At 64.0% G+C, this 57,671-nt stretch carries 46 protein-coding genes and 2 tRNA genes (1 of these 48 running past the window's edge); 25 read left to right on the forward strand and 23 right to left on the reverse strand.

Annotated elements, in window-relative coordinates; genetic code table 11:
* On the forward strand, positions 1–827 hold an 827-nt coding region (locus AC3A3W_RS06165; protein WP_487441169.1), incomplete at its 5' end, for a PASTA domain-containing protein.
* Positions 828–830: 3 nt separating this feature from the next.
* Positions 831–2,780 carry a Stk1 family PASTA domain-containing Ser/Thr kinase gene (gene pknB, locus AC3A3W_RS06170; RefSeq protein WP_487441171.1) on the forward strand — a complete coding sequence of 650 codons (1,950 nt, stop codon included), beginning with the start codon at positions 831–833 and terminating at the stop codon, positions 2,778–2,780.
* A 43-nt stretch (positions 2,781–2,823) separates the two neighbouring features.
* Here pknB and AC3A3W_RS06175 read toward each other — a convergent pair whose 3' ends face one another.
* Positions 2,824–3,465 carry an aminodeoxychorismate/anthranilate synthase component II gene (locus AC3A3W_RS06175; protein WP_487441173.1) on the reverse strand — a complete coding sequence of 214 codons (642 nt, stop codon included), beginning with the start codon at positions 3,463–3,465 and terminating at the stop codon, positions 2,824–2,826.
* 170 nt (positions 3,466–3,635) lie between these two features.
* Positions 3,636–4,436, reverse strand: a complete 801-nt coding sequence (locus AC3A3W_RS06180; RefSeq protein WP_487441175.1) for a class E sortase — start codon at positions 4,434–4,436, stop codon at positions 3,636–3,638.
* A gap of 176 nt (positions 4,437–4,612) precedes the next feature.
* Between AC3A3W_RS06180 and AC3A3W_RS06185 the strand changes: the two genes are divergently transcribed.
* Both AC3A3W_RS06185 and AC3A3W_RS06190 read left to right on the forward strand, forming a co-directional pair.
* Positions 4,613–4,867: a cell division protein CrgA gene (locus AC3A3W_RS06185; protein WP_205654763.1), complete on the forward strand. Its 255-nt coding sequence runs from the start codon at positions 4,613–4,615 to the stop codon at positions 4,865–4,867.
* A gap of 16 nt (positions 4,868–4,883) precedes the next feature.
* The gene (locus AC3A3W_RS06190; RefSeq protein ID WP_487441177.1) at positions 4,884–5,480 is read left to right on the forward strand and encodes a DNA-3-methyladenine glycosylase I; all 597 of its coding nucleotides are present in this window, start codon (positions 4,884–4,886) and stop codon (positions 5,478–5,480) included.
* 190 nt (positions 5,481–5,670) lie between these two features.
* Here the strand turns inward: AC3A3W_RS06190 and AC3A3W_RS06195 are convergent, their stop codons facing one another.
* The 3 genes from AC3A3W_RS06195 to AC3A3W_RS06205 form a co-directional block, all read right to left on the reverse strand.
* Positions 5,671–6,138, reverse strand: coding sequence for a carboxymuconolactone decarboxylase family protein (locus AC3A3W_RS06195; protein ID WP_487441179.1), 468 nt, complete (start codon positions 6,136–6,138; stop codon positions 5,671–5,673).
* 835 nt (positions 6,139–6,973) lie between these two features.
* Positions 6,974–7,855 carry a rhomboid family intramembrane serine protease gene (locus AC3A3W_RS06200; RefSeq protein ID WP_487441181.1) on the reverse strand — a complete coding sequence of 294 codons (882 nt, stop codon included), beginning with the start codon at positions 7,853–7,855 and terminating at the stop codon, positions 6,974–6,976.
* 8 nt (positions 7,856–7,863) lie between these two features.
* Positions 7,864–8,409 (reverse strand): peptidylprolyl isomerase, encoded by a 546-nt coding sequence (locus AC3A3W_RS06205; RefSeq protein ID WP_400576951.1) that lies wholly within the window; start codon positions 8,407–8,409, stop codon positions 7,864–7,866.
* 156 nt (positions 8,410–8,565) lie between these two features.
* On the opposite strand from AC3A3W_RS06205, the gene AC3A3W_RS06210 reads away from it, so the two are divergent.
* On the forward strand, positions 8,566–9,507 hold the full coding sequence (locus tag AC3A3W_RS06210) for a hypothetical protein (RefSeq protein ID WP_487441184.1): 942 nt from the start codon (positions 8,566–8,568) through the stop codon (positions 9,505–9,507).
* Between the two features lie 146 nt (positions 9,508–9,653).
* Positions 9,654–10,529, forward strand: coding sequence for a glycosyltransferase family 2 protein (locus AC3A3W_RS06215; RefSeq protein WP_487441186.1), 876 nt, complete (start codon positions 9,654–9,656; stop codon positions 10,527–10,529).
* Between the two features lie 34 nt (positions 10,530–10,563).
* Here the strand turns inward: AC3A3W_RS06215 and AC3A3W_RS06220 are convergent, their stop codons facing one another.
* The 12 genes from AC3A3W_RS06220 to dnaA all read right to left on the reverse strand — a co-directional run bounded on the left by AC3A3W_RS06220 (position 10,564) and on the right by dnaA (position 23,817).
* Positions 10,564–11,487 carry a DMT family transporter gene (locus AC3A3W_RS06220; protein WP_487441188.1) on the reverse strand — a complete coding sequence of 308 codons (924 nt, stop codon included), beginning with the start codon at positions 11,485–11,487 and terminating at the stop codon, positions 10,564–10,566.
* An 88-nt stretch (positions 11,488–11,575) separates the two neighbouring features.
* Positions 11,576–11,651 (reverse strand) — tRNA-Ala (locus AC3A3W_RS06225).
* 72 nt (positions 11,652–11,723) lie between these two features.
* Positions 11,724–11,846: a DLW-39 family protein gene (locus tag AC3A3W_RS06230; protein WP_400478369.1), complete on the reverse strand. Its 123-nt coding sequence runs from the start codon at positions 11,844–11,846 to the stop codon at positions 11,724–11,726.
* A gap of 52 nt (positions 11,847–11,898) precedes the next feature.
* A tRNA-Ile gene (locus AC3A3W_RS06235) sits at positions 11,899–11,972 on the reverse strand.
* Positions 11,973–12,072: 100 nt separating this feature from the next.
* Entirely contained in the window at positions 12,073–12,762 is a 690-nt protein-coding gene (locus AC3A3W_RS06240; RefSeq protein WP_487441190.1) for a DUF3566 domain-containing protein, read from the reverse strand.
* Positions 12,759–15,440, reverse strand: coding sequence for a DNA gyrase subunit A (gene gyrA, locus AC3A3W_RS06245; protein WP_487441192.1), 2,682 nt, complete (start codon positions 15,438–15,440; stop codon positions 12,759–12,761). Before gyrA ends, AC3A3W_RS06240 begins: the two co-directional genes overlap by 4 nt.
* 59 nt (positions 15,441–15,499) lie before the next feature.
* Positions 15,500–17,587: a DNA topoisomerase (ATP-hydrolyzing) subunit B gene (gene gyrB / locus AC3A3W_RS06250; protein ID WP_487441193.1), complete on the reverse strand. Its 2,088-nt coding sequence runs from the start codon at positions 17,585–17,587 to the stop codon at positions 15,500–15,502.
* A 408-nt stretch (positions 17,588–17,995) separates the two neighbouring features.
* Positions 17,996–18,550 carry a DciA family protein gene (locus AC3A3W_RS06255; protein ID WP_487441195.1) on the reverse strand — a complete coding sequence of 185 codons (555 nt, stop codon included), beginning with the start codon at positions 18,548–18,550 and terminating at the stop codon, positions 17,996–17,998.
* Positions 18,547–19,755, reverse strand: coding sequence for a DNA replication/repair protein RecF (gene recF / locus AC3A3W_RS06260; protein WP_487441197.1), 1,209 nt, complete (start codon positions 19,753–19,755; stop codon positions 18,547–18,549). Before recF ends, AC3A3W_RS06255 begins: the two co-directional genes overlap by 4 nt.
* Positions 19,756–19,812: 57 nt before the next feature.
* Entirely contained in the window at positions 19,813–20,697 is an 885-nt protein-coding gene (gnd, locus tag AC3A3W_RS06265) for a phosphogluconate dehydrogenase (NAD(+)-dependent, decarboxylating) (protein WP_487441199.1), read from the reverse strand.
* A 46-nt stretch (positions 20,698–20,743) separates the two neighbouring features.
* On the reverse strand, positions 20,744–21,868 hold the full coding sequence (gene dnaN, locus AC3A3W_RS06270) for a DNA polymerase III subunit beta (protein ID WP_487441201.1): 1,125 nt from the start codon (positions 21,866–21,868) through the stop codon (positions 20,744–20,746).
* A 527-nt stretch (positions 21,869–22,395) separates the two neighbouring features.
* On the reverse strand, positions 22,396–23,817 hold the full coding sequence (gene dnaA / locus AC3A3W_RS06275; RefSeq protein ID WP_205654749.1) for a chromosomal replication initiator protein DnaA: 1,422 nt from the start codon (positions 23,815–23,817) through the stop codon (positions 22,396–22,398).
* A gap of 470 nt (positions 23,818–24,287) precedes the next feature.
* Between dnaA and rpmH the strand changes: the two genes are divergently transcribed.
* From rpmH to AC3A3W_RS06315, 8 genes are all read left to right on the forward strand, one after another.
* Entirely contained in the window at positions 24,288–24,425 is a 138-nt protein-coding gene (gene rpmH, locus AC3A3W_RS06280; protein WP_011776797.1) for a 50S ribosomal protein L34, read from the forward strand.
* Between the two features lie 40 nt (positions 24,426–24,465).
* On the forward strand, positions 24,466–24,888 hold the full coding sequence (gene rnpA, locus AC3A3W_RS06285; protein WP_487441205.1) for a ribonuclease P protein component: 423 nt from the start codon (positions 24,466–24,468) through the stop codon (positions 24,886–24,888).
* Entirely contained in the window at positions 24,881–25,276 is a 396-nt protein-coding gene (gene yidD, locus AC3A3W_RS06290) for a membrane protein insertion efficiency factor YidD (RefSeq protein WP_487441207.1), read from the forward strand. Before rnpA ends, yidD begins: the two co-directional genes overlap by 8 nt.
* Positions 25,277–25,292: 16 nt before the next feature.
* The gene (gene yidC, locus AC3A3W_RS06295) at positions 25,293–26,267 is read left to right on the forward strand and encodes a membrane protein insertase YidC (RefSeq protein ID WP_205654746.1); all 975 of its coding nucleotides are present in this window, start codon (positions 25,293–25,295) and stop codon (positions 26,265–26,267) included.
* Positions 26,267–26,830, forward strand: coding sequence for a Jag family protein (locus AC3A3W_RS06300; RefSeq protein WP_487441209.1), 564 nt, complete (start codon positions 26,267–26,269; stop codon positions 26,828–26,830). Before yidC ends, AC3A3W_RS06300 begins: the two co-directional genes overlap by 1 nt.
* A 7-nt stretch (positions 26,831–26,837) precedes the next feature.
* Positions 26,838–27,488, forward strand: a complete 651-nt coding sequence (rsmG, locus tag AC3A3W_RS06305; RefSeq protein ID WP_487441211.1) for a 16S rRNA (guanine(527)-N(7))-methyltransferase RsmG — start codon at positions 26,838–26,840, stop codon at positions 27,486–27,488.
* Between the two features lie 87 nt (positions 27,489–27,575).
* Positions 27,576–28,631 (forward strand): ParA family protein, encoded by a 1,056-nt coding sequence (locus AC3A3W_RS06310; protein ID WP_487441213.1) that lies wholly within the window; start codon positions 27,576–27,578, stop codon positions 28,629–28,631.
* A gap of 67 nt (positions 28,632–28,698) precedes the next feature.
* The gene (locus AC3A3W_RS06315) at positions 28,699–29,958 is read left to right on the forward strand and encodes a ParB/RepB/Spo0J family partition protein (RefSeq protein WP_487441215.1); all 1,260 of its coding nucleotides are present in this window, start codon (positions 28,699–28,701) and stop codon (positions 29,956–29,958) included.
* 1,860 nt (positions 29,959–31,818) lie between these two features.
* Here the strand turns inward: AC3A3W_RS06315 and AC3A3W_RS06320 are convergent.
* The 6 genes from AC3A3W_RS06320 to AC3A3W_RS06345 all read right to left on the reverse strand — a co-directional run bounded on the left by AC3A3W_RS06320 (position 31,819) and on the right by AC3A3W_RS06345 (position 42,851).
* Entirely contained in the window at positions 31,819–32,010 is a 192-nt protein-coding gene (locus tag AC3A3W_RS06320) for a hypothetical protein (RefSeq protein WP_487441216.1), read from the reverse strand.
* 4,710 nt (positions 32,011–36,720) lie between these two features.
* On the reverse strand, positions 36,721–37,047 hold the full coding sequence (gene trxA / locus AC3A3W_RS06325) for a thioredoxin (protein WP_205654741.1): 327 nt from the start codon (positions 37,045–37,047) through the stop codon (positions 36,721–36,723).
* A gap of 38 nt (positions 37,048–37,085) precedes the next feature.
* Positions 37,086–38,042, reverse strand: coding sequence for a thioredoxin-disulfide reductase (gene trxB, locus AC3A3W_RS06330; protein WP_487441218.1), 957 nt, complete (start codon positions 38,040–38,042; stop codon positions 37,086–37,088).
* 243 nt (positions 38,043–38,285) lie between these two features.
* Positions 38,286–39,953 (reverse strand): ABC transporter substrate-binding protein, encoded by a 1,668-nt coding sequence (locus AC3A3W_RS06335; RefSeq protein WP_487441220.1) that lies wholly within the window; start codon positions 39,951–39,953, stop codon positions 38,286–38,288.
* Positions 39,954–40,127: 174 nt separating this feature from the next.
* The gene (gene murJ, locus AC3A3W_RS06340; protein WP_487441222.1) at positions 40,128–42,278 is read right to left on the reverse strand and encodes a murein biosynthesis integral membrane protein MurJ; all 2,151 of its coding nucleotides are present in this window, start codon (positions 42,276–42,278) and stop codon (positions 40,128–40,130) included.
* A gap of 72 nt (positions 42,279–42,350) precedes the next feature.
* Complete coding sequence (locus AC3A3W_RS06345) at positions 42,351–42,851, reverse strand: NUDIX hydrolase (protein ID WP_487441277.1); 501 nt, start codon at positions 42,849–42,851, stop codon at positions 42,351–42,353.
* Between the two features lie 195 nt (positions 42,852–43,046).
* On the opposite strand from AC3A3W_RS06345, the gene AC3A3W_RS06350 reads away from it, so the two are divergent.
* The 11 genes from AC3A3W_RS06350 to AC3A3W_RS06400 form a co-directional block, all read left to right on the forward strand.
* Complete coding sequence (locus AC3A3W_RS06350; protein WP_487441224.1) at positions 43,047–44,567, forward strand: CCA tRNA nucleotidyltransferase; 1,521 nt, start codon at positions 43,047–43,049, stop codon at positions 44,565–44,567.
* A 1-nt stretch (position 44,568) separates the two neighbouring features.
* Positions 44,569–45,150 (forward strand): histidine phosphatase family protein, encoded by a 582-nt coding sequence (locus AC3A3W_RS06355; RefSeq protein ID WP_487441226.1) that lies wholly within the window; start codon positions 44,569–44,571, stop codon positions 45,148–45,150.
* Positions 45,151–45,757: 607 nt separating this feature from the next.
* Positions 45,758–45,898, forward strand: coding sequence for a hypothetical protein (locus AC3A3W_RS06360; protein WP_205654735.1), 141 nt, complete (start codon positions 45,758–45,760; stop codon positions 45,896–45,898).
* Between the two features lie 199 nt (positions 45,899–46,097).
* Positions 46,098–47,567: a glycosyltransferase family 87 protein gene (locus AC3A3W_RS06365; RefSeq protein ID WP_487441228.1), complete on the forward strand. Its 1,470-nt coding sequence runs from the start codon at positions 46,098–46,100 to the stop codon at positions 47,565–47,567.
* The gene (locus tag AC3A3W_RS06370) at positions 47,560–48,999 is read left to right on the forward strand and encodes a phytoene desaturase family protein (protein ID WP_487441230.1); all 1,440 of its coding nucleotides are present in this window, start codon (positions 47,560–47,562) and stop codon (positions 48,997–48,999) included. Before AC3A3W_RS06365 ends, AC3A3W_RS06370 begins: the two co-directional genes overlap by 8 nt.
* A 169-nt stretch (positions 49,000–49,168) precedes the next feature.
* Complete coding sequence (locus AC3A3W_RS06375) at positions 49,169–51,172, forward strand: penicillin-binding transpeptidase domain-containing protein (RefSeq protein ID WP_487441232.1); 2,004 nt, start codon at positions 49,169–49,171, stop codon at positions 51,170–51,172.
* 123 nt (positions 51,173–51,295) lie between these two features.
* The gene (locus AC3A3W_RS06380) at positions 51,296–52,978 is read left to right on the forward strand and encodes an ABC-F family ATP-binding cassette domain-containing protein (protein ID WP_487441234.1); all 1,683 of its coding nucleotides are present in this window, start codon (positions 51,296–51,298) and stop codon (positions 52,976–52,978) included.
* 234 nt (positions 52,979–53,212) lie between these two features.
* Positions 53,213–54,409 (forward strand): MFS transporter, encoded by a 1,197-nt coding sequence (locus AC3A3W_RS06385; RefSeq protein ID WP_487441236.1) that lies wholly within the window; start codon positions 53,213–53,215, stop codon positions 54,407–54,409.
* A gap of 30 nt (positions 54,410–54,439) precedes the next feature.
* Positions 54,440–55,942: a phosphatase PAP2 family protein gene (locus tag AC3A3W_RS06390; RefSeq protein ID WP_487441238.1), complete on the forward strand. Its 1,503-nt coding sequence runs from the start codon at positions 54,440–54,442 to the stop codon at positions 55,940–55,942.
* Between the two features lie 139 nt (positions 55,943–56,081).
* Complete coding sequence (locus AC3A3W_RS06395; RefSeq protein WP_487441239.1) at positions 56,082–57,026, forward strand: ABC transporter ATP-binding protein; 945 nt, start codon at positions 56,082–56,084, stop codon at positions 57,024–57,026.
* 4 nt (positions 57,027–57,030) lie between these two features.
* On the forward strand, positions 57,031–57,671 hold the 5' portion of the coding sequence (locus AC3A3W_RS06400; RefSeq protein ID WP_487441241.1) for an ABC transporter permease. Its footprint extends 241 nt past the window's final position; the window shows 641 of its 882 coding nt (coding positions 1–641); the start codon lies at positions 57,031–57,033; its stop codon lies beyond the right edge, outside the window.

A 57,671-nucleotide genomic window follows, 5' to 3' on the forward strand; every position in this document is an offset into this window, starting at 1 on the left:
GATCGGACGGCGCGCCCACGCGCGCCGGCAGCACGCTGTCGCGGGCCGACGCCTTGGCCGCTGAACGCAGCTGGGTGCAGGAAGAGGAACAGTACGACGAACCGGCGGATGAGCCGGAGCGCCGCGGACGCAGCCCGTGGACCTGGCCGCTGATTGCCCTGATCCTGCTGGTGATCTTCGCCGTTGTGGGTATCCTGCTGACTCAGTCGGGGCTCCTGTTCCCGCCGCAGTCACCTGCCGGTACCACCTCGAGTGCCGCCAGCAGTGCGACTTCAACAAGTGCCAGCCCCACGCCTTCCACCGCCTCAGCGACGCCCACGCCGTCTCCCACACAAAGCACTCCGGAGACGGTCAACGTCATTCCCGCGGCCTACCTGGGCAAGCAGTTCACCGATGTGCGCGACGAACTGAATGCACTGGGACTCCGGGTGGACGGGGTACCGGTCTTCAATGCGGCGGCTCCCGGTACGGTCACTGAAATCAACCCGACCGGCCCGGTCCAGCCGGGGGAGACCATCAAGGTCACCTACTCCAAGGGCCCGGAGAAGGCCACGGTGCCGAGCCTTAGCCCGGGCAGCAGCGAGGCCCAGGTCCGGACTGCGATCGAAAACGCAAAGCTGCGCTGGGTCAAGGGACCTGACGTGGAGGGTGATCCGGGACAGGAACCGGGCACCTTCGTCAGCTCGGAGCCGGGCAGCGGCAGCGAAGTTGATGCCGGATCTGTGGTGACCTATCACCTTGCCAAGGCTCCCGCCGCGACGCCCACCACCCAAAGCCCCAGCCCCAGCCCCAGTGTCATTCCGAGCACCCCCTTGGGCCAGGGATAAGCTGTGACTACGCCGCCACGATCGCCGTCGCACCGGGAAGACCATATCCCGGTGACCGCCCAGCGCATCCTCAACGGACGCTATGAGCTCGGTGAGCTCATAGGCCGGGGAGGCATGGCCGATGTACACCGCGGCATCGACACGCGGCTGGGGCGCACAGTGGCCATCAAGCTGCTGCGCCCGGACCTGGCACGGGATCCCCAGTTCCAGGCCCGGTTCAAACGCGAGGCACAGGCCGTCGCGGCCCTGAACCACCCGTCCATCGTGGCCATCTACGACACCGGGGACCACGCCTTGCCCGGGGATGACCATGACCACGTCCGGGTGCCCTACATCGTGATGGAATTCGTGGATGGGCAGACCCTGCGGGACCTCATCAGGGCCAGAGACATCACCATCGACCAGGCCATCAGCTACATACTGGGTGTCCTGTCCGCACTCGAGTACAGCCACAAGGCCGGAATCGTTCACCGGGACATCAAGCCGGCCAATGTGATGTTCTGCAGGAACTCGGACATGGTCAAGGTCATGGACTTCGGCATCGCCCGTGCCATGGCGGACTCCGCCGCCACCATGACGCAGACGCAGGCTGTCGTGGGCACTGCCCAGTATCTGTCGCCGGAGCAGGCCCGCGGCGAGACCGTGGATGCCCGCAGCGACCTGTACTCCGCCGCGTGCCTGCTATATGAAATGCTGACCGGCCGCCCTCCCTTCATCGGTGAAAGCCCGGTATCCGTGGCGTACCAGCACGTGCGCGAGATTCCTGAACCTGCCAGCAGCCTCAACCCGGACGTTTCCGAAGCGCTCGACAGCGTCCTGGCGAAGGCACTCCAGAAAAACCGGGTCGACCGGTTCCAGGATGCCGCAGCGTTCAGGCGTGCGCTCCGGGCCGCCCAAAACGGTATCCCCGTGCCCGGAGTGTCCCCCAGCGAGGCCCCGACAGACCCGAACGACCACGTTCCGCAGCCCCAGCGCATGCCTGCCACGGAGATGTTCTCCGTGACGGGTGCCAGCTTCCTGGACGATGCCCCGGGCGGCAGGCTCCGCCCTGCCCACGAGCCTGCCGGCGGCGAGGCCGTTCTGCCCGCCGAGGCCGCCGCGATGTACGAGACGGCTGAACAGGACGATCTTCCCCTGGGCCTCCCGCGGGAGCGGGAGCGCACGAACGTACAGAAGTCCCGCCGTCGGGCGTGGACCGCCACCTTTGTGATTTTTACCCTGCTCGTGCTGGCAGGCAGCGGACTGTGGCTGTATAACGTCATGAACCAGCCGCCGGCGGAGCCGGTGAAGGTTGCTGTTCCCTCGGTGGAAGCCCGCACGGAAACCGAAGCCCTGCAGGTGCTGTACGACGCCAAGCTGCGTCCACAGATCAAACGCGTCCAGCACGATACGGTGGCCAAGGGCACCGCCATCGGCACTGTGCCCGCGGCCGGATCATTCCTCAACCTGGATTCGGAAGTGACGCTCAATGTTTCGGCCGGGCCCAGCGCCGTCAAGATCCCGGAAGCGTTGCCTGGTCGGACTGAGGCGGCGGCGCGTGACATCCTGAGACAGGTCGGACTGGTGGGCGCACCGTCCACCACCATGGCCAACAGCACAACGGTCCCGGCCGGCCTGGTGATCACCACCAAGCCGGCTCCGGGCCAGCAGGTTGCCGTGGGAAGCAGCGTGGAGATCATCATTTCCACAGGCAAAGTGCCCATGCCCGAGCTCCGCGGCTTGACGCGCGCCGAAGCGGAAGCCGCGCTGAAGGAGCTGGGCCTGCCGGTTGTCATCCGGGAAGTGGAGAATTCCCAAGTGGCTCCGGACAAGGTGACAGGACAAAGCGACCCGCTGAATGCCCTGGTGGAGCAAGGCAAAACCATCACCATCACCGTGGCAAAGGCACCTGCCCCAAAGCCGACTCCCACTCCATCGCCGACAGCCTCGCCCACCGCCACCGGGAAGCGCTAGAACGCGGGAAGCGCTGGAAACCGCTGGCCGGCTGTATGGGCCGCTAGTGCTGGATAAGCGGGCTGAGCTTAGCGGCGCGTTCGGCCGCGCCCTTCATGCCGAGTGACTCGAGCCAGTTGCCCAGCATCTGGTAGCCGCCCTCGGTGAGGACCGATTCCGGGTGGAACTGGACTCCACACAGCGGCGCCGTGCGGTGCTGCAGACCCATGACCACGCCAGTGGCGGTTTCCGCTGTTATTTCGAGAACCTCGGGAATGGACTCCCGCACTGCTGCCAGCGAGTGGTAGCGCGTTGCGGTGACGGGGGAGGGCAGGCCGGAAAACACGCTGGTGCCCTCGTGCTGGACCAGGGACGTCTTGCCGTGCATCAGTTCAGGCGCATGTGTCACGGTGCCGCCGTATGCCTCGGCGAGGGCCTGGTGGCCCAGGCAGACACCGAACATGGGCTTGTCGTTGTCGCCGCACCACCGAATCAGCTCAATGCAGACGCCGGCCTCGGACGGAGAGCCCGGACCGGGCGAGATGAGTACGCCGTCGCGCGTTTCCGCCATTTCGATCGCTTCGGCGAGCGTGACGTCGTCGTTGCGGACCACGGTGGTTTCGGCGCCCAGTTCCTGGAGGTAGCCCACCAGGGTGTAGACGAAGCTGTCGTAATTGTCCACGACGAGGATCTTGGTTGTGCTCATGGTTTGCTTGCCGCACCAATCGTTGAGTCGGTGAATTGTGTGAACTGTGACATCCAGGGGAAAAGGAACTCGACCATCAGGAACAGTGCCCCAACAATCAGCGCCGCGGACGTGAGGATGCGGAGCCAGAGCGGGCCGGGGAGGTGCCGGAATATCCAACCGTACAAGTCTCAGCCTTCCCCTCGGGCGCGTGCCACCTGGGCCGCGATTTCGGGCGGCGGCCCCGCGGATACGGGCCGCCAGTGGTCCAGGACCGAGTAGGCAATGATCCGCTCTTGTGAACCAAAGCGGGGGTTGCAGCTGGTCATGGTCAGGAATCTTTCGGTCGGCTTCGCTCCGGGTTGGGAGGGCACCGGAAGCAGGACGTCAGCGGCGGACGGCATCACGATCCGGTTGTTCCGGAAAACGTAGACGTAGTAGCCGTCCTTGGTCTGGACGTAGATCTTGTCTCCCGGAACCAAGGTGTGGATATTGTCCAGCACGGCGCCGTGCGTCTGCCGGTGACCGGCCACGGCGAAGTTCCCCACCGCCCCTGGCATGGCAGTACTCCCGTAATGGCCCAGGCCGAGGGTGTCCAGCACGTCCGGGCTGGTGCCTTCAACGATGGGCCGGGTGTAGTTTTCGCCGAACCGGGGAATGTAGATGATGCCGATGGTGCCGCCGTGCCCGGGTGCCCGGGCGACCGCGGGGAGCCCATAGTCCGCTGTCCCCGACGCTGCCGCCGATCCGCCCGGATTGGGGACGGGCGCTGGAGTCACCGGTGCAGCCAGCTCGCGGGCAAAGTTCTTGACCACCTCGCCCTGCTTGGCGTCGGACGCGACGTTCGTCCACCACAGCTGCCATGCGACGAAGAGCAGGAGCACAATGCCGACAGTCATCAGCAGCTCACCGATGATCTGCACGGCCCTTCGCAGGATTACGACGCCGGAAACCGGCGCGGCAGGGGGTCTCACCTTCTCCTGCAGTACCACGCGATCTCCTCCAAGGCGGGTGCGGTGGGCGCTGGTGTGGCCTGAACTACAGCTAGAATTGGCTGCTAGTAAGACTTCAGACTTGACCAGGAGCGCGCAGACCGCCGGCAATATTCCTGCTAGCAGGATATCAAGCCGAGGTCGCCGTTCTTGATTCATCCCGCCAAGGAGGACATGTGCCCGAGTCAAAGCCACGTAAGAAGACTGCCCGTGCGGCCGAGTCTGTCTCCGCGACGCAGGCGAACAAGCCCAACGCCGTGTGGTTCAAGCCTGTCATGTTCGGGCTGATGATCATCGGCCTGCTCTGGATCATCACCTTTTACATCAGCGAGGGCAAGCTCCCCGTGGGCGACTGGGGCTCCTGGAATATCGTGGCCGGATTCGGCATTGCGATCATGGGTTTCCTCATGACCACGCGCTGGCGTTCCTGACGGCCGTCCCGTTGCCATGACTCCCGAAGGCATCATCATCGGCGACGACGGCCTTGCCCGTCCGGTGTGGGCCTCCACCGATCCACTGATGCGGGAGTACTACGACACCGAGTGGGGACTGCCCGTCCGGGACGAACAAGGATTGTACGAACGCATCAGCCTGGAGGCGTTCCAGGCCGGGCTGTCCTGGGCAACCATCCTCCGCAAGCGGCCCGCGTTCCGTGCGGCCTTCGCCAACTTCCATCCTGAGACTGTGGCGGCGTTCACCGAGACCGACGTCGAACGGCTGCTCCAGGACGCCGGCATTGTGCGAAACAGGCTGAAGATCCGTGCCGCCATCACCAACGCCCGGGCCACCATTGCCCTGCGCGACGAGGGCGGGCTGGTGGATTTCGTGTGGCAATTCCAGCCCGCTTCCACTCCCGCGCCCCTGACCTACGCTGATGTACCCACGACGTCCGCTGAATCCATTGCACTGTCCAAGGCACTGAGGAAAAAAGGGTTCGCGTTCGTCGGCCCCACCACGATGTTTGCGCTCATGGAGGCGATCGGCATGGTGGACACCCACCTCATCGACAGCCACCGCCGCGGAACATCAGGCGTCTGGGCGTAGACGCTTCGTCCGCTCTCCCAACGCAGTTGGCCGGCATCCACAGATGTTGGTAAAGATATCCACAGTGTGGATAAGCCGGGCACCTGCTTTCGGCTGATACGCGGGTCAGGGCCTCTGATGTCTGCTTCCCCTCACGAAAAGGCCCCCGCAAGTTATTAACAATGTGGAAACTCTGTGGATAACGCCGGCACTACTCTCTTTTCCGGCGGACGGGGTGCTGGCTCGTGATGGAAACCCTATTGAACGCGTTCATCGTAATGGCCAGCCAACTGACCGCTGAATACTGCTCGGCCGTAAGGTGGTCACGCGCGTAGGCGTCCTCGGATTCGCGTGTTCGCGCGTCGGGGAGGTTCGTGATGCTCTCGGCCAGTGCCAGGGCCGCCCTCTCGACACCGTCAAAGAGTTCCGTGTCGCGCCAGGCGGGGAGCACAGCCAGCCGCTGGCTGGATTCGCCGCCCTCGAGTGCGTCCGCGACATGCATGTCCAGGCAGTACGCGCAGCCGTTGAGCTGGGACGTACGGACGTTCAGCAATTCGATGAGCTTAGGATCCAGCCCGGCTTCAATGGCGGCTTCCCGGACCTTGAGTCCCAGACCGTTGAGGGCACGCCAGGAGGCGGGGTGGTACTTGTCCAGGAAGATGTGTTCGGTGGTGCTCACGGCGTACTCCTTGGTGAATCAGCCTGCCGGAAGTCACCGGCGGACAGTAGCGCTGGCTGGCGGTTAGTCCGAGACTACACGCGGCCTGTACCACCCGGCGCGACCCTTGCCGCCCGTGGCGTTCCGGTTATCCACTTAACAACAGGCGGGTACCCACAACTTATCCACAGGTGGGGATAACCTGTGGGGAAGAACGGCGGAAACCACCGCGATGTAGGCCTCAGGACCGTCTCCCGCCGTCGAACTACACGGCTGTAAGTTATTAACAGTTGTGCATAACCCTGTTGACATCCAGACCGTCCGCGGCGGACCGCTTGGCGTGATTTTGGCGCGCGGCGGCCCTTGGGCCGTGGACCAATGGGGTGACGTCCCCGGAGTGGCTTCCCCCGGGGCGGGCGGGGCGCCGCCGATGCCCCGCCCTGACGAAGTTGTCCACTTAACCACAGGCGGCCCCCGGCGGGTTATCCACAATTGTGGACCTTGCGCTGCGGAAATCCCGAAGAACGCCTAGATAACGGGGAAGTGGGCGGGGGCGGGGCTGAACTACAGGGGTGTAAGTTACCAACAGTGTGGATAACTCCTGTGGAAAACTCTCCGTTGAAGGGGGCTACACGTTGGTGTAAAAGAGGCAGGCTTGGACCCGCGCGAGGCTTAAAAGCAGTCGCCGAAGGCGCGCCCGTGCTTTGGTTGGGCGCGGTGCCGGGATGCCGTGCCGGGATGCTGTGCCGGAACGTACGGGCCGCAAAAACAACCGCAAGCACGGAGCCATGAGGCGGCAGAAGCCGTTCAAGGCCGCAGGGGCACAGCCGGGGTATGTGAAGTGGGAAAGCGCTCGTCAGCCGCCGACGACGCGGTACCAGGTGGCGGCAGCCAGCAATGCCAGGACGGCGGCCAGGCCGGCAAACTGCAGAAAGTGCTGGCGGGGTCCGCGGGGAATATAGGCGATGGCGGCAGCGCAGAGGGCGCCTGTCACCAAGCCACCGAGATGGGCCTGCCACGCGATCTGGGGGACCATGAATCCGATGACGCCGTTGATGGCAATGAGCACCCAGAGCTGCCGGGTGTCACCACCCCTGTGACGCTGGACTACGAGCATGGCTCCGAAGAGCCCGAAGATTGCTCCCGAGGCACCTACCACTCCGGTCAGGGGCTGGCCGGGAACATAGCCCGGGGTCAGCAGTAGGTAGCCGACTGAGCCGCCGATCGCGGACAGGATATACACGGCCAGGAAACGGATGCGTCCGAGGAGCGGCTCCAGCGCCTGGCCGAACATCCACAGCATGTACATGTTGAGCACGATATGGAGGATGAAACCCTGCGAATGCAGGAACGCCGACGTCAGCATCCGCCAAGGTTCGAACACCCCGTACTCCGGAGTGGCATAGACGGTTGCGAAGGCAAGGTTCTGATAGACCTCATCGCCGGGAATCAGCCATTGCAGCACATAGAGCACTGCACACAGCGCGATAATCCCGAACGTCACCAGCGGCTTGCCCTCCGTCACGGCGCCGCCGTAGACGGTCCGGACGGCCGGCGTCGTACGTTTTGTTTCGTTGACGCAGTCAACGCACTGGAATCCGACGGCGGCCGCCCGCTGGCACTCAGGGCATGCGGGACGCCCGCAGCGCTGGCAGCTCACGTAGGAGGGCCTGTCCGGGTGCCGGGGGCACACTGGTACCTGCGCGGACGGCTCGACCGACGGAATTCCGTAACTCATGGTGTGGGTTAGAGCTGCTCGATGTCGATGCTGTTGATCGTCACATCTTCGACCGGACGGTCGCCCATGCCGGTGCGAACACCCTCGATGGCGTCGACGACCTTGCGGGATTCCTCGTCAGCCACTTCACCGAAGATGCTGTGCTTGCCCTGCAGCCAGTCGGTGGGGATGGTGGTGATGAAGAACTGGGAGCCGTTGGTTCCCTTGCCCATCTGGATGCCTGCGTTGGCCATGGCCAGCTTGTAGGGGGCGTTGAAGCTCAGCTCGGGGTGGATCTCGTCGTCGAAGCGGTAACCCGGTCCGCCGGTGCCGCGGCCCAGGGGATCGCCGGCCTGGATCATGAAGTCCTTGATGATGCGGTGGAAAATGGTGCCGTTGTACAGCGGCGTGCCGGTCTTTTCCTCGCCAGTCTCGGGGTGCGTCCACGTCTGTTCGCCGGTGGCCAATCCAATGAAGTTCTTGACGGTCTTCGGCGCGTGGTTGCCGAAGAGATTTACGACGATGTCGCCGAGGCTCGTGTGGATGGTTGCTTTTGCAGTTGCTGTGGCAGTCATACGGTCATTCTTTCACGGAGGGTCAACGCGGCACGGGGCAGCAAAGGCAGTTCCGCGTTGGGTGAAATCCGCCGGGAATCCGCGGGAACGATAGCAGCGCGGGTCATCCTCAACGTAGGCTAGCGACAGAACCGTCACATTAATCGGGAGGTAGTTGTGAAAAAAACGGATCGTATTGCCCGTGAACTGGAGTTGTCGGTCAGTTCCGCAGTAGAGAACGCAAAAGACCGGGTGGAAGCCGCAGTGGACTGGGCTGTACCCCGGCTGCAGCATGGCATCGACACCGCTTCCCCCAAAATCCAGGAAGGCCTCAAGTCTGCCGCCTACAACCTGGCTGACGGAGTTGCCGTCGTGACGCCGCGGATCCAGGACGGACTGGCGCACCTGGCACCGAAGATTCACGACGCCGTCGAGGGTGCCACGCCGAGGCTGCACGAGGCCCTGGACAAGGCCACCCCCGTTATTGCAAATGCCCGGGACCGCGTCGTGGTCGAATACCTGCCCCGGCTCTCCGACCAGATCGGCACGGCGTCGGAATCGGTCCACCGGACCCTGGAAAACGCTCCGGCCCGCGTGGACGCCGTGGCACAGAAGCTCGGGGATGTCGGCATCATCCACTCCATCCAGGAGCAGGCACACGTTGCCGGCACCCAGTTGAAGTCGGCGGCTTCGGAGGCAAGCCGCGCGGTCACCGGCAAAGCCCTGGTGCAGCCGGAAAAGCCGAAGAAGCGCGGACTGCTGATCGTTGGAGTCATCGCGGCGGCAGTGGCCGCTGGAGTCGCCGCCTGGAAGGCTTCCAAGCCGGTCGAGGACCCGTGGAAGACCCCGGCGCCCGTTACTCCGGCGCCGTCAACCCCTGCCGCTGAGACTCCGTCCCCGGTGCCGGCCACTGCCGTCACCGAGCCTGCAGCAGCCGATGCCGATGCCACGCCCCTGGCGGCTGCCGCCGCCGAGGACACCGAAGAAGGTTCGGCGGACAAGGCCAAGCACGTCGCCGGAGATTCCGACGCCGGCGAGGTCAGCACCGACGCAAAGACCGCCGTCAAGAACATCGCCGCCAACATCGACAACGGTGCCAGCAAGACAGCTGACAAGTAAAGCATTTACATCCCACGCCGAACGGGCGTGAGGTGGAGGGGTCCCGCTTGGTGCGGGGCCCCTCTTTCTTTGCGCGGCCTTCTTACGCGGTGCTGGTGTGCGCGCCACCGGGGGGAAGAAATTTGATCGGTGCTAAATTTGAGGTGATGTCACCCGATAGATCCTCCGAGGATGCCTTGCATGACGCTCCGCAGCTGCCGGGCGTATCCATCGTCATACCGGCATATAACGAGGAAAGCGTCATCCGGCAATGCCTGATTGCCGCCGTCTATCAATCCGTTCCGGCGCACGAAATCATCGTTGTGGACAACATGTCCAAAGACCGCACGGCAGACATCGTCCGCCAGATGCAGCAGGAGTACCCCGAGAGCCCCATCATCCTGCTGAGCCAGGACAAGGAACAGGGCCTCATCCCCACGCGCAACTTCGGCCTTGACCACGCAACCGGCGATATCCTTGGCCGCATCGATGCCGACTCAGTGGTGGAGCCTGACTGGGTGGAACAGGTCCAGAAGGCTTTTGAAGACCAGTCCACCCAGGCCGCCACAGGACCCGTGGTCTACTACGACATGCCCATGCGCCGGTTCGGCCTCAAAGCCGACGACAAGATGCGCCAACTCATGCTCAAACTGGCCAAGCACCAGTACCACTTCCTCTTCGGATCCAACATGGCGCTCCGCCGCTCTGCGTGGGAGACCATCCGGAGCGAGGCCTGCCGGGATGAGAAGGACGAGATGCACGAGGACATCGACCTCTCCCTCCACCTCGCGGACCACGATCTGAGGATCCAGTACTGGCCGCAGATGGTCTCCGGGATGTCGGCCCGGCGCCTCGAAGACTCGCCCCGCGACTACCGCTACTACGTGACCCGCTTCGACCGGACGTACAAGGCGCACAACGTGAAGAAGATGGCCCTCAAGGCCCCCATGGTGGTCTTCTTCTCCGTGTACTTTCCCGCCAAGCTGCTGCGCGCCATCCACACCGTCAATACCAGCCAGCCGGCCCGCCGCGGCGGCCAGTAGCTGCAGGCCGGTGGCCGGCGCGGCCGGCTGTCCCTCAGTCTGTGCCCAACTCCGCCAGGGGGCGCTCCGCCAGAGGTCTTCCGCGCCCGGACTTGCCGGTGCGCTGACCTGCAACGACGACGGCGAGCCCCACCAGGATGAGCGCAAGGCCACCGTACGTCCCCGCCGGCAGTGACTCATCCAGAAAGACGGCAGCAAGCAGCGCCGCCCCGGGAATCTCCAGCAGGATAATCATGGACACAAGCAGCGGGCTCATGGTCGCCAGCAGGTGGTTGAAGGCCGTGTGCCCAATCAGCTGCGCGCAGACGGTGATGGCTATGATCCCCATCCAGCCGGCCGCCTCGAAGCCCACGAGCGGCTGGTCGGTGAAGAGGGCAAGCACCGCAACGAACGCGGCGCACATCCCGTAGCAGAGTGTGGTGTAGGTTCCCGTGGTCATGCTTTGCCGGGCCCTGCCGCCTGCCAAGGTGTAGATGCCCGCCAGGAGGCCTCCAGCCACGGCCAGGAGGTCGCCCAACAGTGCTTCACTGGACGCGCCCATATCGAAGCCGGTGATGGCCACCACGCCGCCGAACGCTATGCCGAGGCCAACCAGGACAGGCCACCGGTGCCTCACGCCGCGGAACAGCTGTATGACGGCGATCCAGGCGGACTGCAGGCAGACGAGGGCGGTGGCGGCGGCAACGGATGTCAGCTGCAGGGAGGTGATGAAGCAGGCGAAATGCAATGCCAGGGCGAGGGCTGCCACGAGCGACCATCGGAACTCCGGTCCCGTGATCCGCCCGAACTGCGCCGGTTCCCTGACGAGGGTGGGAGTCGCCATGACCCCAGCTCCGATCGCGTTGCGCCAGAAGGCAATGGCCAGGGCCGTCACCGTGGTGGAACCGAGGGTTGCAGCGATGAGGGGTCCGGAGGAAGCCACACCGAGGACGCCCAAGGCGGCGATGAAGAAGGTCACGGTTACAGCGTAATGGCCCGCTGGTTGAGCCTGTCGAAACCTGTTAAAAGCGGAAAGTCCCGGCCATCTCTGGCCGGGACTTTCCTTATGGTGGAGGCACGGGGACTCGAACCCCGAACCCCCTGCTTGCAAAGCAGGTGCGCTACCAATTGCGCCATGCCCCCATAAGAAGCAACCCGTCTATCATACCCTAGTTCGGAAGGCCGTCTGACCAGCCTCCGCATCGGGGATCCGGACTATTCAACCGTATCGGTTGACTTGCTCCAGACCGTTTTCCGGGCTTCGGATTCCTGCACTTTCCTGTAGAGCAGGACGCCTGCGACCGCAGCTGCAATTGCCAGCAACTTCTTCACACGCACCCCGTTCCGGTCAGTTTTACCTGATCCTTTACTAGAACCTGTGCAGGTTCCGTGGGCGTACCAGGACTTGAACCTGGGACCTCTTCGTTATCAGCGAAGCGCTCTAACCGCCTGAGCTATACGCCCCGATGCCTCATCGGGCCGAGACATGACTTTACAGCACATCCCGGCCCGATCTCAAATCGAGGCATTCCGTGGTGCTATTTCCCCGGAATCACGGGCTTTTCTAGTCGTCCGTCAGCGTGACGCCGATGCCGCCCACAAGGGTGGCAGAGATGTTGTACAGAACGGCTGACAGCATGGACAGGGCCGTCAGCAGCACAACGTTGACCACGGCGATGATGGTGGCAAAGGAAGCCACCTGGCCGAGGGAAGCAACCTTCTTCAGTTCGAATCCGCCGCCTTCGGAGCCGGCGAGGGTTCCGAGCAGGCTGTCCACCTGGTCGAAGATGCCGGTCAGGTCCAGCACCGTCCAGAGCACGATGGCCGCCACCACGGTGACGATCCCGAGGGCCACGGAGAGGAGGAAGGCCATCTTCAGGACGGACCAGGGGTCCACCTTGCTGACCAGCAGGCGCGCGCGGCGGACCTTGGCCTTCGGTGCGGGCTTCACGAGTCCCGGCGTGCCCTGACCGGGCCGCTGACCGGGCACTGCAGGCCGCTGGCCGGGTATTTGGGGACGCTGGCCGGGCGCCTGGGGACGCTGCCCCTGCCCGGTCGTCTGCCCGGGCGCCTGGCCTGGCGCTTGGCCGGGCCGTTGGCCCGGTGCGGCGGGCCGCTGTCCCGCAGGTCCCGATGCCGAGCCCGGGCTCTGCTGGGGACGCACCGGGGCGTTCACTCGTGGAGCGGCTGCCGGCTGCCGTATCCCGCCGGGACCATTGCTGCTCGGCTTGGGAAATGAGTCGGAATTACTCACTCGTTACCTCCGGTGTTGTCTTCGGTCAGCTCGGCGTCATTGTCCGCATCCTGGGATGCTGCGGGCACTGCCGACTCTGCCTCTGCTGTTTCTGCCTCTGCGGACCCATCTGCTGATCCGGCATCTTCAGCCAACGTTACGTCATCGTCCGGAGATTCCTCTCCCTCGAGTCCGCGTTCGCTGTTGCGTGCCACCTCTATGATGCGGTCGTTCTTGTCAGGTTTCGCGAAGATGACGCCCATGGTGTCGCGGCCCTTGGCGGGAACGCCGGCCACGGCCGAACGGACCACCTTGCCGCCCTCCATGACCACCAGGACTTCGTCCTCTTCCTGGACAATCAGGGCGCCGACGAGGTCGCCACGTTCCTCGGCGAGCTTGGCGACCTTGATGCCCAGTCCGCCACGTCCCTGGAGACGGTACTCCTCGACGGCGGTCCGCTTGGCGTAGCCACCCTCCGTGACGATGAAGACGTACGAACCGTCGGTGACCACGTTCGCGGCGAGAAGTTCGTCGTCCTCACGGAACTTCATGCCCGTCACGCCTGAGGTGGCACGGCCCATGGGCCGCAGCGCGTCATCCGTCGCGGTGAAGCGGATGGACTGGCCCTTCCGTGATACCAGCATGAGGTCGTCCGTCTCGGAGACGAGCTGTGCGGAGACCAGTTCATCCTCGTCGCGCAGGTTGATGGCGATGACGCCCGCGGACCGGTTGGTGTCGTAGTCCTCCAGCCGGGTCTTCTTGACAAGTCCCCGCTTGGTGGCGAGCACGAGGTACGGGGAGTGTTGGTAGTCCTTTAGGTCCAGCACCTGGGCAATGTGCTCGTCCGGCTGGAAGGCCAGCAGGTTGGCCACATGCTGTCCCTTGGCGTCCCGGCTTCCCTCGGCAAGTTCGTACGCTTTGGCGCGGTAGACGCGGCCCAGGTTGGTGAAGAAGAGCAGCCAGTGGTGCGTGGTGGTGACGAAGAAGTGTTCCACAACGTCGTCGCCGCGCAGTTGGGCGCCCTTGATGCCCTTGCCGCCGCGCTGCTGGGAGCGGTAGTTGTCGCTTCGGGTCCGCTTGACGTAGCCGCCACGGGTAATGGTGACCACCATTTCCTCTTCAGGAATGAGGTCTTCCATGGACATGTCGGTGTCGTAGCCCATGAGGATCTTGGTGCGGCGGTCGTCACCGTGCTTGGCCACGATCTCGGCAAGCTCGTTGCTGATGATCTCGCGCTGGCGCTCTTCCGAAGCAAGGATCGCGTTGTACTCGGCGATCAGTGCTTCGAGTTCAGCGTGGCGGTCCTGGATCTTCTGGCGTTCCAGTGCGGCCAGGCGGCGGAGCTGCATGTCCAGGATGGCCCGGGCCTGAAGTTCGTCGATGTCCAGCAGCTGCATCAGCCCGTCGCGTGCGGCCTCGGTGGTGCTGGAGGCGCGGATCAGGGCAATGACCTCGTCCAGCATGTCCAGGGCCTTCAAGAGGGCGCGCAGGATGTGCGCTTCCTCCTCGGCCTTGCGCAGCCGGTACCGGGTGCGGCGTGCAATGACGTCCAACTGGTGTGTGACCCAGTGGCGGATGAAGGCGTCGAGGCTCAGCGTGCGCGGCACGCCGTCCACGATGGCCAGCATGTTGGCGCCGAAGTTTTCCTGCAGCTGCGTGTGCTTGTAGAGGTTGTTCAGCACCACCTTCGCGACGGCGTCGCGCTTCAGGACAATCACCAGGCGCTGGCCCGTGCGGCCCGAGGTTTCGTCGCGGAGGTCGGCGATCCCCTGGACCTTACCGTCCTTGACCAACTCGGCAATCTTGATGGCCAGGTTATCCGGGTTGGCCTGGTAGGGCAGCTCCGTGACCACCAGGCACGTGCGTCCCTGGAGTTCCTCCACGTTGACCACGGCGCGCATGGTGATGGAGCCGCGGCCCGTGCGGTAGGCATCCTCGATGCCCTTGTGGCCGAGGATGGTCGCCCCCGTGGGGAAATCCGGCCCCTTGATGCGGAGCAGCAGCTCTTCGAGCAGCTGCTCCCGGCTGGCGGTGGGATTGGCCAGGTACCACTGGACGCCGTCGGCAACCTCGCGGAGGTTGTGCGGCGGAATGTTGGTGGCCATGCCGACGGCGATGCCCGAGGAGCCGTTCACCAACAGGTTCGGGAACCGTGCCGGGAGGATCGTGGGTTCCTGGTTCTTGCCGTCGTAGTTGTCCTGGAAGTCGACGGTTTCCTCGTCGATGTCCCGCACCATTTCCATGGCCAGGGGCGCCATTTTGGTTTCGGTGTAACGCGGTGCAGCGGCGCCGTCGTTGCCGGGAGAACCGAAGTTGCCCTGTCCAAGGGCCAGCGGGTACCGCATGGTCCAGTCCTGGATCAGGCGGACCAGCGCATCGTAAATGGCGGTGTCACCGTGCGGGTGGTACTGGCCCATGACCTCGCCCACGACGCGCGCACATTTGTTGAACGAGCGGTCGGGACGGTAACCGCCATCAAACATGGCGTACAGCACGCGGCGGTGCACAGGCTTGAGACCGTCCCGGACATCAGGCAGTGCACGGCCCACGATGACAGCCATGGCGTAGTCGAGGTAGGACCGCTGCATCTCCGTCTGGAGGTCAACCTGCTCCACGCGGTCGATCAGCACATCCCCCTCCAGCACCACTTCGGGGTTTTCTGCCGAGTCCGAAGGAACCTCAGGGGTTTCGTCACTCATAGTCTATATTTTCCGTTTCAGGTATATGTCGGTTCAGGAATATCAAGGCGGATTTACCGCTAGATATCAAGGAACCGGACGTCCTTGGCGTTCTGCTGGATGAAGTTGCGGCGGGATTCGACGTCCTCGCCCATCAGCACGGTGAAGATCTGGTCTGCAGCGGCGGCGTCTTCCATGGTGACCTGCAGCAGCGTCCGGTTGTCCGGGTCCATGGTGGTGTCCCAGAGCTCCGTGTAGTCCATCTCGCCCAAGCCCTTGTAGCGCTGGATGCCGTTGTCCTTGGGGATGCGGCGCCCCGCGGCCTGCCCTGACACCAGCCTGGCGTCGCGTTCGCGGTCGCTGTAGACGTAGTCGTGCGGCGCGTTGGACCACTTGATCCGGTAGAGGGGCGGCTGGGCCAGATAGACATAGCCGTTTTCGATCAGCGGGCGCATGTAGCGGAACAGGAGCGTCATCAGGAGCGTGGTGATGTGCTGGCCGTCAACGTCGGCATCGGCCATCAGGACGATCTTGTGGTACCGCAGCTTGCTGAGGTCGAAGTCCTCGCCAATGCCGGTGCCGAACGCCGTGATCATGGACTGGACCTCGTTGTTGCCCAGGGCCTTGTCCAGCCGGGCACGTTCGACGTTCAGGATCTTGCCTCGCAGGGGCAGGATGGCCTGCGTCTCCGGGTTCCGGCCGCGCTTGGCCGAACCGCCGGCGGAGTCACCCTCCACGATGTAGACCTCGCACTTCGACGGATCCTTGGAGGAGCAGTCGGAGAGCTTGCCGGGCATGCCAAAGGACTCCAGCGGGCTCTTGCGGCGGGCATTGTCCCGGGCTTTGCGTGCGGCCATGCGCGCCTGCGCGGCCGAGATGGCCTTGCGGATGACGTCCCTGGCGGGTCCGGGGTTGCGTTCCAGCCAGTCGCCCAACTGATCGGTGACCACACGTTGCACGAACCCCTTGACCTCGGAGTTTCCCAACTTGGTCTTGGTCTGGCCCTCAAACTGCGGTTCGGCAAGCTTCACGGAAATGACGGCAGTGAGGCCTTCCCGGATGTCATCACCCGTGAGGTTCTCTTCCTTTTCCTTGATGATGCTCTTCTCCCGGGCGTACCGGTTGATGAGGGAAGTCATCGCCGCCCGGAACCCCTCCTCGTGGGTGCCGCCCTCGTGGGTATTGATGGTGTTGGCATAGGTGTGGACGCTCTCGGAGTAAGCGCTGGTCCACTGCATGGCCATTTCCACGGCGATTTTGCGTTCCGTATCCTCGGTCTCGAAGGCGATGACGTCCTCGTGGACCACATCCACTTTCTTGCCCGAGTTCAGGTGCTTGACGTAGTCCAGGAGGCCGTCGTTGTACTGGTAGACCACGGTGCGGTGGTCCGCACTGACTTCACCTTCGGTGGCGACGGCGTCAAGGTCGAGGTCGTCGTCATCACCGGCAGCAGCGGTGGCGCGCTCGTCCGTGAGCGTGATGCGAAGGCCCTTGTTAAGGAATGCCATCTGCTGGAAGCGTGCACGCAGTGTCTCGAAGTCGAATTCGACCGACTCGAAGATGCCCGCATCCGGGTAGAACGTCTGGGTGGTACCCGTGGTGTCTGTTTCCTCGCCCTTGACCAGGCTGCCCTGGGGCTTGCCGCCGTCGGCGAACGACATGCGCCAGACGTGGCCCTGCCGGCGCACCTCGGTATCCACCCGGCTGGAGAGCGCGTTGACCACAGAGATACCCACGCCGTGGAGGCCACCGGACACCGCGTATCCGCCGCCGCCGAACTTGCCGCCGGCGTGCAGGATGGTCATGACCACCTCTACGGTGGGCTTGCCCTCGGTGGGGTGGATGTCCACCGGAATGCCTCGGCCGTCGTCTGTGACTTTTACGCCGCCGTCGGCCTGCAGGACGATTTCAATGTGCGTGCAGTATCCGGCCAGGGCTTCGTCAACGGAGTTGTCCACCACTTCGTACACGAGGTGGTGGAGTCCGCGCAGGCCCGTGGAACCGATGTACATGCCGGGCCGCTTCCGCACAGCTTCAAGGCCCTCAAGAACAGTGATGTCGCTGGCACCGTATTCGCGCGGGGTCACCGCCTGCGCCGGTGTGTCAGGCGTCGGGGCATCCTCCATTGCGGGTTCCACTGCCTGGATATCTGCATTGTCGTTAGCCACAGGCGCTCTCGACTCCTCTTTGATTGATAATGGCCGGCCGAGGCCGTCTCCCAAGGGAAAGGCTTCCGCCAACAGGCGCGTCACTGATAGCGCCGGCTACTCGATCGACTGGCGGAACCGTTTTCCGCGCGCTGGAAAAGCGTCGGAAAACGGACTCAGTCAACGTTTCACCGGCGCCCAGTTATCTACAGTGATTCTATCGTGAAAAGTGGCTGATCCCTGCATTCCAGGGCCGTGGACGGCGGTCAATGTGCCTCTCGCTGGCCATTGGCCGCGCCTGCAAGGCTCCCGAGGTACCGTCTTCAGGTTCCTATACGGCTGATGGCGGTTTGAACGGCCTACACGCCGTTTGGGCATAATTCAATAGTTCCGTCGGCGGACGGTGTCCGAACCCCCCGCGGCCAGCGTCTATCCGTACGTGTCCCGGGGCCCGCGTCCGTTGACAGTGCGGCCGCCCTTGCGCCAGCTCGGGGCTGCCGGACCCAGCACCTGGATGCTCGTGACCACGCCGTCGCCGAGCTCGACGCGGAACTTTTCCAGCAGGCTGATGCTCAGCAGGCGAAGCTGCGTGGCCCAGGCCGTGGAGTCACAGCGCACGTGGAGTGTGGTGTCGGTGAAGCTCTCAGGAGTGCAGTGGGCGGCGATTTCGGGACCGACCAGGGTGGCCCACTGGGCCATGACGGAGCCAACTGCCACCGGTGAGGTCCAGCCGCGTTCGGCGACGAGCCTGCCCACGACCTTGCCCAGCCCAAGCGGATCACGCCCGGTGGCGTGGAACTGGCTGAAACCGCGGGTGTTCCTCCCCGCCGTCCGTTGCTTCTGGGTGCCACCTGAACGCGGGGCGGCACGCCGCACTTCTCCGCGGGCGGCCGCGGCATCGCGCATCCGGTTCAGCGCAGCCTGGGCTGCATCGATTTCGTCAGGGTCGCGGCCCGGCTGGAGGCCACCGTCGGTGCTATTCATCGAGATTCCGGATCATCGATTCCTCCCGGGACGACCATCACCCGCCGCCCGGCCAGTTCCTCAGGAATGTCAGCCTCGACGGCGGCAGTCACCAGGACCTGTTCGGCACCGGAGACTATTGCGGCCAGTTTACGCCGCCGCTGCACATCAAGCTCGGCAAAAACGTCGTCGAGGATCAGGATAGGTGCCGAACCGCCCGTGCGTGCGTCATCGAGCATGACGTAGTAGGAGGCCAGCCGCAGGGAAAGGCACATCGACCAGGTTTCGCCGTGTGAGGCATAGCCCTTCGCGGGTGCCTGGCCCAGGACTAGTTCCAGTTCATCGCGATGGGGACCGACAAGCGAGATGCCGCGTTCAAGTTCCCTGCGCCGGGACGCCGCGAAGGCCCGAACATAGCGTTCGGTGAGCTCGTCCACGGAAAGCAGCCGCAGGTCCTCCACCTGGTCGGCGTCGGCAGAAGGTTCCCCGCCCACACCGGCCGGTGCGCCGTCGTCGTCCATCAGGGTCTGAAGCGTCGACCGGTACGCGGCATCTGCAGCCTTGGAACCATCCGTCAGCTGGGCGTAGGCATTGTTGAGGTGTGGGCGGAGCCGCTCCACCAGCTCCAGGCGGGCGTGCAAAAGTTCGGCTCCGGCGCGTGCCATGTGCTGGTCCCAGACATCCAGGGTGGCCTCATGCCCCGCCGTGAATTTGCCGGCTCGCGCCGATTTGAGGAGGGCGTTGCGCTGTTTGAGGACGCGGTCATAGTCGCTTCGTGTGGCGGCGTGCCGCGGGATCAGGCTTACGAGCAGCTCGTCGAGGAAGCGCCGCCGGTTCGATGGATCCCCCTTGACGAGGGCAAGGTCCTCGGGCGCGAACAGGACAGTGTGGCAGATGCCCAGCAGATCCCGGGCCCGGACGGGGTTGCTGCGGTTAATCCGGCCACGGTTGGCCCGCCCGCTGTTGATCTCCAGTTCCAGCACGGTGGACTGTTCCCCGCGTACCAGTTTGGCCCGGATCAGCGCGCGTTCCGCGCCGAAGCGGAGGAGCGGACCGTCGGCGCTGACGCGGTGCGAACTCAGGGTGGCAAGGTACCCGACGGCCTCCATGAGATTGGTTTTGCCGATCCCGTTGGAGCCGACCAGGACGGTCACGCCGGGTTCCAGACGGAGATCCACCTGGGCATAGCTGCGGAAGTCGGTCAGGGACAAGTGCTCTAAGTACACGCGTTCTTCAGGATTCTCGGGACTCTCGTCCGGGACGCGCAGGTCCCGGGGCGGATGCTACTTGGCCGGACGGGTGGAGTGTCCGCCGAACTGGTGGCGCAGTGCGGAGACCATTTTCATGGCGGGCGAGTTGTCCTCGCGGGAGGAGAAACGTGCGAAGAGCGCCGCGGTGATGGCCGGGGCCGGAACCGCGTTGGCGATAGCTTCCTCTACCGTCCAGCGTCCTTCACCGGAGTCCTCGACGTAGTCATCGATTGATGCCAGTCCAGGATCTTCGTCCAGAGCCTTCACCATCAGGTCCAGCAGCCAGGACCGGACAACAGTTCCCTTCTGCCATGCACGGAAGGTGCCGGGAAGATCGGTGACGATCTCCTTGGCGGCGAGCAGCTCATAGCCTTCCGCGTAGGCCTGCATGAGGCCGTATTCGATGCCGTTATGGACCATTTTGGCGTAATGGCCCGCACCGACGCCGCCCACATGGACGAAACTGTCCGCCCGGTCCCCTTCGGGTCGAAGGGCGTCGAACACCGGCAGGGCGCGCTCGATGTCCTCGGCGCTCCCGCCGGCCATGAGGCCATAGCCGTTCTGGAGACCCCAGACCCCGCCGGATACGCCGCAGTCCACAAACCGGATTCCTTTTTCGGCCAAAGCGGCGCCGTGCTTCTGGTCCTCTGTGAAGCGGGAGTTGCCACCGTCGATGACCAGGTCACCGGGTTCGAGCTTGGTGCCAAGTTCAGTGATGACCGCGTCGGTGATTTCACCGGCGGGGACCATGACCCAGACGAGCCGGGGCGCAGGCACGGCGGCAATGAGCTCATCCACCGAGGACACGTCCGTCACGTCCGGATTGCGGTCCAGGCCCGTGACTTCGATGCCTCCCTTGCGCAACCGTTCGCGCATGTTGAAACCCATTTTTCCAAGGCCGATCAGTCCGATGTGCACGGGTCAACTCTTTTCTGCGCGGGAGGTGGTGGGTCGGGAGGTGGGTCTAGCTGGGCAGCCGGACCGGCATCACGAGGTAGCGGTAGTCGTCCTGGTCCTCGCCGTCGGCGTCGGCCTGTGCGGTGATCATGGCCGGTTTCGGCGCGGTGGTGAAGGAAAAGCGGACGTACTTTGTTTCGATGACGCTCAGACCTTCAACGAGGTAGTGAGGGTTGAAGGCCACGGTGATGTCATCGCCAGAGAGCTGGGCTTCGAGCTCTTCGGAAGCCTGCGCGTCCTCGCCTGTACCGGCGTCAAGGTGGAGCTGGCCCTGAGTGAAGGCCAGACGCACAGGGGTGTTCCGTTCGGCAACGAGGGAGACGCGGCGGACCGCTTCGACGAGTTCCTGGGTCTGCACCGTTGCGTGGATCGGAGTTGAGTCCGGGAACAGGGAGCGAATCTTGGGGTAATCGCCGTCCACAAGGAGGGACGTCGTGGTGCGCCCGCCGCTTTCAAAGCCGATGAGCCGCGAGTCGTCGTCAGCGATGGCGAGGCTGATGTCGCCGCTGCCTCCCAGAGTCTTGGCCACCTCGTTGAGGGTTTTCGCCTTGACCAGGGCGCTGGTGGAAATGCCCGGGGTGACTGGCTTCCACGGCACTTCGCGCATGGCAAGGCGGTAACGGTCCGTTGCCAGAAGCGTGATGAGGTCGTCTTCGATTTCCATCCTGACACCCGTGAGGATGGGGAGCGTGTCGTCCTTGCTGGCGGCAATGATGACCTGGGATACCGCCTGTGCAAAGGAATCGCCGGCCACTGTGCCGCTGATGGTGGGCAGTGCCGGCAGCGGAGGATACTCGGCCTCGGGCATGGTGGCGAGGTGGAAACTGCTTCGGCGGCAGGTGAGAGTGACCTTGCTGCCTTCTGTCTCGATGTCCACAGGGGCGGAGGGAAGGCTGCGGCAGATGTCGGCGAGCAGCCGGCCCGAGACAAGAATGGTGCCTTCGTCCGCGATGTCAGCCGGGATCTCCAGCCGCGCCGACGTTTCGTAGTCAAAGCTGGAGAGGCTCACGGTTCCGGCTTCAGCCTTGAGCAGCAGGCCGGAGAGGACGGGGACGGGCGGCCGCGGAGACAACGATCGGGCTGTCCATGTGACGGCTTCTGCCAGGACGTCCCGTTCGACTCTGAACTTCACGGAAGGGTGCCGCCTTTCATTGCTGCTGCCATTTGCTGAACGGGAACTCCCGCAGGGAGTTCACAAAACCTGTGCCCCCAAACCACCGGAACCTGCATGGTCCGCGCTTGCTGAACCACAGGAAGACCCAAGGATGGGAGCGCTGCTGACAGCTTAGCCCGAAGATCGGGGAATTCCCCATCCCCGCCGACGGGCTGGGCCGTTCCTGGTCTGCAGGCAGGGGCCGGCGTGGGCAGGGAAACGAGATTGTTGTTTGAGGGATTTCGATTTTTTGGGATTAGTAGTGTTAATAACTGCTGTGGAAACTGTGGATAACTCCCGCTGGCGGCAGGAATCCGGGGTTAAGCCCTGTTCATGAGCTGTGGGCGGAGCAGGTTTTAAACAGGCTGTGGATGGGGATAACATTTTCGGCCGTTTCGGCAATCCACAGACACCTTAAGGGTTTTAAGCCCATTAACCGCGGTTGTCCCCTTAACTGTCCACAGGGTTATCCACACGCGCCTGTTAATAAGGTTAAGAACCTCGGCTCAGGAGTCGCGCTGCTGCTGCTTGATCCGGTTGGTGAGCTCGGTGACCTGGTTGTAGATCACACGGCGCTCGGCCATCAGCTCGCGGATCTTGCGGTCCGCGTGGATGACGGTGGTGTGGTCGCGGCCGCCGAGCTCCTGGCCGATCTTGGGCAGCGACATGTCTGTCAGCTCCCGGCAGAGGTACATGGCGATCTGCCGCGCAGTGACCAAAGTGCGCGTGCGGGACTTGCTGCAGAGCTCTTCCATGCTGAGCTTGAAGTAATCCGCGGTCTGCGTGAGGATCTGGCTGGACGTGATCTCCTGCGCGTTGTCATCGGTGATGAGATCCTTGAGCACCATCTCGGCCAGGGCCACATCGACGGGCTGGCGGTTGAGGCTGGCGAACGCTGTGACCCGGATCAGGGCGCCCTCGAGTTCACGGATGTTGCTGGCGATCTTGGAGGCGATGTATTCCAGTGCGTCGTCCGGAGCGGAGAGGCCTTCGCTCAGCGCCTTCTTGCGGAGGATCGCGATGCGGGTTTCGAGTTCCGGAGGCTGAATGTCCGTCAGCAGGCCCCATTCGAAGCGTGACTTCATGCGGTCTTCGAAGCCTGCCAGCAGCTTGGGCGGCTGGTCGGAGGTGATCACCACCTGCTTGTTGTTGTTATGCAGGGAGTTGAACGTGTGGAAGAACTCCTCGAGGGTCCGGTCCTTTCCGGCCAGGAACTGGATGTCGTCGATCAGCAGCACATCAACATTCCGGTACGTGGTCTTGAAGCTGGCGCCTTCGTCGTCACGGATCGAGTTGATGAAGTCGTTTGTGAACTCCTCGGAGTTCACGTAGCGGACCCGAATGCCGCTGTAGAGCCGCCGGGCGTAGTGGCCGATCGCATGCAGCAGGTGGGTCTTGCCGAGGCCGGAGTCTCCGTAGATGAACAGCGGGTTGTAGGCCTTGGCCGGTGCTTCGGCCACGGCCACGGCCGCGGCGTGGGCGAACCTGTTGGAGGAACCGATGACGAACGTGTCAAAAACGTACTTGGGGTTCAGCCGTCCGAACTCGTGAGACGTGCTTGGCAGCATCGGCTGCGGCTTCAGTTCAACAGACTGGTCAGTTGCGAGGGAAAGCTCGACGGCGGGTTCGGGCTCTTCGTGGAGGGGCACCAGATCGGTATCCACGTCGATCGCGCACCGGATGTCGTCGGAAAAGACGTTGTGCAGGGCGTCGTCGAGTGCATCCTTCACCTGGGTCTGGAGCACTTCGCGCGTCAGTTCGTTGGGCACTGCCACCAGGAGCGTCGATCCGATGAGGCCCTGTGCCTGGGCAAGAATAACGAAACCGCGCTGCCGCGGGGACACCCGGTCGTCCTGTTCGAGAAGGTTCACCACGCGGCGCCAGGAACTTCCGACAGTATTGGCGTGGTTGGCTTCGTCTACTGTCATCAATCGGGTTCCTCAAAGCTTGCTTACCTGCATTACATGCAGCCACAAGCCCGAAACCAGGGTGCTGGCCCGGCTTAATCCACAGGGTTATGCACAGTCCGTGGATAATCGGCTACTGGGACACTCTAGGGGATGAAAAGGCCAGAAGATAGCTGGGAAGCAGCTTGTGGATAATTACACCGTTGTGGTTCGAAATCGGCCCTTGTGAGCCACTTCATCCACAGGCTGGAGCCGGTACTTAACCACAGCTGGGGATAGCTGGGGCCGGCGCTGCCGGTTTGACTCGGCAACGCGCTTTGAACTAACGTTGTGGAGTCCTTTGTGCCTGCTTTCTGACCCCATTTTGGATCTTCCAGACGCCCAGCGTTGCGGAAAACCGGGGGAATGCAGACACATACAAAAACTTAGCGTCGGCCAGTTCTTCCCCTTTGATCGGGTGGGCGCACCTTTGATCCACTGGAGTAACTAACGTGAGCAAGCGGACTTTTCAGCCGAATAACCGCCGTCGAGCCAAGAAGCACGGCTTCCGCCTTCGTATGCGTACCCGCGCCGGCCGCGCCATTCTGGCTGCCCGTCGCGGCAAGGGCCGCGTCGAACTGTCGGCCTAAATACTGACTCGTCGGTGATCCTTCCTTTGCGAGTTTAACGGTGCTGGCCACCAGGAACCGTCTTAGGACCTCAACCGATTTTTCAACAACTGTACGTTCCGGTGTCCGCAATGGACGCCGGAACGTAGTGTTATATACGGCAACCATCGGGGCCGATGAACCCAGCAGGATCGGGTTCATCGTTTCCAAGGGTGTCGGGAACGCTGTTGCCAGGAACCTCGTTAAGAGGAGACTTAGGGAAGCCGGTGCTGTCTCGCTGCGCGAGTACGGGACCGGGTTCGCTATTGTGGTGCGTGCGTTGCCCGCGTCTGCGACTGCCAGCTGGCAGGAACTGATGGCGGATTACAACGCTGCCTTGGAAGCCACCATGAAGCGGCTGCAGGGTCGCCAACGGTCGGCTGGAGCTGGTCCGAATGGAACCGGTTCGAACGGAACAACACAGGAAGGGACACAGCGTGCTTGACCTGACTGCCGCCGTCGTCCGTTCCGCAAAGTCCGCAGCTGCGGCCGCCGGCAGGTTCGTCTGGAACCTGCCTCGCAATATCCTCATTCTTCTGCTCATGGCCTACCGCAAGGTGATTTCACCCTTGTACGGACAGGTCTGCCGCTTCTTCCCTTCGTGCTCGGCGTACGCGCTTGAGGCCATCACGGTCCACGGTGCCGTCAAAGGAAGCTGGCTCGCGGCGAAGCGCTTGGCGCGCTGCCATCCCTGGAATTCCGGCGGCGTGGACCACGTCCCCGCCGGTCACCGGGAATGGCCTGACAACCAGACCCCCACAATTGTTGTGCTGAACAACCCGGACAAGTACCTGGCTGCTCGGACTGATGGAGAAGGCCGCGCTGCGGCCTAACGAATAGGGATATCGTATGGACTTCTTTGAAACAATCATGTTTCCGTTCAAATGGCTTGTGTCCATCATCATGGTGGGTTTCCATGAGGGCCTGAGCGGCATCGGACTTCCTGAGGCCAGCGGCTGGACGTGGACGCTGTCCATCATCGGGCTCGTGTTGGTGATTCGTGCCGCCCTGATTCCCGTCTTCGTCAAGCAGATCAAGGCACAGCGCGGCATGCAGTTGCTGCAGCCGGATTTGAAGAAGCTGCAGGACAAGTACAAGGGCAAGACTGACCAGCTGTCCCGCCAGGCCATGGCGCAGGAGCAGATGGCCATGTACAAGAAGCACGGCACCAACCCGTTCTCGGCCTGCCTGCCCATGCTCATCCAGATGCCGTTCTTCTTCGCGCTGTTCACGGTGCTCTCCGGCATCAGCACGGCGCGCGACCAAGGCAACGGCATCGGTGCGATGAGCCACGACCAAGTGGTGCAGTTCGACGAATCCACCATCTTCGGTGCCACGCTGTCCGCATCGCTGCTGCACGGCGGCGAAGGCAACCTCACTGCCGTGTGGATCCTCTCGATCATCATGATCCTGGCGATGACCGCGTCGCAGTTCATCACGCAGAAGCAGATCATGGCCAAGAACATGTCCGAGGAAGCCATGGCGTCTCCGTTCATGCGCCAGCAGAAAATGATGCTCTACATCCTGCCCATCGTCTTCGGCGTGGGCGGCATCAACTTCCCCATCGGTGTCCTGATCTACTGGACCACCACCAACCTGTGGACCATGGGCCAGCAGTTCTTCGTCATCCGCCGTATGCCGACGCCGGGATCCCCCGCCGCCAAGGCCCTCGCCGAGCGCCGCGCCGCCAAGGGCCTCCCGGCCCTCCCCATCCTGGGAGGCAAGAAGGCCGACGTCGAGGCAGAGGCCGCTGCAGCCGCTGCGGTAGCGCAGGCCAAGGCCCAGCGCATCCAGCCACAACGCAAGAACAGGAAGAAGAAGTAATGTCTGTTGAAAGCTCAGAACAAGCCCTTTCCGCTGAAACCAGCGAAGACCAGGACAACACCGCCGAGGCTGTGACCACCGACAAGGGAACGGCCGTAAGCCGCCTGGAAGAAGAAGGCGACGTCGCGGCCGACTACCTCGAGGAACTGCTGGACATCGCCGACATCGACGGCGACATCGACATCGAGGTCCGCAACGGACGCACCTACATCTCCATCGTCACCGAGGAAGAATCCGCTGGGCTGGAGAACCTGGTGGGCCGCGACGGCGAAGTCCTCGAGGCCCTGCAGGAACTGACCCGGCTCTCGGTGCTCTCCGCCACCGAAAACCGCTCCCGCCTCGTCCTTGACATCAACGGGTACCGCAAGGAACGTGCCGGCCACCTGCAGAAGATTGCAGAGGACGCTGTCGCGACCGCCAAGGAAACCGGTGAGCCCGTGGCCCTTGAACCCATGAGTGCATATGAGCGCAAGATCGTCCACGACGCTGTTGCCGATCTGGGTTTCGTGAGCGAGTCCGAGGGCGAAGGCGCCGGCCGCCACATCGTCGTCTCTGTCGACTGACTAACTGATGGTAGAAATTACGGCTGCTGAGCGCGAGGCGGCGGAGAAGATTTTCGGCGACCGTTTGGCTCTGGCGGAACGGTACGTTGAGCACCTGGCCACATCGGGAACCGAGCGCGGACTCATCGGTCCGCGGGAAATACCGCGACTGTGGGGGCGGCACGTGCTGAACTGCGCCGTCATCGAGAGCGAGATTGCTCAAGGAAGCCATGTGGCCGACGTCGGAAGCGGCGCCGGACTGCCGGGCCTCTGCCTTGCCATTGCCCGTCCGGACCTGGAACTCACGCTTATTGAGCCGCTCGAACGACGCGTGATCTGGCTCCAGGAGGTGGTCGATGACCTCGGGTTGGACAATGTCACCATCATGCGCACACGGGCCGAGCAGGCTGTGGGCTTGGTGAAGGCGGATGTTGTCACGGCCCGGGCAGTCTCGGCACTCAGCAACCTGGCCGGACTGACCATACCCCTCCTTGACGGGGAGGGTGAGGTCGTCGCCATCAAGGGGCGAAGTGCCGCAGATGAAATCGAGAAGGCCACCAAGGTGATCCGTAAGCTCGGCGGCATACAGACTTCGGTTGTAACAGTGGGCCAGGACCTGCTTGAGGAACCGACTACAGTGGTGCGCATCGTCGTGAAGAAGTCCCAAAAGATCGCCTAGCCCAAGGCCCGGTGCCGCAGGTCTTGACGGCGGAGCGGTTAGGCTAGAGAGCGGCAGCAAAAGCCGAACGAGAGTGAGTGTGTCCCAGTGACCAGTAGCGAAACCTTCACACAGCGGATACCCCCGTTCGTGTCTCTGGGGTCGGCACGCGCCGCAGCTGCACCCACCGTCGCTGCAGCCTCCAATCACCTGAATCCGGTTGCAGGCAAGACCGATGTGGCCAAAGTTTCACGTGAAACGGCCGGCCGGACGAACGTGTTGGACACGCTGGACGATTCGAGCCCGATCGCCCGTGAGCTTGCGCACGAGAACAGGCGCCGCGAAAGGCTGCTGGGCCGCAACCTCCCCAAACCCGAGAAGACCCGCATCTTTACGGTCTCGAACCAAAAGGGCGGAGTCGGCAAGACCACCACCACGGTCAACATCGCAGCCGCGCTGGCTGCAGCCGGACTGAACGTCATGGTCATCGATATCGACCCGCAGGGCAACGCCTCCACAGCGCTGGGCATTGAACACCACGCGGACGTGGACAGCATCTACGACGTCCTGATCAATGACGTTGCGCTGGAAGATGTTGTGGCCCCGTGCCCTGATATCAGCAACCTCATTTGTGCCCCCGCTACCATCCACCTTGCCGGCGCCGAAATTGAACTGGTGTCCTTGGTGGCCAGGGAGCAGAGACTCCGACGCGCGATCGACGTCTACGCGAAGGCACGCGAGAAAAAGGGCGAACAGCGCCTGGACTACATCTTCATCGACTGCCCGCCGAGCCTCGGCCTGCTGACGGTCAATGCCTTCTGCGCCGCCGGCGAAGTCCTGATCCCGATCCAGTGTGAGTACTACGCCTTGGAGGGGCTGAGCCAGCTCCTCAAGAACATCGAGATGATCCAGAAGCACCTGAATGCGGATCTGGTCGTGTCGACAATTCTGCTCACCATGTACGACGGCCGTACCAACCTGGCCGCCCAGGTGGCCGCCGAGGTGCGCCAGCATTTCCCCGACCAGGTGCTGGGGGCCGTGGTCCCCCGCTCCGTGCGGATTTCAGAAGCACCGAGTTACCAGCAAACAGTCATGACTTACGATCCGTCCTCCAGCGGTGCACTTTCCTATTTGGAAGCCGCAGCGGAAATCGCTGAGCGTTAGAATTTTCCAAACACTGCAACAGCCGGAGCCCGGCATAGCCGGGCTCTTCCAATGGAGGGATTTATCCATGAGCGATAAGCGACGCGGGCTCGGTCGCGGTCTTGGCGCACTCATTCCAAGTTCCGCCGCCGCAAGCGCTTCCGGCAACGGAGCAGCGCCGTCACGCCCAGTGGATCTCTTCTTTCCGGAAGCCCGCAAGACTGCACGCCCCGACGCTTCCAGCCCTGAGGGTACTGATCCTGAAGTCGCTGAGGCTGAGAAGGCTGCTGCTGAGAGGCCTGCTGCCAGGACTGCCGCGCCTCGATCGGCTGGCGCTAAAGCAGAGGCGAAGGCCAGCAAGACAGCTAGCCAGGAAGCAGATGCGGCCGGCGGGACGAAATCGCAGCCAGCTGCAGCAACTGCCGATGCTGCCCGGGCTGCCGAGAGTGAAACGGGTTCGCCGGCCGAACAATCGGACTCCAGTGACGGCGGCCGTTCAAGGACAGCTGAGGATGTGGAACTCGTCGAGGTGCCCGGCGTGCGTTTCGCCGAAATCCCTGTGGCGGACATCCATCCGAACCGAAAGCAGCCTCGTACTGTCTTCGATGAGGACGACATGGCGGAGCTCGTGCACTCTGTGCGTGAAATCGGCGTCCTCCAGCCAATTGTGGTGCGTACTTCAACCGAAAAGGGTGGAGAACCGTATGAGCTGGTGATGGGTGAGCGCCGCTGGCGCGCAGTCCAGGCCGCTGGGCTTGCCACCATCCCCGCGATTGTCCGTGACACCACCGACGACGACCTCCTCCGGGACGCGCTGTTGGAGAACCTGCACCGTAGCCAGCTGAATCCCTTGGAAGAGGCAGCTGCCTACCAGCAGCTGCTGGAAGACTTTGGCACCACGCATGAGCAGCTGGCCGACCGCATCGGCAGGTCCCGCCCGCAGGTCTCCAATACGCTGCGTCTTCTTAAGCTGCCGCCGCTGGTGCAGCGGCGGGTTGCCGCCAACGTACTGTCCGCCGGCCACGCCCGCGCGCTCCTGTCACTGCCGGATGCCGCCGCGATGGAACGTCTTGCCCAGCGGATTGTCGCCGAGGGTATGTCTGTGCGGGCCACAGAGGAAGCAGTAACCCTGCACCGTGAGCCGTCGACTCAGCCGAAGAACAACATTCCGCGTCCCGGGGCACGGCATGAGCGTCTGGACTATCTTGCGTCCTCGTTGTCGGATCGTTTGGACACGAACGTCAAGATTTCGCTGGGTGCGCGGAAGGGCCGCGTCAGCATCGAATTCGCGAGCGTCGAGGACCTGAACCGCATCATGGATGTCCTGGCGCCGGGCTCCGAGAGCTAGGTTCTGGGTTTCGTCTGGGGTCCGTTCACGTGAAACGGGCCCCTTTTTGTGTGGTTCAGCTTTTGGTGGGGCGCGCACGAAGCGCTTTAAACCAACACGAAGCGCGTTAGGTCTTCCCGCGCCGTGTTTAGTCTGCTGCCGCGCGGCCACAGGTCCGCACACCGCGAGGTCCACGACTCCATGGTGGTGACCACTGAGGGTCATTCTGATGATTGATAAGCCCCACGGAGTTGATGGCAAGCCCCAATGCCTTGAGTTCTGTGCTCACGCGCCGGTTACGCTCGGCGGACAGTCAGCGCCATCCGTGCTTCACGTGAAAGCAGACGAAGCGTCGGCTGTGCTGTGGATGCTCTGACGGAAGCATCAAACTGTGCCAGACGTAAGCGTCCGATCCGCGGAGCGCGTTGCCGTGGACGCTGTGACAGGTAGGGCGCGGGAGTTGGCGCCCCGGGAATCTGACGATGTGCGATCCCCGACTCTCAGCTCAGCACTCGAAAAGCGCGCGATACTCGAGAGGGGGCGATACCCAATAGCGCGCTCCGGCGCAGTGCGAAGTCTCAAGATATTGAAGATTCGACGCCACACTCGCGGACTTCCGCCGCTTTTGTGCAGCCTCGTTCTACGGCGCTGGGTGCTGCTCGGAGCTCTACGACGACGTGAGGACTTCTCTTTGGACCGGGTACTGCGCGATACTCACACCACCCTTCAGACGCTGAATGAGACGGTGGTGGCGCAAACCCTGGCGCCGGGGGCAACTCTCATTGGCCTCTCGGCCTCTGGCAGTCTCAAGGACGCCTGCAAGTGATCATGGGCCGGTTCTGGGCATTGCCTTGACGCCGCTCAGGTGCGCCTTCAAGTAGGAAACTGGCTGATCAGCGGTCTCCTGTTTTCCGTTCGGTCATGAGCCAGGCTCCGTTTGGCGGAGACCGCCGGTTCGGGACTTCTCGCAAGGGACGGCGTGGATCCACTGCCAGCGGGAGGGAATGGCTAGAAGACCTTCGAGTCCTATTGCTCCATGGTTTCACGTGAAACGCAGCTCATGTTTCTAGGACCTCTTCTGTGGAGGGGTCGGTGCCGTGATGGGGTCATCACGACATGCGAATCGCCTTCTCGCCAAGCAGGCCCCGGAGCCGCACGCCGAAGCGAGGGCTCTCGAAAAGGCGTAACGAGCGCCAGCGTACGTCTTCCTTGCCCTACCTTCTCCTCCCGTACGTATGATTCACGTGAAACGGTCGCCGGGCGCCTTGGAAAGACCGGCCGCCGTCGAGTTGATCCCGCCTGTGCGGCCGTTTTGGGAATGCGATACCGGGCTTGCCCTTCAGTTGCAGGCGAAGACAGGGCTGAAGGCGGTGCGATTCTAGTGTGGGCACCTGGTGCTGGGTCCGCGGCTTCAAATCGGCGAACGGGTACGTATTGGCTGCACTTGACGATCGCAGCCACTGGTTAGGACGACCCCCAATGCGACTGGCCGGGCCTGCTCCATGCTCACGCTGCGGAGAAGCTACGGCGCGACGCCTCTAGCGCGACACCTACGAGACCGTTGGCGGCTACCTTTGACGTCCGGGAGTGGATCCTCTTGCCTGTGCTGACCTTGAGCTGGTGCGCGACTTTCGGGGCGGCTGTGTGTGCGCGTGGGAGCCGGCGGGGATGATTAATGTGTTCCTCATGCCCGGGCGGAGGCACCGACGCTTCATCAGTTGCGCCCACTCCCCTGGTCACCGTCCTGCCCCGTAGTGTGCCCAGCCTTGAACAGCGCCTGGACCCAAACCAGACACTCCTCAAACCAACGCCAGCGGTACCCCAATCCCCTGTTGCCATCACTGGAGGCGTGTCCGCATCCTCTAAGAAGCTGGCAACAGGTTAGTGGTGCTGCGCGGCCAAGGCGCTGACGATGGTGGGTGGCTCGGAGGACGTCTGTGACAGGACTGGTACAGAGGCTGTAGCGGCTCCTCTGGAGCAGGCCGCCTGCAGCCGGTAGTCGCAGGTGTCGATTCCGAGAGACCAACCGTAGGGTGAGCTGACGGGCTGCGACTGGACCTCCGTGCGTTTCACGTGAAACCATCCGCTGCCGTTTCACGTGAAACAATCAGACTGCGCCGGCCAGCCCGCATGTGGTCGTGCTGCATCGTTGTTCCAGCCAGCCAGATGCAGGCGCGGGCTCCCCCTTGAGGCAACAGCATTCCTGAGTTGATGGATCTCTGCTTAGGCAACGCAAGGGTTGATTGTCACTGACAGTGTGCGTGGAGCTTGAGCGCCTTCAGAGTGGCTGTGGCATGGCGGACCGCAGCGTCCTGCCCTACTGCCTTTCAGCCTTTCAGTGGGCGTAGGGCTCGTCGATGGGAAGGCTGCCGGCCGCGGTGAAGTCGTCGACTGCGTCCCGTGTTTAAGCCGTCGTCGCTCTGCTTGCCTTCGTGTTCATGGGCTGGAATCACCTCCCTGACTTTTTTGATCCAGCACAGAGCCGGTTGACACTTCAGCGCGCATGGACAGTCAAGGGTCGAAGCCGCGCCGCCAAGCCCGCCAGTGGTGATCTGTCGCAGCGACTCGGCTCAGGTAAGTGAAATGATCCGGGCGCTACAAGCCTCTGAGGCTAGCCCACCACCACGGCCACGCTAGAGTCGCTGTGACAGCACGAGTTAGAGCGGCAGCGCCTGAGCACCACAGGCTGGCTGGCGACGGTGCTCCCAGCGACGTACTAGCCAGGCTCCGGAAGGGCTACTCGAATCTGATGGAGGGCGCGTGCCGGCCGCCTCACGCCCCTTGCCTGCTGCACCAGGAACTGCCCACAGGTCATTCGTCCCGTGTGGAAAAGACTGTGGATATAGCAGTGGAAAACGGTGTGGATAGTCGTGTGGATAACCGTGTGGATAACTGTGGGGATAATAGCCGGCCGAAGCTAGCCCCCTGCGGACGGCAGGACTTCTGAGGACTAGCCGGAAGTGCTCCGAGCCCCTCGGCAGCAGGGCTACAGGGCCGATGTTTCACGTGAAACGTCAGGACGCGAATGCTGGGTTACAACGGCCGACTGGGAATTGGCCGCAGGAAGGCCGCAGTTAAGCGAATTTGGTTTAATCCTGGACAGTCTGCGCGGTTAGCTGAAGTGGCTCCCAGAGCCATGAACATGGCCGATGCTCGGTCCCATCTTCTGCGCTGGCTGGTTGGACCTTTCCCCTGTCTCCTGATAGGAGCATCAGCATTCGCCTACGGGCACTGCTGCTGTGAAGAGGCCTGTGGATTCACCTGTGGATAACAGTGTGAATAATCTCACGGATGGCGATCCGCAAATGCCCACAGAGTCGGGCAGCCAGATGGGTCCCGCTCTTCCGTATGCGCCGTCTCAGCTCGCCGACCCTGGTTGGATCTGATGCCATCGTGGTTCGGATTCCAAACCCGATGCGCATTGCGGCCCGGATCGTCCACTGTCAGATCTGGTGCAATCCCTTCGGCGGCTGGGGGTCACACTCTCGGGCTTCGTCCCCGTACAGGGGTCCTGGGGCTGACGTGGAGCTTCACTTGCGGAAGCCGCTCCCTGAGCAGTACGCGGGGAGTCCTGCTGTCGCAACGAGACACTCAGCAACATATCGGCCAACCGCTGACGACCCTATGGCGCACGTACGTCAGGCCCTTGCCAGCAGACCGGGGCTCGCACGCTATCGAGAGGCGCCTGTGGTGTTCGCAGCATCAGAAGTGGTCTGCCCACTGTGGGTTCGAGAGATGTGCCTTGGCTGTCGCAGGGCCCCGGGGTGGTCTGGGCTGACGTCCAGTCCCCTAACCAGTCCATAAGCTATCACTGGGTCCCAAGCCTCCAATGCAAGGCGAAGACGGCAGGTTGTCGAAGGGGCGGTGGCCGGATCTGTGCAGGTCGAGTATCTGGGGCATCGGGGCAAGGTTGACAGCGCGGCGCCCACGGAGGCGGCGCCCCGGCGACCACTGGGCTCCGAATAGCCCGGCGCAAGGAATGCGCACCACCGCGGTCGTCGCTGCTCTTGGCGGCTCGGAATGCTCTCTCGAACGTTTCACGTGAAACGTTCGAGTCCCCTGTCGACTGTTTCACGTGAAACCTGGGTTGGCGGCTGGCGTCTGGCGGCTAGTGGCTTGTGGCAAGCTGCTAGCGGACGGCCGATACTTGGGGACTGGGTAGCCTGGTTAGCGAGAGGTTTGTGGGCGAGCGGACACCGCCACGGCTGGCTGGATCGCAGCTCTGGAGAAGAGGCTGATCATGCGCGCGAGTGATTGAGGTATGCCAAGCGGCGGGAGCTTGATCCATCGCCAGTTGCATTTCTGATCCTATTGTCGTGATCCTGTTCCAAATGTTCACGGTGAGTTGTTGCGACTTGCAGCTCGGGCACCCAAGGGGCGGGCAAGTCGGCTGGCAGCAAAGATCATGCCGGGCTGCTCCAGGTGAGAGAGCTGGCCCCGGGGGGGGCATCGGGACCTCCTGCACCGACCTTGCGACGAAGGGCGGTGTTCTGGTCAGTGCGTTGCCGGCAGCTGCGGTGCGGCTTCACTGTGGCCTCTGGGTCAGCTTCTGGCATCCAGTCCGCACTCGTTCTTCTCTGTCCGCTAATCGCGTGGAGCTGAGCCAGCGGGAGGTCCGAGCGGAGGAGCTTGAGAGGAACGCCTTCCACAATTTCAGGAGCGGTCAAGGAGAGCGCGCCATATGGCGACTGGCGGTCTGTTTCACGTGAAACCTGGTCTCCTGCTGTCTGCGGCAGCTTCGCGGTCTCGGGCAGCGTGGACCAACGGCTCTGCACGACTTCGCAAGGATGCGCGTTCACTGTTCGCCTGGCTAGTCGGCAATTCGCGCAGTTGGGTATGTGGGACGCGATTCTCCCGCCTGCTGCTGATAGTTGGCCACAAACTGAATGGTGAGTAGAAGGGCTGAGTGGAAAGGGCCAACCATCCTTAGTGCCTGTTGTCAGGGCGAGTTGCACTCCGTCCCGTGCCGCTGCCAGTCAAAGGGCCCGCTATGGGCAATGCTGGTGTGGGTAGCGCGAGAGCGGGTGTGCCTGAGTAGCAAACGACCGCCGCGGACTAGCGACACCTGCCGTCCCTCGCCTCCTCGCGTCACCTTGCCACAGTTGCCACAGACCCGGTCCGCAGTTCGGGTCCGCAGTTCGGGTTCGTGCGGGGCGCCTGTGTGACCTTTTCGCCGCCCGAGGATCGATCGGAGAATGTCTTTCCCGTCCCGATCGGAATGCAACCTCCCTTTCCCCATGGGTTAGGGTCGCACAGACGCCGATCAGAAACTGCCTGGGTTTCAGGTTCCGCTGGCGGGAGGGCATCCCAAATTGGTGGAACGACTCAGCAATCGGCGTCCAGGGCGCGTTTGGGTGGGGGTTCAGGATGGTGGGCGTGGGCTGCAGACGGGCGGGGGGCCGGGTACCAACTGCCTCCCCCCCGGGCAGGACCATTCTTTGTGCGCGTTCCGGCCTCCCGTTTGCAGCCTTCCACTGGTGATTGCGCAGTTCGTGCGTTTGCCTTGTTGAGAGTCCCCATTTTGGCAATTCAGTTGCATTGGTGACTGTATTTGGATGGTCCTTTGGGCCCAGCGGCACTGCCGGCCCTGGTCAGTTAGTGGTTCGCGCGTGTCTTAAGTGGACGTTTCACGTGAAACGGCAACTCGCAATCTTGACGAACGCAATTGCAGAGGGTGGCATGCGGTGGATTCCGGCGCGGATTTCCAGCCCAGTATGGTCGTTCAACTTGCTTCCGGCTGCGCGCTTCGTTTCACGTGAAACGAAGATCAAGTCATGGAGACAGGGGCAGGGGCCGTGGATGAGTTGTTCCGTGCGTTTTTCGCATGGATGGGAGGGCGGGCGGAGACACGGCCCTGGCGGCGCCGAAGGCCAACTGCACTCAACCCCAAGCAACCCGTGCTTCAGCTTCCCCACCTTGAAGTGCTCCTCCGCCCTCGGCACAGGTCAGGCCAATCTCGCGCATGACAGGAGGGTGGTCTCCGAAAGCGGACAGCCATCGGTGCGCAAAGCCCGATGAAGCAGAAGTTTTCCCATTGAACGGTTCAGACACAGCGTCCGGACAGACGACAGATGCATCGGCCAAAATGGAAGGCCCGGCCATGGCGCATGCTGGCACTCCCTGGGCCCAGCCAGACGCCCTTGGTCAAGCCAGACGCCGCCACCTTGGTACGGGACTGTTTCACGTGAAACGGCACGCTTGAAAGCGGTATCCGAGGGCAAGCGTTGGTGCTGCGGCGACATAGAGAGGGTGAAGCTGGCCGTCGACAGGAGACGAAATCCTGGGCCCGGAGCGCAAATCACCCTAGCCCCGTACCGCTGCGAAGGTTTAGTCCAGCTCCCAGATCAGCTCGGTGAAGAAAGCCACCTTCGGAAACGCAATTCGGTTCATTTATGCGTTGGATAGCTCGGTCTCGCCGTAAGCATTGCCGAGCGTAGCCGCCAGCATGGGCGGACCTCCCGCGGAATCGATGCACCCGGCGGCATCTGCCATCCAGATACTGTTAGGCGGCAGCTTCCCGCCAGCCGGCGCCGACTCGTCTGCCTTTGAGCCGGTAGCCGGTGGAAAAACTGCAGCTCCTGAAATCGCCGCGAGATCACCAGCAAAGGGCAAGTGCCTCTGCTGCCCGTGATTCCCCGGACCGCTACCCTGGCCGCCATTCAACCAACGCGTAAGCGCCAAGTCCATGCCACAACAAAAGGATGGCCACCACTCCCCTGGAGTGGTGGCCACGTCCTGTCCCCTGGCGGAGGAAGGCTGTCCCTTTGACTAGAAGACGTCTGATTAGGACAGGACGTCCGCAAATTCCTTTTCGAAGAACTGCTTCGGCTTTGCGCCGATGACTGTGCTCTTCACTTCGCCGCCCTGGAACAGGTAAACGGCCGGAATTGAGGTGATACCGTATTCAGCTGCGATGGCCGGGTTGTCGTCCACGTTCACTTTGACGACCTCGACCTTCTCGCCGTATTCCACCGAGATTTCGTCCAGGATGGGGCCGAGCTTGCGGCAGGGGCCGCACCATTCGGCCCAGAAATCCACGATTACCGGCTTGTCAGCAGCGAGAACGTCCGTGCTGAAGCTTGCGTCTGTGACATCTTTTGCGTTGCTCATAATCCTGTCTCTCTCTTTCGGATGGTTTTCAACGCCGCTTAGGCGTGAAGGTCAGCGAGGTAGTGCTCGACGTCGATCGCGGCAACACAGCCGGAGCCCGACGCCGTGATGGCCTGGCGGTAGGTGGGATCGACGACGTCGCCGGCGGCGAAGACGCCCCTGATGCTCGTCCGGGAGCTGCGTCCTTCCACGGCGATGGTTCCCGCGTCCGTCATGTCGAGGGTGTCCTTGACGAGTTCCGTGCGCGGGTCGTTCCCGATGGCGACGAAGACTCCCGTGACGGCCAGTTCGGACTCAGTGCCGTCGAGCAGGTTCTTCAGCTTCAGCCCGGTCACCTTGTCACCCCCGAGCACATCCTCCACGGCCGTGTTCCAGACGAAGTTGATCTTCTCGTGAGCCTGGGCGCGGTCGCCCATGATCTTGGAAGCCTTCAGCGTGTCGCGGCGGTGGACAACCGTCACGGACCTGGCGAATTTGGTCAGGAACAGCGCCTCCTCCATCGCAGAGTCGCCACCGCCAATGACGGCGATGTCCTGGTCCTTGAAAAAGAAACCATCGCAGGTTGCACACCAGCTCACGCCATGGCCGGAGAGACGTTTTTCATTGGCGAGGCCAAGTTCACGGTATGCCGAGCCGGTGGACAGAATGATGGCCCGTGCGCGGAAGGTCTCCCCCGTCGCGATGGTGACCGACTTGATGTCGCCCTCGAGATCCAGCGCCGTGACGTCCTCAAACTGGATTTCCGTTCCGAAACGGGCGGCCTGCTTTTCGAAGTTCTCCATCAGGTCCGGACCCATGATGCCGTCAGGAAAGCCAGGGTAGTTTTCGACGTCGGTGGTGTTCATCAGTTCGCCGCCGGCAGTGACGGAACCGGCCAGAAGCAGCGGCTTAAGGTTGGCACGTGCCGTATAGACGGCCGCGGTGTAGCCTGCCGGACCGGAGCCGACGATGATGACATCACGTACGTCTGACGCGCTGTTTTCTGCGTTGCTCACTGAACGGTGAACCTCTTCCTTAGTCGATGAGCCAGTTTTCGGCCGGCCACATGGCACAACTGATTAGCGGTGCCGAATATTCCAGACGTTCTGGAGGCCCGGTGCAGGGCATGGAACCTGCACGCATGCGCCATCACAAGACGTTCCCCAAGGGTACCGTTTCGGGCTGTGCCAGAGCATGCCCATTACCTGGTATGGCTCCCGGGCCGGAACGTGCCGCCGGCAGACCGGCGCTGAACCGCCCTACTGAACCTTGATTTCCGCAAGTCGCAGACCGAAGCCGTAGCGGGTCTTCGGCGCAGCGAGCCGGGGCAGGTTCTTGATGGACACGATCACGTACTCAGCCGTGACGGGTTCAGCGAGCGGCATGGTCAGGTCCGGCGAGGTGAAGCTGTTGGTGCCCACCTGCTTGGCACCGTCCAGCGACGGCCGGTCGTTGGTGAAGACGCTGATGTTGCCGCCCGACGCACCCAGCTGATTCAGGGTGATGGAGGAGATCTTGGAAGGATCCTTCAGCTTGACCACGAGCGGCACACCGTCGGGGGCCAGACCACCCCAGTTGTCCGTCGCGAACTCCATGTCAGACCAGTAGCTGGCCGAGTTGCCGTCGAACGTCTTGGTGAGGTCGGCGTCGTAGGTGGAGGCAAAGTCGAAGATTCCCAGCCGTGTGACGCCTTCCACTGCCGGCGGTCCGGCCGCGGCGGCCGTGCTTTGGCTTGGCGAGGGGCTTCCAGTTGCTGCCTCGCTTGGCGTTGTTGCCACTGATCCCGGGGTTTCCTGGGACTGCGGCGCAGGCTTGATCAGGCTGCCGAGGTTGGTGACGGCAAAGATCAGTCCAACCACCAGCACCGCGGCCAGCAAGCCGCCCACCAGCCACCGCATGGATCGCGGTTCCTGCCGGGGCTCGTCGTCGTCGTCGTAGTCGCTGCCGGCCGAAGCAAGGCCGGTCCCGGCAGCCGCAGGGAAGCTACTGGCGTGCCGGTCCCCGTGGCGGCTGTCATCGTCGGTGTAATTACCCTCTGTGTACTGCTCATCGGGGACGTCGACATAGTCGTCCTGGGACCACAGCGATACCTTCGGCTGGTCATCCCTGCCATCAGCCGCCCCTGCGTCACTCTCGTGTGAGCCGTCAGTGGTGGTCGCGGAACGGTTGCGTTCACGCTGGAGCAGCGCCTGCTCGACGTTCTCGCGCTGGACGGGCTGCGGCGCCGTGGTCTCCGGAATCTCAGTCCGCGGCCCGCCCTGGGACGCAGCTGCGGCTCCTGCGGCTGCACCGGCCGCGCCGGCACCTGCGGACGGGGCGGCGCCTGCCGCCGGCATGCCTGGGCGGCCTGGCGGCAGCGGAGGGACGATGGGCGCCTTGCGGACCGGAGCGCTCGGAGCGGCGGCACTGGCCTGCTGCTCCGACGAACCGTGGCCAGAGCTGCGGCCGGGTCGGGCCGCAAGATAGGCATCACCCTGACTCCGGTGGGCATCGCCGTAGGTGATGTAGCCGGCGTCGACCTCTTCCTCGTCGTCGTAAAGTTCCGGTTCATGAGAGCGGGCCTGCCCGAAAATCTCACTGCCCAGCGTGTCAGTGAAGAATGGTTCAACGTACGGCGGGTTGGACGCAACCACGAGGTCCAGCAGGTCTGCCGCGGCCGTGTGGTTGGTGATCAGGTACGTGGTGGCGTCGCTGACGCCGAGATCAAGGATCTGCACGCTGCCCGGGCGTTCCCCCGTGGCCACTTCGCGGGCGCTCTGCGCCACCTGGTCAGCGTTGTGGGGACCGGCCACCAGAATGCTGACCGGGCGGTTGAGCACCTGGTCCGTACCATCCAGCACCAGATCCTCGTCATGCGAGGTCAGTACTGTGGCCGTGACCTTGTAGCGGCCGCCAAGTACTGATCCGACATCGATCGGGTGGGACACGTGTTCCTCCTAGGCTGTCCGGGAATTGCGCGGGCTGGGTGTGCCGCCACCGCGGAAAGACATCCGGCAAGCCGGCTGATACCTGACCCGCAACTACCCTTGTTCTTTTTCGATCCTAGCCGATGCTGTGCAACGGCCGGGTGAGACGGGGCTGGATAACCCCCGGCCGGCGTCTTAATTTTTCTTGTTGCGTCCGCGCCTGAAGTAGGGGTTCTGCCCGGGCTTCCCCTGGAACGTCCTCCGGCCCGGCAAGGGGATCTCCTCGCGCAGTGCGCTGCCGCGCGCGCTGCTGGGTGACTCCTCCTCCGGCAGGTACGTCGATTTGCCGGAGCGTCCGCCGTCCTCTTCCTCCGGCATGGGGGCCGGTCCGGCACGGAACGACGCCGCATCGAATTCGCCCGAGATCCGCGGAATCAAGCCGGTATCCGCTGAGACCGTGGCGCGTTCCGCCGTCGGCCGTTCCGCAGAACCGGAACGTGGCCCGGGCGTGGCGGAATCGGCGTGCAGCGCCGTGTCCGCGGCGGTGACAGCAGCATCACCCCGGGCTCCGGGCCGGGTGCCGCGGCCCAGCCGTCCGAGCAGCGGACGGAGCAGGTCACGCAGCTCGGTGACGCGGAACAGCTTGAGGAGCAGCAGATAGGCGGCCAGCATCACGGGGCCGACGACGATGATGGTCACCAGCGCTGTCAGCCGGTTGGTCCAGGCGAAGCCGACCGGGCTGTAGTTGCCCAGCAGCCAGAGGGCGCCGACGCCGGCAACGGCGGAACCGAGGGCGGCGTACCCCATGCGTATATACGAGTTGGCGATCCGCGGCCCGTCCAGGTGCCCCAGGAGCCGGCGCAGGAAGAACGCACTGACGATCACCGAGAGAATGTTGCCGCCCGTGTAGAGAATGGCGATGGCAAAGATAATCTGGTCGAACGGGAGGAACTGGATGAAGAACGCCGCCACCACGTTCACCAGCGCCAGGACCAGCTGGATGTAGAACGGGGTCCGGGCATCCTCGTTGGCGTAGAAGACCCGGGACATCATGAAGTTCGCGCTCATGAAAGGTGTGCTGAGCGCCAGGATGGTGAGGGTCTGCGCCAGCATGATCCCGTCCGTCCGCAGCCCGCCGGAGAAGAACATGCCCAGCGGACCGGCCAACGCGAAGAGGGCGAGAGCACCGAAAACGGTCGCGACCGCCATGGTGCGCAGCCCCTGGGACAATGCATTGCGCAGTTCGTCGCGGTTGCCGTCCTGCGAAGCGCGCGTCATGCGGTTGAACAGCACCGTGGCGAGCGACAGCGCGATGATCGAGTGCGGCAGCAGGTAGAGCTGGCTGGCCACCTCAAGCACGGCGTTGCCGGGAAGCAGCGCTGCGGAATCAACGTCGCCGGCCTTTTGCAGGCGGAGACGCTCGGCACCCGGAATGGTGGCGATACGCATCACATACAGGAAGGCGAGCTGGCCGACGGCGGCGGTCAGGAGCGTCCAGACGCTCAGCTTTGCTGCGTGGCCAAGTCCCACTCCCCGCCAGCCGAAACGCGGCCGCAGGCCCAGCCTCAGCCGGAAGACGGGGATCAGCAGGATGGCTGTCTGGGCGATGACGCCGATAGTGGAGAAACCGGCCACGAAGAAGGTCTGCGTGTCGCCCCAGCTGTCCAATGTATGCGGATTGGCCACATTGGCGCCGAAAATCCAGATGAACATGCCCAGGCCGAATATGGCCACGATGTTGTTCAGGATGGGCGCCCACATGGCCGGGCCAAAGGCGCCGTTGGCGTTGAGGACCTGGGTCAGGAGGGCATAGAGGCCGTAGAAGAAGATCTGCGGCAGGCACCAGAAGGCGAACGTGACGGCCAGGGCCTTCTGCTGCGGTGAGTACCCCTGCGTCGTCAATTCGATGACGAAGGGAGCCAGCAGCGTCACCAGCAGCGTCAGGGACAGCAGCACCAGCACGGCCAGCGTGAGGAGCCGGCTGATGTAGTCCGCTCCCCTGTCGGGAGCCTTGCTTGCCTTGATGATCTGCGGCACGAGCACGGCATTGAAGACACCGCCGGCCACGAGCAGGAAGATCAGGTTGGGCAGGTTGTTGGCATTGATGAACGTGTCATTGACGGTGGAACCCAGTCCCAGGGCGGCGCCGAGCATCCAGGTTTTGCCGAAGCCCAGGATGCGCGAGACCAGGGTTCCGGCGGCCATGATGGCGCTGGAACGGGCTTCGCCGGGCTGGGCGGCGCTGGAGGGGGCCCCGCCCGCAGGCGCGCCAGCAGCAGGCGGGACGCCGGGAGGCGATTCGCCGGACTGGCCGGGCTGCTCGGATGATGGATTGGCTGCTGACATCGTCTTCATCGTCTCACCCGGGCGGACATATTGCGGTAACCGGCGGCGGACCCGTCCCGGGCTAAGGGGACGCTAGAGGTGTTCGGGCAGGACTTCGCGGGCCAGATCCGCGATGCGGCGCTCGTTGGGAAACGAGAGTTTACGGGCGAGCTCGTGGATGGGTATCCAGGCAACATCCACCGCTTCCTTGTCAGGATCGTTTTCGATGGTGAGCTCGCCGCCGGTTGCGCGCAGCAGGTAGTGGTGAACGGTCTTGTGGACCCGGTGGCCGCTCACAGTGAACCAGTAATCGATGCTGCCCAGCGGAGCCAGGATCCTGCCATCGATGCCGGTCTCTTCGGCGATCTCGCGCACGGCCGCCTGCTCGTTGTTTTCCCGGCCCTCCGGATGGCCCTTCGGCAGGCACCATTCCAGACGTCCGCCCCTATTAAGGCGGGCGATGATCGCAACCCGCAGTTCGTCGTCGGACGTGTCCACCACGACGCCGCCGGCGGAGACTTCCTCAACGGTCGGAAGGGAGGCCGGAGCCGAGTGCGGTGCAGGCGCGACATGTGCACCGATTGCCGACGGCAACGGTGGGTTTGTCCTCCTGCCGGGGGCGCTCGGTACTGGATGGGCCATGAGGTCCACTCTAACGACTCTTGTCCCGTGATGATGACTGGAACATGGCTTCAAGGTGGACTGCGTATGACGCCGTTTCCGCCCAAATGCCCGCGATCACCGTGATTGGTGTGGTTGGGCGGGGTTTTCTGACAAGCTTAAGTAACTATGGCGCACGCACATCAAAAGACTGATCTCCACACCGTCGATTTCCAGGTGGACCCGGTGGTCCTGGAGCTTGGTCAGCGTTTCGTGGACGCCGGACATGAGCTGTCGCTCGTCGGCGGGCCGGTCCGCGACCTCTTCCTGGGCCGCACCTCTCCCGACCTTGATTTCACCACGGACGCCACGCCGGACCAGACGGTCGCCCTCATTAAGAAGTGGGCCGACAACTTCTGGGAGATCGGGCGCGCCTTCGGCACCATCGGCATGCGCAAGGCCGGTTTCCAGATCGAAATCACCACGTACCGCGCCGAGGCCTACGATCCGGAGTCCCGCAAGCCCGTGGTGGCTTTCGGAAACTCGCTGACCGATGATCTGCTGCGGCGCGACTTCACGATCAATGCCATGGCTCTGAGGCTGCCCTCGATGGAGCTGGTGGATCCCTTTGGCGGTGTCCGCGATCTTCATGGCTCCGTACTGGCCACCCCCGGCGCCCCCGAGGCTTCCTTTTCGGACGATCCCCTGCGGATGATGCGTGCTGCCCGCTTCGCATCCCAGCTGGGCGTTTCCGTCCACGACGATGTTCGTCTCGCGATGACGCAGATGGCCGACAGGATCGCCATCATTTCCTCCGAGCGGGTCCGCGATGAACTCGTGAAACTCATCTGCGGCCGCCACCCCCGGGTGGGCGTGGACCTGCTGGTGGACACCGGCCTGGCCGAATTCGTGCTGCCCGAGGTGTCCGCACTGCGCCTCGAATCCGACGAGCACCACCGCCACAAGGACGTCTACCAGCACTCCCTCCAGGTCCTCGAACAGGCAGCCACCCTGGAGACCGACGCGGACGGCCCCGTGCCCGGCCCCGATTTTGTGCTGCGGTTCGCGGCCCTGATGCACGACGTCGGGAAGCCGGCTACGCGCCGTTTTGAACCGGGCGGCGCGGTCAGCTTCCGCCACCATGACATGGTGGGCGCCAAACTCACCGCGAAGCGGATGAGGACCCTCCGTTTCGACAACGACACCATCAAGGCGGTTGCGCGCCTCGTGGAGCTTCACATGCGCTTCTACGGATATGGCGACGCCGGGTGGACCGATTCCGCTGTCCGCCGTTACATCACCGACGCCGGACCTTTGCTGGAGCGCCTGCACCGCCTGACCCGGTCGGACGTCACCACACGCAACCAGCGCAAGGCCGAGCGGCTGGCATTCGCCTATGACGACCTCGAGGACCGGATCGCGGCGCTTCGTGAGCAGGAGTCCCTGGATGCCGTACGGCCGGACCTCAACGGCGCCCAGATCATGGCCCTCCTGGATCTCAGGCCCGGGCCTGTCGTGGGACGGGCCTACAAGTTCCTGCTGGAGGAACGGATGGAAAACGGGCCGATGGAGCCGTCCGTCGCGGAGTCGAAGCTGCGCGCGTGGTGGGCGCGGCAGCCTGAGTCTGAACCCGAAGCACCCCAGCCCCCGGCGTCCGGTCCCGCAGAGCCTCCAGCCGTCGTCGAACCTTCCCCAACTGAGGAGTCCTAAAGTGAACGCCGCCAACATCGCCCGTCCCCAGCTCTGGATCCTGCGGCACGGTGAAACTGAGTGGTCCAAGAGCGGCCAGTACACGGGGCTGACCGACCTGCCGCTGACAGTAGAAGGCGAACAGCAGGCAGTGGAAGCCCGCAAGGTGCTGGACAGCGTGGATTTCGACCTCGTGCTGACCTCACCGCTCCGCCGCGCCCGCCGGACCGCCGAACTCGCCGGATTCCCCGACGCCGTGCACGAACCACTGGCCGTCGAATGGGATTACGGCGACTACGAAGGCATCAGCTCGGACCTGATCCGCAAGGACAACCCGGACTACCTGATCTGGACCCACGGAGTTCCGAACGGTGAGAAATTGCAGGACGTGGCGGCCCGCGCGGACAAGATCGTGGCCAGGGTCCTGGAGTCGGGTCTGGATAACGTCCTGATCGTGGCGCACGGGCACTTCTCCCGCATCCTCACAGCACGGTGGCTGGAACTCGCCCCCGAAGAGGGCCGGCACTTCATTCTCGGCACCGCTAAAGTCTGCACTTTGGGCTGGGATAAAAGGACGCCGGCTATTGTCCGCTGGGGCCTCTAACAAATACTTTGTCCCATTCAGACATAGTCTGAAAATTGTTTGGGAATTAGGTAGTCAACTGCCTCATTCCTGGTGTACTTTTGTTTCTGACCCCAGAGCGATCTGCCGGGGTCATGGGCGCACGTTGCCCGGCCAGTCAGCCGGGACACGGCAGAGCAGAAAAGGAGGTTGGGAAAATGATTACTTTGACTAGCGGATGGAAGATGACCATCACCGCGTTCCCCGCCTCCGTTGCTGGCCTGCGCCCTCTTCGCGGACTCGCCGTCTCCTGAACCCTGCCCCGGTGTCCTCACCGGCCAGCTGCTACGGGACGATGATCCTGCCCCGCTTGAGAGGCTCTTGACCTCGGCGGTCTGACCTCGACCGTCTGACTTGGCGGAATCCTGGCGCTGCGCAGTGCCCCCATAATTCAGAACCTGCTTCTTGTTGGGGTCTCAGCGCTTCCGTTTCATTCTGGCGCCGCATTTCCCTATTTCCCGGGCATTCCTTTGTCCATTTGTGCCGATTTTTTTCCGGATTCAAATGGCCTTATTTGTCATGCCGGAAATTCCCCGCGCTTCCTGCCACTCGCCCAACTCCAACTCCAGCCGAAAGGAGGTGAACGCCAATGCTCCGCAAACTCCAAGAGCTTCTCCTGAGCCGCCTTACCGCGGCAGACCGGCAGCAACAGTTCAACAGCCAGCTGCTGGACCAGAACCGGGAAGACGTCTACGCCCGGATGCATCAGCAAATGAGCAGCCTGCGCTGAGACGCGCAGCGAGCTGAGCGATCAGCACCTTTGCGCTCGACAGGGAGGTCTCATGGGCTGCACCGGCCACAGCATTGCCCGGGAGCCCGCGCGGCTGTGCGCGGGCTTCCGCCGCCGAGAGAAATCAGCGGCTCCGCCTGCCGATTCTGCCGCCTTCGAGTTTCGTGGCGCCTTGGAATGCACCGGTAAGCTCGGAGCCATGCAGGAGACTCAGCCGCCGCCCCACCGTCAGCGTGCGCGCCTGGTGGTGCCAAGCAGGAGCGACCGCATGCTGAGGAACTTCACGGAACTGGTCGGTGGCCCCCTGGGAAGGCATTCGGCGCCTGGGATCGTTGCTCCGGGCTTCTTCACGGTGGAGCGGGTACTGATCATCCTCACCGTGCTCGCTGCTCTGGCCGGGATCGCCATCAAGGGCTACTGCCGGGTCAACGGCTGGGAAACGCCCTCCCAGTACTACTCCACCTGCTACTCCGACTATCCCGAGTTGTTCCGCAGTCGCGGTCTGGGCGACGGCGCCTTCCCCTTCTTTACCGAGGGCACCTTTTTCGAGTATCCGGTCCTGATGGGCCTCATTGCCGGCGCCACGGCGTGGCTGGTCCCGGGGACAGGGGTCACTGAGGCACGGGTCCTGGGGTACTTCGACGTCAACGCGACGCTGATAACCGCTGTCTGGATCGTCACCGTGCTGGCGACCGCGAGGATGACCCGGCGCCGCCCGTGGGACGCGGCCATGGTGGCCCTGGCACCCGGCATCGTCCTGGCCGGGGTGATTAACTGGGACATGTGGGCCGTGGCCCTGCTGGCCCTGGGCATGTACTCCTTCTCAAGGGACCGGCTGGCGCTGGCCGGCATCCTGATAGGGCTGGGGACCGCGACCAAGCTCTACCCGGTGCTGATCTTCGGGGCGATCTTCCTGCTGGCCCTGCGCACCGGCAAAATCAGGGCTTTCGTCGTCCCTGCAGTGGCGGCCGCAGGCACATGGCTGGCCGTCAACCTCCCCTTTGCGCTAAGGGATCAGGCCGGCTGGAAGTACTTTTTCGAGTTTACGCAGGACCGGCCGGCAGGATTCAGCTCACCGTGGTTCGCCTATAACCTCGTGGCGGAGCGCGTGCGGTGGACCGTGCTCACACCCGAGGCCATCAACACGCTCGCCCTTAACCTCTTCCTGCTGGCCTGCGTCCTCATCGCCGTGCTGGCGCTGACTGCACCAACGCGGCCACGCCTTGCGCAGCTGACCTTCCTGATCGTGGCGGCCTTCATCCTGACCAACAAGGTGTACTCCCCCCAGTTCGTCATCTGGTTGGTCCCCCTGCTCGCCCTGGCAAGGCCGCGGTGGCGTGACTTCCTCATCTGGCAGGGCATCGAAGGGCTGCACTGGGCCGCCATCTGGATGTATCTTGGCCAAGTGACCAGCGGCGGCGTTTCACAGCACAACATCGACATGCCTTATTACGTCCTGGCTGTGGCCGCACATATGCTCGCAACGGCATATCTCATGGTGCGCGTGGCCTTTGATATATGGGACCCGACATACGACCCCATCCGCCGCCATTTCCTCGACGATCCTCACGGAGGACCGTTCGATGAGGCACCGGACCGCCTGCGGCTGGATCCCCTGCGCCCGACGGCGTCAGTACTTCCCTGGCGGACGGCAGCCCGCGGTGCCTGATGTCGCCGTCGTCGGATCCGGACCAAACGGCCTCGCAGCGGCCGTGGTCATGGCCCGCGCCGGGCTGAAGGTGCATGTGTACGAGGCGGCGGCAGAGATCGGCGGCGGCACCCGGACGTCGCAGGTCATCGAGGAGGGCCACTGGCACGACGTGTGCTCCGCCGTGCACCCCATGGCACTGGCCTCGCCGTTTTTCAAGGCGTTCGAACTGCCGCGGCGCATCGGGCTGGCGCTGCCCAAAATCCAGTTTGGTTCGCCGCTGGACGGTGCGCGCTCAGCACTGGCATATCGCTCCCTGGACCGTACCGCCGACGAACTGGGCCGTGACGGCCGCGCCTACCGCAGGCTCATGGCGCCGCTGGTCAGGCGCTTGGATGGGATCGTCGAGACCACATCGGACCAGCTGTTGCGGATCCCGTCCGATCCGTTGTCCGCCGCAGTCCTGGGCATCCGGACACTCGAACAGGGATCGCCGCTCTGGAATCTCAGGTTCCGGCGGGACCTGGCACCGGCCCTCATCAGCGGGGTGGCGGCCCACGCGGTGGGGCGCCTGCCGTCCCTTGCGGCAGCGGGAGCGGGTCTCCTCCTGACTGCCCTCGCCCACGGGGACGGGTGGCCCATTCCCGTGGGAGGGTCGTCGGCGATTGCCGCTGCGATGGTGAAGGATATTGAGGCGCACGGGGGAACAATCCAGCCAGGATTCACCGTCACCTCGCTGGCGGAACTTGAGCCCGCCAAGGCTGTCCTGCTGGATGTTGCACCGCCGGCGCTTGCCCGGATTGCGGGGAGCCGGCTGCCCGCGTCCTACCGCCGATCACTGGACTCCTACCGTTTCGGCAGCGCCGCCTGCAAGGTGGACTTCATCCTGTCCGGCCCCGTGCCCTGGGCGGCCCCGGGCCTCGCCGCCGCCGGCACCGTCCACGTCGGCGGAACGCGGGCCGAAATAGCGCAGGCCGAACACGAGGTTGCGGAGGGCCGGCATCCCGAGCGGCCGTATGTTCTGGTGTCTCAGCCCTCGTCTGTGGATGCCAGCCGGGCGCCGGCCGGCAAGCACATCCTCTGGAGCTATTGCCATGTTCCCCCGGGCTCCGCGGTGGACATGGGTCAGTCAGTCATTGACCAGCTGGAGCGCTTCGCCCCCGGCTTCAGGGACGTGGTGCTCCAATACAAGGTGACCACCGCCGCCGAACTGGCGGCCTACAACGAGAACTACATCGGCGGCGACTTCAGCGCTGGCTTGCTGGACGTCCGCGGCCTGCTGCAGCGTCCCGTCGTGTCGCCGGTCCCGTGGCGGACGCCTGCCCGCGGCGTGTACCTGTGTTCCTCGTCCACGCCGCCGGGCCCGGGTGTCACGGGGATGCCCGGATTCCATGCGGCGAAATATGCACTAAGAGACATATTCGGCTTGGACGTTCCCGCGCTCGGCATCTGACCCGACGGAGCGCGAACGGGCAGTTAAGCCCCCTTGGCGGCGGATCCCGGGGCACCACGTGTCCGTTCGCGCCTCAAGCGGCGGAGGGTTTTGCCCGGTTGCCGGCCGCTCCTGGGTGTTCCTGGGTGGCGTGACAGGCACACGTCTCCCCTCGGGGGATAATGACGCCATGGGGAACACCAAAAATCTTTCGCTCGCTCTCATTGGACTGATACTTGGCACGGCATTGGTCGCCTGCGACGACGGCCGGGGCGGCGCCGAGGCTGCCGCCAAGCAACTCGCCTCGGCCGTAGCAGGGCTGGACGTGCGCCCGGTGGCGTTTGACGGCCGCGACTCCACCGTCGCCAACGACCACCTGAACCAGGTATTCAAGGCGCTCCAGCCGATCAAGCCGGCCGTCGACACGGGTGAGCTCCAGCTCGACGGGGACACTGCCCAAATCCCCTTGAACTACAGCTGGAAGATTGAGTCCAGCGAATGGAAGTACACAGTCAACGCCCAACTGCGGAAGTCGGGCGACAAGTGGCTGACCGTGTGGTCCCCGGGAATGCTCGTGCCGGACCTCGCCGAAGGCGAAATCCTCAGCAAAGCCACCCAGTCTCCACAGCGGGCAGACATCCTGGGTGTCCAGGACGTCCAGCTCGTTACCTACCGGCCCGTGATCAACGTCGGCATCGACAAGCCGCAGCTAGGCACTGCGGACGCAGCCGATTCGGCCACGAAACTGGCAAAACTCGTGGGCGCGGACCCCGCCGCCTACGTCCAGCAGGTCGAGGCTTCCGGACCTGAAGCCTTCGCATCCGCGATCACCCTCCGTGACACCGCCGGGCGCGCCGTGACCGACGCGGAGATCGCGGCCATTCCGGGTGGCCGGGCCATCAAGGATTCGCTGCCCCTCGCCCCCACGCGCAACTTCGCCCGTGCCGTCCTTGGGACCGTGGGTGAGGCCAGTGCGGAACAGATCGAAAAGTCCGACGGCGCCCTGACCGCCGGCGACGTGATCGGAACCGGAGGGCTGCAGCAGCAGTACGACGCCCAGCTCCGCGGCACGGACGGCATTGTCATACGGGTCCAGCGCGCCGACCTCACCGCCGCGGAGATCCGGGATGCAGCCACCGACCCGCGCCGAACGGTCTTCGAGATCCAGGCCACGGCCGGGACACCGCTCAAGACCACCCTCGACCCCAAGCTGCAGCAGATTGCCGAGGACACGCTGGCAGACGTCAAGCCTGCCTCCGCCATCGTGGCCCTCCGTCCGTCCACGGGAGCCGTTCTGGCCGCGGCCTCGGGTGAAGGAAGCAACGGCTACAACACCGCCATGCTGGGGCAGTATGCACCCGGTTCCACGTTTAAGGTGGTGGATTCCCTGGCCATGCTGCGCAACGGGTTCACCCCGGAGTCGAAGGTGGAGTGTACGCCCACGCTCACCGTGGACGGGCGCACGTTCAAGAACGCCGAGGGCTACCCCAAGGACTCGCTGGGTTCGGTGACGCTGCGCGACGCCTTTGCGCACTCCTGCAACACCGCGTTCATGGCGGCACGGGACAAGGTGACCCAGGCCGAGCTGGAGTCTGCGGCCACGTCCCTCGGTGTGGCGGTTGAGGCTCCGAAACTGGGGGCCGACGCGTTCCTTGGGTCCGTTCCCGGTGAAGCCGAAGGCACTGACCACGCTGCAGCCATGATCGGACAGGGCAAGGTGCTGATGTCGCCTTTGGCTGCCGCCGTCATGGCAGGATCGGTAGCAAAGGGCGCGCCGGTCTCGCCGGTGCTGGTCCTCAACCCGGACGCCGCCACGGCGCCGTCCCCATCGCCAAGCGAGACGGCAAGTGCACCGCCCGCAGACGGTGCCGCGCCGTCGTCGACCGTTACCGCCGAGGCTCCCGCCCCGGCGGCGGAAAAACCGTTGACCAAGGCGGAAGCCGCGTCCCTCGCTGACATGATGCGCGCCGTGGTGACCTCGGGCCACGCCGGATTCCTCGCCGAAGTCCCCGGCGCACCCGTGGGTGCCAAGACGGGCACGGCAGAATTCGGCGACGACAACCCGCCGAAGACGCACGCCTGGATCATCGCGACGCACGGCGACCTGGCTGTGGCCGTCTTTGTGGAGGACGGCGGCCTCGGGGCCACAACGTCCGGGCCGCTCCTGAAGAAGTTCCTCACAGCCGCCGGCTAACCCGGACCCTCCCTCAGCTTTCGCAGCCTTCCAGCCAACCCTCCCGCACTCACTGCGGGAGGGTTCGGCCGAAGGCGACGGGATGTGAGGGAGGGATGGAGGCGGCCGTGGGAAGATTGATCAGTGGCCCATATTGACGTTTCCGGCATCGACTACTTCCTCTCCGACGGCACCCAGCTGCTGAACGGGGTGACATTCAAAGTCCCAGACGGCACCAAGACAGCGCTGATCGGACCCAACGGCACCGGCAAGACCACCCTGTTCCGCATCATCTCCGGCGACCTCACCCCGGATGAAGGCGTCATCGGACGGTCCGGGAACATGGGCATCATGCGCCAGTTCGTCGGCCAGGTCCGGGACGACTCCACAGTCAAGGACCTCCTGGTCTCGGCGGCCCCGGCAGGACTGGCTGCCGCTGCCCGTGCAGTGGACGAGGCCGAACTGGCCATGCTGGAGCACGACGACGAGCCCACCCAGATGCAGTACGCCCAGGCGATCGTGGACTGGGGCGACGCCGGCGGCTACGACGTCGAGACCGTGTGGGACGAAGTCTGCATGGCAGCGCTGGGGCTTCCGTTCGACCGCGCACAGCACCGCCCGGCGTCGAGCCTCTCCGGCGGCGAGCAGAAGCGACTGGTGCTGGAGGCGCTCTTCGCCGGTCCCGACGAACTGCTGCTACTGGACGAACCGGACAACTACCTCGACGTCCCGGGCAAACGCTGGCTCGAGGCCAAGCTCAACGAGTCCAAGAAGACGGTGTTCTTCATCAGCCACGACCGGGAGCTGCTGAACAACGCCGCCAGCCGCATCGTCACGCTGGAGCCGGGCATCAACGGTGCCGGCGCCTGGGTGCACGGCGGCGGGTTCGGCTCCTACGTGGAGGCCCGTGCCGACCGCAACGCCCGCTTCGAGGAGCTGCGCAAACGCTGGGACGAGGAGCACGTCAAGCTCAAGGAACTCGTCAACATGTACAAGAACAAGGCCGCGTTCCGCTCGGACATGGCCAACCGCTACCACGCGGCCCAGACGCGCCTTGCGAAGTTCCTGGAAGTCGGGCCGCCCGAGGCCCTGCCGATCGAACAGAACGTGCAGATGCGGCTGAAGGGCGGCCGCACCGGAAAACGCGCCGTGGTCGCGGAAAAGCTCGAGCTGACCGGCCTTATGAAGCCGTTTTCCACTGAAATCTGGTTCGGCGACCGGGTGGGCGTTCTGGGTTCCAACGGATCCGGAAAGTCCCACTTCCTCCGCCTGCTCGCCACCGGCGGCACCGACCCGGAGCGGGAGCACCTGCCGGTGTCCGACGTCGAAATCGCCGAAGTGCCGCACGAAGGCACGGTGAAGCTCGGCGCCCGCATCCGTCCGGGATTCTTCGCCCAGACCCATGTCCGACCTGACCTGCTTGGCAAGACGCTGCTCGAAATCCTGCACCGCGGCGACGAACACCGCTCCGGCCTCGCCCGCGAAGCGGCCGCCGGGGCGCTGGACGGTTATGGGCTCGCGGGCCAGTCAGAGCAGAAGTACGAATCCCTTTCGGGCGGCCAGCAGGCTCGCTTCCAGATCCTGCTGCTGCAGCTCTCCGGCGCCACGCTCCTGCTGCTCGACGAGCCGACGGACAACCTGGACCTGCACTCTGCGGAGGCGCTCGAGCGGGCCATCGACCACTTCGAAGGCACCGTCCTGGCGGTGACGCACGACCGCTGGTTCGCCCGAACCTTCGACCGGTTCATGGTGTTCGGTTCCGACGGCCGGGTCTACGAATCCGCGGAGCCCGTGTGGGACGAAAAGCGGGTAGAGCGCGCCCGGTAAGAGGCACACGCTCCCGCAGATCCTGACGCCTTCCGCCGGACGCTCCCGCAGATTCTGCAGCGCCCCTCGCCCTAACTGCGGGAGGGCTGCGGGATTTCCTGTGAAAAGTGCGGGAGGGCTGCGGGATTTCCCGCGGGATGTGCGGGAGGGTTGGCTGTTTTGAGGCGAAAGGTGAGGGAGCGTCGGGGCTGCCTGCAGGCCTTGCAGTGGGCGGGGCATCGCTAGAGTTATCCAATGACTACCACCCAGCAGCTTGTCGACCGGCAGGTATCTTCCGCAGCCATCGCCACGTTTATCATTTTCGGCGCCAACGGCCTGGTTTTCGCCAGCTGGGCGGCGCGTATCCCGGCGGTCACGGAGACTCTTCACATTTCGTCCGGTCAGATGGGGACGCTGCTGCTGTGCACCGCGGTCGGCTCACTGATCGCCCTGCCCACGGCAGGGCACGTCATCGGACGGATCGGCACGTCGAACAGCGTGCGGGCCAGCGGTTTTCTGGCCGCGCTGGCCGCGGTGGCAATCTCAGTTTCACTTCTGGCGGAGTCGGTTCCGGGCACCGCTGTGGCACTGTTCTTTTTTGGCATAGGCATCGGCCTGTGGGATGTTTCCCAGAATGTTGAAGGCGCCGACGTCGAACATCGCCTGAGGCGCACGGTCATGCCCAAGTTCCATGCGGCCTTCAGCGGCGGCGCCTTTGTGGGGGCACTCATCGGTGCCGGGCTTTCCGGGTTGGGAGTCGGCCTGCCCCAGCACCTGCTGGTCATCGCCGGGGTGGTTGCCGTCCTGACTTTCATCACGCCGCGCTATTTTCTTCCGCATCCCGCACCGCAGGCGCAGTCCGCCGACGAGACGAAACCGGACCGTGGCCCCTCCGCCTGGCGTGACTCACGGACCCTGCTGATTGGCGTGGTGGTGCTCGGTGCCACGCTGACCGAGGGTGCCGGCAACGACTGGATCGCGAAAGCCGCCGTTGACGGCCTCGGCACGTCGGAGTCCACCGGCGCGCTGCTGTTTGCCCTGTTTGTCCTGGCCATGACGGGCATGCGGTTCTTTGGCGGCAGCGTGATTGACCGGTATGGACGCGTGGCGGTGCTGCGGTCCAGCATGGCTGCGGCGGCTGCCGGGCTTGGGCTGTTCGTCTTCGCCGGCAACGTCTGGCTGGCCGCCGTCGGGGCGGCGCTGTGGGGCGTCGGAGCCGCCCTGGCGTTCCCCATGGGCATGTCCGCCGCGGCGGATGATCCGAAACACGCGGCGGCACGGGTGTCGGTCGTTTCCACCATCGGATACGTGGCCTTCCTTGCCGGCCCGCCGCTGCTCGGCTATCTGGGCGACCTCACCGGAATCCACTTGGCACTCCTGGCCATCGGTGCCCCCATCCTGGTGGCACTGCTGCTTGCCGGGGTGGCCAAACCGCTTTCTTCCCGGAAGTAGCCCCGCGGGCGCCGGCGGTAGGGTGGGGAAATGCGAAGAATGCTGCGAAGGGGCCCGGGCTGGGTGGCTGGCCTGGACCGTGCACTGCTGCGGTTGATCTCGGCCTTCCCGGGCGGCCACCACGACGTCTTCTTTCGCCGGCTGTCCGCGTCCGCGAACAAGGGCAAGCTCTGGTTCGGCGTCGCCGCCGTGGCCGCCCTTGTTCCAGGACGCACCCGCAGGGCAGCCGTTCACGGCCTTCTTGCCCAAGGGGTGGCATCGGCCGTCACCAACCTCGGCTTCAAGACTTTGCTGCCCCGCACACGCCCCCTGCCCGAGCACCTGCCGGTGTTCCGTTTCGTGCATCCGCAGCCAACGAGTTCCTCGATGCCGTCGGGCCATTCGGCGTCGGCAGTTGCCTTCGCACTGGGCACAGGTTTCGTCCAGCCGGCTTTGGGGGCAGCCGTGGCTCCCATCGCCGCGGGCGTTGCATACTCCCGGGTGCATACAGGAGCGCACTGGCCGTCCGATGTTCTTTTCGGCTCGGCCATTGGTGCCTGCGCCGCCCTCGTGACCCGGACGTGGTGGCCCGTCCGTCCGCCGTTTCCGCCCACAACGAGGAGCCGCGGCGAAGCGGCGAAGCTGCCCGGGGGTGAGGGTCTCAGTATCGCCGTCAATACGCTGGGCGGCTCGTTCACCGAGGAGACTGCGGCAGCCCTCCGGGAAGTATTCCCTTTGGCGCATATAACTACCATCGAGCCCGAGCATGATGTGGCCCAACAGATGGAAGTGGCTGCTACCAGGCCCGGCATCCGCGCGCTGGGCGTATGGGGAGGCGACGGGACGGTCGGCACCGCTGCGGCCGCCGCCATCCAGCTCAATCTGCCCCTTCTGGTACTTGCCGGCGGAACCCTCAACCACTTTGCCCGCGACGCCGGGACGCAGTCGCTGAGGGATGCGGTCGCAGCCGCCACCGAAGGCCAGGCGGCCCGGGCGGACGTGGGCATCGTCAGGGTTGAGCGGGGACTGGCGGACGACCCCGAAAGGGCAGAGCTCATCATGCTCAACACTGCCAGCATCGGCCTCTACCCGAACCTGGTCCGCCGGCGCGAGCAGCTTCAGCCGGCACTCGGCAAACCGCTGGCAGGTGTGGTGGCGATGTTCCGGACGTTCGCCGTCGAAAAGCCCATCACCATCGTCGTGGACGGGGTGCGGCACAAAGTGTGGATCATGTATCTGGGCCGCGGCCGCTATTACCCAAGGGACCACGCCCCGCTGCTTCGCCCGGTGCTGGATGACGGCGTATTGGACGTCAGGATGATCTCGGCGGATGAATCCTTCGCCCGCGTCCGCATGCTGTGGTCGGTACTGACAGGCACCGTGGGCACGTCCCGACTCACGCACCTGAGGGAGGCCACTCATGTGCGGATTGAAGCCGGCTCGGCACCGATGGTGCTCGCCGTGGACGGCGAAACGGTGCCCGGCGTCAGGGTGGCCGAATTCAGCCTCAAACTCGGTGCATTGACCTACTACTCACCCCACGGCGATGGCTGAGGCTCATCCGTCCGGATGACACCGGGGACCCTGAATCAACCCTGAATCATCCCTGAGACCGGCGAAATCGGCCGAAGGCCTCGGTAGCGTGGACAGTGCACACCAACCGGCACTCCGCAGCACGCAAAGGACCGCTTCCATGATTGAGGCACAAGGCCTGACGAAGGTCTACGGCGACAAAACCGCCGTCGACAACGTCAACTTCACCGTCCAGGCCGGACGGGTCACCGGCTTCCTGGGCCCCAACGGGGCCGGCAAATCGACCACTATGCGCATGATCATGGGGCTGGACAGGCCGACGGCGGGAACGGTCACCGTGAACGGTGTACCCTTCGCCCGGCACGCGGCCCCACTGCGTGAAATCGGCGCCCTGCTGGACGCCAAGGCTGTCCATACGGGGCGTTCGGCCTACAACCACCTGCTGGCGATGGCCGCCACTCACAGCATCCCCAAGAAGCGCGTCCGTGAAGTCATCGAGATGACGGGCCTGGGCGACGTCGCCAAGAAGAAGGTGAAGGGTTTCTCCCTCGGCATGGGGCAGCGCCTCGGCATCGCCGCCGCGCTGCTGGGCGACCCGCAGACCATCATCCTGGACGAACCTGTCAACGGCCTCGATCCAGAGGGCGTCGTGTGGGTCCGCAACCTCGTCAGGTACCTGGCCTCCGAGGGCCGCACGGTGTTTCTCTCCAGCCACCTCATGAGCGAGATGGCCCTGACGGCAGACCACCTGATCGTGATCGGACGCGGCAAGATCATCGCCGATGCACCCATCAAGGACATCATCACCGGCAACGGCCAGGGCAGGACCCGCGTCCGCACCGACCAGCCGGATCAGCTCATGAACGTCCTCGCCGGAAACGGAGTCTCCATTGAGGTGCAGGACCATGAACTCCTTGAGGTCAAGGGCCTGGACCCCCGCAAGATCGCACGCGCAGCGCTGGACAACCGCGTCATGATCTACGAACTCACTCCCCTGCAGGCCAGCCTCGAAGAGGCCTACATGGAACTGACCAAGGATGAGGTCGAATACCACTCGCTGATCACCACGGGAGCCCCTGTTCCCGCCCAGCCCGGAGGCAACTAAAGCCATGAGCACATCAACCTACGTCCAACCCGGGTCCGGCAGCACCGGCCCCGCCCACACCGCCGGCAACGCCCGCCCGGGACCGGGTCCCAGCTTCGTCCGCGTCCTGAACTCGGAATTCATCAAGTTCCGCACGCTTCTGTCCACCCTGATCCTGCTCGCCTCCACCGCCGTGGTCATGGTGGGCTTCGGTGCCCTCTCCGCGTGGGGAACCGGCCAGTTTGCTGATGCGGCCGCTTCCGACCCCTCGGCGGCTGAAGCCATGGCAGCCCAGGGCGGGGACCTGGCCGTCACCGTTCCCACCTCCGGCATCGCCTTCGCGCAGTTGATCCTCGGCTCACTCGGCGTGCTGCTGATGAGCTCGGAATTCACCACGGGAATGGCCCGCTCCACTTTTGCCGCCGTGCCCAAGCGGATCCCCGCCTTCCTCGCGAAGCTCGTGGTGGTAATGGTCAGCGCCTTTGTCCTGACCGCCGTGTCCACCTACATCGCAGGCCTTGTATCGGTCCCCATCCTGGATAACTACGGACTCAAGCTGGACCTGGGCAGCGCACAGTCCGTCAAGCTGCTGCTCGTGAACAGCGTCTACGTCGCCGCGGTGGCCGCCATCGGCATGGCCATGGGCACCCTGGTCCGGAACTCGGC

It is taken from the genome of Arthrobacter sp. Soil_N43, from assembly GCF_057655195.1.

What these genes read in the sequence shown, in the direction of transcription:
- AC3A3W_RS06175 (WP_487441173.1), bottom strand. Translation starts at nt 3,465, where the DNA reads ATGAGCACAACCAAGATCCTCGTCGTGGACAATTACGACAGCTTCGTC.
- AC3A3W_RS06190 (WP_487441177.1), top strand. Translation starts at nt 4,884, where the DNA reads ATGACTCCCGAAGGCATCATCATCGGCGACGACGGCCTTGCCCGTCCG.
- AC3A3W_RS06200 (WP_487441181.1), bottom strand. Translation starts at nt 7,855, where the DNA reads ATGAGTTACGGAATTCCGTCGGTCGAGCCGTCCGCGCAGGTACCAGTG.
- AC3A3W_RS06205 (WP_400576951.1), bottom strand. Translation starts at nt 8,409, where the DNA reads ATGACTGCCACAGCAACTGCAAAAGCAACCATCCACACGAGCCTCGGC.
- AC3A3W_RS06215 (WP_487441186.1), top strand. Translation starts at nt 9,654, where the DNA reads ATGTCACCCGATAGATCCTCCGAGGATGCCTTGCATGACGCTCCGCAG.
- gyrA (WP_487441192.1), bottom strand. Translation starts at nt 15,440, where the DNA reads ATGAGTGACGAAACCCCTGAGGTTCCTTCGGACTCGGCAGAAAACCCC.
- AC3A3W_RS06255 (WP_487441195.1), bottom strand. Translation starts at nt 18,550, where the DNA reads ATGAATAGCACCGACGGTGGCCTCCAGCCGGGCCGCGACCCTGACGAA.
- dnaA (WP_205654749.1), bottom strand. Translation starts at nt 23,817, where the DNA reads ATGACAGTAGACGAAGCCAACCACGCCAATACTGTCGGAAGTTCCTGG.
- yidC (WP_205654746.1), top strand. Translation starts at nt 25,293, where the DNA reads ATGGACTTCTTTGAAACAATCATGTTTCCGTTCAAATGGCTTGTGTCC.
- AC3A3W_RS06300 (WP_487441209.1), top strand. Translation starts at nt 26,267, where the DNA reads ATGTCTGTTGAAAGCTCAGAACAAGCCCTTTCCGCTGAAACCAGCGAA.
- rsmG (WP_487441211.1), top strand. Translation starts at nt 26,838, where the DNA reads ATGGTAGAAATTACGGCTGCTGAGCGCGAGGCGGCGGAGAAGATTTTC.
- AC3A3W_RS06315 (WP_487441215.1), top strand. Translation starts at nt 28,699, where the DNA reads ATGAGCGATAAGCGACGCGGGCTCGGTCGCGGTCTTGGCGCACTCATT.
- trxA (WP_205654741.1), bottom strand. Translation starts at nt 37,047, where the DNA reads ATGAGCAACGCAAAAGATGTCACAGACGCAAGCTTCAGCACGGACGTT.
- murJ (WP_487441222.1), bottom strand. Translation starts at nt 42,278, where the DNA reads ATGTCAGCAGCCAATCCATCATCCGAGCAGCCCGGCCAGTCCGGCGAA.
- AC3A3W_RS06350 (WP_487441224.1), top strand. Translation starts at nt 43,047, where the DNA reads ATGGCGCACGCACATCAAAAGACTGATCTCCACACCGTCGATTTCCAG.
- AC3A3W_RS06360 (WP_205654735.1), top strand. Translation starts at nt 45,758, where the DNA reads ATGCTCCGCAAACTCCAAGAGCTTCTCCTGAGCCGCCTTACCGCGGCA.
- AC3A3W_RS06365 (WP_487441228.1), top strand. Translation starts at nt 46,098, where the DNA reads ATGCAGGAGACTCAGCCGCCGCCCCACCGTCAGCGTGCGCGCCTGGTG.
- AC3A3W_RS06375 (WP_487441232.1), top strand. Translation starts at nt 49,169, where the DNA reads ATGGGGAACACCAAAAATCTTTCGCTCGCTCTCATTGGACTGATACTT.
- AC3A3W_RS06385 (WP_487441236.1), top strand. Translation starts at nt 53,213, where the DNA reads ATGACTACCACCCAGCAGCTTGTCGACCGGCAGGTATCTTCCGCAGCC.
- AC3A3W_RS06390 (WP_487441238.1), top strand. Translation starts at nt 54,440, where the DNA reads ATGCGAAGAATGCTGCGAAGGGGCCCGGGCTGGGTGGCTGGCCTGGAC.
- AC3A3W_RS06395 (WP_487441239.1), top strand. Translation starts at nt 56,082, where the DNA reads ATGATTGAGGCACAAGGCCTGACGAAGGTCTACGGCGACAAAACCGCC.